Genomic DNA, 56,121 nt, shown 5'->3' with positions numbered 1-56,121 from the left:
AATTATGATGGGCCCCTATTAGGAGAGCGATGCATTTCCGTTATTTGGTAACGTACCAGTCCATTTTTTAAACGATTCCCTAAAACTCTTTATTTCTTGTCTCAAGAGGTTCAAATATTCTTTTTCTTTTACCCCATCACGCTCCAACCCCGTGCAGTATGAATTTATATTCTTAATCATGATATTGATATAAGAGACATTTTTTATTTTCTCATCTTGGGATAAAGAGAATTCGGTCTGAGCAATTTTCTGAGGAATAAGAATGGTATCGGTCAATAAAGAATCTGCTATTATATCTCTAAGACTATTGGATTTATAAAGTTTTAGTAAATCCTTGTTGAACGTGACATATGACGCAATCTCTCTGCTCATAGCACAAAGTTCAAGAGCCTTCCTATAGACAGGAACTGTTCTTAGATTTTTACGGGACATAATATAAATAGCAATTTTATTACCATAAAGTTACGGTGGATATCTAAAATTTATCTTTTGATTTAAAGGTGATTTATTATTTTTGCTTTTGATTATAAAATATTTAAACATGAATTCTTTAAATACTTCTATCGATGATCTGAATTGGCGAATACTTGAATGTCTTCAAGAAAATGCAAGGGAATCATTCGCCAGCATTGGCCGAAAAGTAGGTCTTACACCACCGGCAGTTGCAGAACGAGTAAAGAAACTTGAGGATTTGGGTGTGATACTTGGGTATAAGTCTACAGTTTCACATACGCTAACCGGTCATCAACTAAAGGCAATAATAACTTTAAGGGCGTTTATGGGTAAATTAAAGCCTTTTTTGGCTACGGTGGGTAAATTTAAAGAGGTCATTAATTGTTATAGAGTAACGGGTAATGAGAATATTGTAATGGAGGTTGTATTGAAAGACCAATTTCATTTAGAAAAGTTCATTGATAAATTAATACAATACGGTGAAACCAGAACCCATATTATACTATCTGATGTGATTTCCAGTGCGCCCATTAACAAATAGGAACGCCTTTTTGAACTATTCTATGAATTGATTTGCGACTAATGTAATTAATCACTTATTTTATTCTATGGACATGGATAAAATCAATGAATATATTCAAATAGCAATTGATAAGGCGGTTTTCTTTTTGCCCAAGATTCTTTTGGCTATTCTAATCCTTTGGATTGGATTTAAAGTAGCAAAGAAATTGGTTCATTGGGTGAACTTAGCTCTGGAGAAGGCGGGTTTTTCAGAAACTTTGCGTCCATTTTTGTCATCGACGTTATCAGTAATTCTTAAAGGAGTTGTTCTTTTTACAATTGCGATGGTTATAGGGGCAGACTTGACTGGCCTTGTGGCCATTTTAGCTGCCGCAGGTTTTGCTGTTGGTATGGCACTTCAAGGAAGCCTGGGGAATTTTGCCTCGGGGATTTTAATTTTGACCTTTAAACCATATAAGATCGGTGATTGGATTCAATTGGAAGACAAGTTCGGTAGGGTTGAGGAAATAGGTATTTTCAGTACCGATGTGCTTACACCGGGAAATAAGATTTTAATTATTCCCAATTCGAAAGTGACTGACTCCGTTGTGACCAATTATTCTGAAAAAGGGATGATAAGGTTAGAGTTAGAAGTGACCATGCCTTATGCAGAGAGTTTCCCTAAGGTTAAAATAATAATACTGGATACATTATCAAGGATTCCGAAAGTACTCAATGACCCATTACCAGAGATTGGCATCAATACTTTTGATTCCCATAGTATACAATTATTGGTGAGGCCTTACGTTTTGCCGGATGATTATTGGGAGGTGACTTTTCAGACCAATGAGGCAATAAAAAGCGCCTTTAGCACAAATGAAATAAAGGTTGCCTATTCCGAAGGAATCGAAATTGGTAATATTGGTGAATGAATTACCTTATTTGTATCTTTGACAGGTTCATTTTGGCGAGATTTTTGATGTACCATTCTGTATGAAAAAAATATTACTTGTACTTACCTTAAGCGTTTCCTTTTTATCATCAGCACAGCAGCTAACACTCAAGAAGGGTATGATTATGGATCGCATTGCTGTAAATGATACAATTTCTGAAGATTTTGCGCTCTTTTTACCTACCAAATTTGATACTGCTAAAGTGTGGCCTGTAATTTTCGTTTTTGATATGCAGGGTAGGGGTAAAAAGGTGCTTAGCATGCTTTCTGGGGCCGCTGAAAAAAACAACTACATAATTGCTGCTTCGAACAAAGTGAATGATACCCTATCGATTACCCAAAACGTGCTTATAACCAAGAGAATGTTCGATGCCGTGTTTTCGATGTTCAGAATACATAAAGAGAGAATTTACACAGCTGGTTTTGATGGGGGTGCTAGAATGGCTTCTGCGATGCCTATCTTTTTGAATAATATTAAAGGGGTTATTTCATGTGGCGCCTCGGTAGGGAATAGGGATTTGTTGTCAAGTAAAAAACGTTTCCACTTTATTGGTATTGTTGGTAATGAAGACTTTAATTACCCTGAAATAAGGAAACAGGAAAGCCTTTTCAATTTAATGAAATTCCCTAATGAAACCTTGGTTTTTGATGGAGGTCATAAATGGCCCTCTCAACAATTGCTTTCCCGGGCCATTGAGATTTTTGATTTGGAAGCAATGTCTAAAAATATAATACCTAGAGATTCTGTTTTTATAAAAGACACATATCTGCGGGATTTAAATAATACCAACAATTTAATTTCTGAAAATAGATTTTTAATAGCCCATCAAAAGTTAGAAGATATATTGAAGATTTATAGACCATTGTTAAAGGTTGATTCTTTAAAAAACAGTTTAAAAACTATACGACGAAGTCAAGCTTTTAAAAGTCAAAAACGAAACCAGAACTCAGTTCTATTTAAGGAGTCCTTTGTTAAGTCTGAGTACGACTATGCTCTTGAAGAAGATGTTTTTACCTATAACTATAATAATTTAGGATGGTGGAATTATCAAATGGGTGTACTGAAAAAGTTCAAGGAAAGTGATAATATATCCCAAAGGCAAATGGGAGTAAGGTTGGAGGGTTATTTAAATGCCCTAATTGCCGATAGTATTGACATTATTAATGAAAATTCTCCAATCGATGAGGAAGGACTCAACTATCTTTGGATGTTGAAGACCATCACAACTCCCGATGATTTTTCTTATTATTTAAAGGTTATTTCTTTAAATGCCAAAGTTGAAGACTATGGGACTTCCCTTTATTATTTAGAAGAGCTGCTGAAACTAGGGTATTCGAATTCAGATGAGCTTTATTCATTGGAAAATACTGCTTTATTTAGAATAACACCAGAGTTTAATAAATTAGTAGAAAAATATTTGAAAAAAGCCAGGTATGAAATCATTGAAGAGTAAGATGTGATACTTTGGTAATATCCCAATCAATAACCAATCCCTTTGCTAAGGATTCTGTAATTTCTTTTCCATAGAGTACTTCACATAAATACAGGGCGGCTTCAAAACTTTTAGCTCCTCCAGCAGAGGTTATATATTTACCGTCATGAACAAAGAGAACATTGTCCTCAACACTTAACTGAGGAAATGTTTTGCGATACAATGCTATATCACTTGGGAATGTTGTTGATGTCACATCATCTAAAACTCCCGCCTGTGCAAGTACAAATGCACCGTCGCAATGTGAGGTCATGTACAGCGCATTTTCATCAACTTTTTTGATAAAATTCAACATTTGGTTGTCCTTTAAGTCTGAATCAAGGTGGTGTTCGGCACTTGGAACCACAAGTATATCTATATGAGGAAGAGAATCATTGGTATAGTCAAAATCGGGTAATACCCGCACACCCTCAAAAGTGGTTATTGGGTCTAATGTATTGGCAACCGTAAAAGTGTTCATTGCTTTAATACCCTTTCTGAATTGTGTATGCTGAAATATGTCAAAGGGGGCAGTGAATTCGGTGTTATAAGTGCCATCCATAATAAGAAAAGCTACGTTATATCTATTTTGTTCCAATTTGGGTAAATGCCGCTTGTTCTCTACCACTGTTGTTTGCGAGTCTTTTTTAAAATTACATCCAAGAAAAAAGAGGCATATGAATATGGTCAATAATATAGTTCTCATTATTTATGCTTTAGAATTGAGTTCTTTAAAAGTAAAAGTAGCACAATTCCCAAAAAACAAACCACCATAACACCATACCATGTTATATCATAACCAAAGCGAGCAACACTTTGCATACCAGTATTGTGACCAAAAACATGTGCAATAGAGAATGAAATACTGTAAAGGGCCATGTATTCGCCTTGATTTCCCCTTTTGGCACGATCCATGGCAAAGGCATTTGAAAATGGAAATGCAATCATCTCACCTATGGTCATTAGGAGCATACCAACAGTAAGAACCCCAATCCAAGAAATAAGATTAAGAATCAAAAAACTTAGGCCAGTCAAAATGAGTCCAAGTATTATGTTCGAAATTTTGGACCAAGGTCTACTTTCCATAAACTTGATCAGAGGCATTTCAAAAACAAATATGAAGAACCCATTGAGCGCGAGCAGCATTCCAATTTGAAATTCAGTAAGGGAATGAATTTCACTATAATATACCGGCATTGTTGAAAAATACTGTACAAAAGCAAATCCGAACAAGACCATTGAGGCAATGAACAATAAGTATTTTGAGTCCTGGTATGCAGATTTTGGTGATGCATGATGGATGCTGTCCAATACAGTTGATTTTTTAGGATGAAGTACAACTAACAATAGAATACCGGCTGTTACACAGGTTAGACCATCTATCCAGAACAGCCCTTGATATCCGATTGAACTTATAATGATTCCGCCAAGTGCAGGACCAGCGGAAAACCCTAGATTTATTGCAAGTCTTATTAAGGAGACAGAGCGTGTTTTATTTTCTTTTTTGCTAAAAGCATTCAATGCAACATAAACGGCAGGTCTAAAGGAGTCAGCAAAAATCATAAGAATAAAAATGCCAATACAAATGGCCCAGAAGCCTTCAAGAAACTGAATCGCGATAAAAAGTAAACCGGTAGAAAGAAGACTAATCAACATGACCTTGTAATAGCCAAGCTTATCAGTTAATTTGCCTCCTAACCAGGCACCTACTAATGAGCCAAGCCCAAAACTGGTCATAATACTGCCGACATTTTCAAGTGTAAAACCCAGATTTTGGGTAAGATATAATGATAGAAAAGGTATCACCATAGTACCTGCCCTATTTACCAATGTAATAAGTGCGAGCCACCATACTTCTTTTGATAGCCCTCTGAAAGAGTTTAAATAATTGGTATAGAATTGTTTCATTTTAATTCATTGCATAAAAAAAGCCTAACAATTTGCCAGGCTTTAAATATTTAAAAATTCAATTCGATTTTAAACATAGTTGCACTGGATCCATTTTGGAGGATACACATTCAGTTTTTTATAAATCGATATTTGCTTCATTGGTAATTTTTAACTAAAACCAAATCTAACCAAAATTATCATAAGTTGTATTTTTGATTATAAATTCGATTTAAATGAAGTATTTGGTTTTTGGGTTATTCATGCTATCAGTATTTTTTAGTTGTAAGGATGGTAAAAAGTATCATGATGAAAAACAAAACGAAAAAGAGTTTGTAAAGGTTGATGCTCTGAATGAAATTTTAAATTTTCAATCTAACTTAAATGAAGAGTTTAAGAACCCAGACACTTCGCCTTTGGCTGATAGATTTCGCAAAGATTTTGAAACCCTTGATTTTTATGAACCGGATACAACTTATATAGTACGGGCCAAATTTGTTTTGACTCCTGAGGCTTTACCTTTTTTAATGCCAACGACAACGGATCGCAAGTCTGAAGAAGTGGTTTATGGCATTGCTCATTTTAAGCTAAATGGAATAGAGCATAAATTAGAAGTTTATCAAAACAAGAAATTAATGCTTGAGGACGAGTATAGAGATTATCTTTTTCTGCCTTTTCTTGATGGTACCAATGGCGATGAAACCTATCCTGGTGGAAGATATATAGATCTTTCAATACCCTCGGATGATACAATAGTTATAGACTTTAACAAAGCTTATAACCCCTATTGTGCTTATAACAAAAAATATTCCTGTCCTATTGTGCCTGGTGTAAACTCATTAAATACCGAGGTGAGGGCGGGAGTAAAGGACTTTAAGTATGGTAAAGAATAAAACCCTGATCTATGGGACCAGGGTTTTAAATCAATTTAAACTATTATAAGATCAATTAAATATTAGAAAGAGTAAATGGCCGCAATCAAGAATGTTGAAAGGCTTTTAGAGGTGGCGCCATCAGCATCTAAATAAGGCTCAACATCGTTACCCCAGCTGTCTAACCTGATTTCTGGCTTAATAATCAAATTGTCAACGGTATAACTACCGGTCAGGGTTGCTGCAAATACACTTGGGTCATCGCTAATTAAATCTGAACGTACCGCAAAGTATTCACCCCTAAGCCCCAATGAAAAATCATCAGAGGTTGCGAGTTGCGGATATAATGCAATACCTGAAAAGCCTTCACCTTCGTTATCTGCGTATGCAGCGTTGATTCCTAAAAAGAAATCATCCGATAAATCAAAACCACCAGTATAATCTACTTCAAAGCCCAACACTTCGCCGCCATCATAGTAGAGATTCAAATATTGTCCTGAAAAACCAAATTGAGCTCCCAATGAGTAAACTCCAGTAAGGTTATTATTAGTGTCTGTAACATTCATTACTGCAAGCATTAAACTAGTGCCCTCTCCCAATGTGAAATCAGCCTTTGCCCCAACATGTGAAAAGGGACCATTTGAGAATAAATAGGAAGTACTGTAGTTAAAATTTCCAATAGGAGAAATAACCTCGTAGCCTAAGAAAGTATTAAACCTGCCCATTGTTAAAGTTGTTCCTTCTGATACATTCCAATAGGCATATAGTTGGTTAAGGTTATAGCCTCCTGTGGCAGATTCACCCCTTGGTCCAAAAGTCACATCGGCAACTGCGCCGGTTTTTTCGCCTTCATACGAGGCTATAATATTAGCCATTCCCATGGCGAAACCCAGTTCATTGGCAAAGGAAGTCCCAAAAGACTGAGGTTCACTGTCCGAAGCACTCAAGTTGGTTTGGTAATAAGCATCTACGCTACCACTTATCGAAACTTTTTTAATTTCTTCTTCCTCTTGGGCATTAGATACTATTGATATCAATAAGATTGCTAAAAGAAAAATTTTTTTTACGAAATTTGTATTTGTAATTATTTTCATATTTCAATGATTTAATTGTCTCATTTAATGAGACATTTGACTAATAATGAATTGAGAATTGTGTTGAAATGGTTACTAACGGAGCGTTCTGCAAAACGCTCCGTCTTTTTTTAATGTTGATTCATCCTAAAATCGGGATACGCATCCATACCATGTTCATGAATATCCAATCCTTCGATTTCTTCTTCTCTCGAGACTCGTATTCCCATGGTTTTCTTAAGGGTAAAGATGATGACGAATGCTGTTAGACAACAGAAAACCGCAGCAGCGCCTACACCAACAAGTTGGTAGAACAATTGATCTAATCCTGCTTTGTCTCCAAAAACACCTACTGCCAAAGTTCCCCAAATACCACATATAAGATGCACTGTAACTGCGCCGACAGGATCATCCAATTTCAGTTTATCTATGAATGATACACCTAAAACAATAATAACACCAGCAATCAAACCAATTGCAATTGCTTCAAGCGGGGACATTAAATCGGCACCAGCCGTAATACCAACCAGTCCTCCTAAAATACCATTTAGAAACATTGTTAAATCAAAATTCTTGTGCAAAATTGTTGAGGTTGCAAACGCTGAAACACCTCCAGCAGCTGCCGCTAAACTTGTCGTTACCAGTACCAAAGATGTTAATGCAGGATCTGCTGATAATACAGATCCTCCGTTAAAACCAAACCAACCTAACCAAAGAATCAAAACACCGGCGGCGGCAAGCGGAATGTTGTGACCTGGTATCGCTTTTGCCTTTCCGTCTTCACCGAATTTGCCAACTCTTGCGCCTAATAGCATAATTGCAATCAATGCTCCCCATCCGCCAACAGAATGTACTAAGGTGGATCCTGCGAAATCATAAAAACCGGCATCATCGCCCCCTAGTGTGGAAAGGAATCCTCCTCCCCATTGCCAAGACCCTACGATAGGGTATACGAGGCCTACATAGAAAAGAACAAATATCATAAAGGCTCCTAGTTTTACTCGCTCGGCGACTGCTCCTGAAACAATAGTTGCAGCAGTGGCTGCGAACATTCCTTGAAAAAGAAAATCTGTCCAATATGTATAACCCCCGTCAGCATATTCTGGCGTGAGTCCGTCTTCGCCGATTGGCAATCCAAATCCTCCAAACCCAAGAAATCCATTAAAATCTCCAGGGTACATTAAGTTAAAACCTCCAATATAATAGAGTAATAGTCCCACGCATATAATAAAGACATTTTTAAAAAGTATATTAATTGTGTTCTTTTCTCTGGTAAGTCCAATCTCTAAAAATGCAAATCCTGTGTGCATAAAGAAAACGAGAGCGGTACAAACCATCATCCAAACATTATTTGCTGTAAATAATCCTGCGTCCATTTTGAAAAAGTTTAGTAGTTTAAATTTTAGTTTATTCCGGTTTTGCCGTTTTCTTTTGTTCGTATTCTGTAGGCTTCCAGTATTTCTGAAACAAATACTTTGCCATCACCTACATTGCCAGTGTACGCAGATTCCAGTATTGTTTCTACCGTTCTTTCTAAGAATTCATCAGAAACCACAATCGATAAATATCTTCTTTGTATATCGCTTGTACTATAGGAAATGCCTCTATAGACATGTCCTTGTTTCTCATTGCCAACACCGGTGACGTCCCAGTAGCTAAAAAAATTGACCTCAATCTGATGCAATGCTTTTTTGACATCATCAAATTTTGATTTTCTAATAATTGCTTCGATTTGCTTCATAATTTGTTGTTTAAAAATCCAAATGTATATTTTATTGTGGTACACCCCTAAAAAAATAGGGGTATATATTATATAATTATGATTATAATAATTAACACCCATAAAAAATATGGGTATTGATTAAAAAAACATTAATAATTATAATATAACTGTATTGAAACAGGAGGTGTTAATAGGAAAGGAGTGGGCTCATATAATTCGGGGGAGGAAACTAGGACTGCTCTCTAGTTCTGACAAAAGGACAAAGTCTATAATGTCTAGGTCAAAAAAAACTTGGAAACCCATAAACCGATAAGCACTGCAGCAATTCCAACGGCAATACTTGAAAGGGTATAAACAGAGAAGTGAAGAATTTCGCCTGTTTTTAATAAGGATTGATTTTCAAGTGCGAAAGTTGAAAAAGTTGTGAAACCACCACAAAAACCTGTGGTTAATAATAATGTTTGATTTTGGGAAAGGATATTGTTCTTAAATGATAATCCTAAAACTATACCTATTATTAGACACCCTATAACATTGACCAAAAAAGTGCCCAGATAAAAGTGCTGAAAATAATTATTGAATGTTTTGGAAACAACGTACCTGAGCAAACTGCCCAAACCACCACCTAAAAACACAAGTAATAATTGTTTCATTTATCTTACACAAAATAAGAACATCCCATTAATCAGAGGTTGTGACTCTAATTGGGCTAAATAGTTAATCTGATAATTGTTTAAAGGTAATAACTAAACCGCTTTCTTGTAGCTAGTAGTAAATAAATCTAAAGGATAGATTTTTGAAATGGTAGAATCTGTAATGCTTTTCTGTACTTTATTATCTCTTTTATAGACAACGTATAGGCTTGTAAGCATAATAGCTACGTTGATACAAACCAGAATAAAAACTATTGTAAGAAATGTCACCATTTGTTTAGCACTTTAGATGAATAACGCAAAATTACGTTGTTTGGTATTATATACGGGATAAAATACTCAAATTGTTGTCAAAGTGATGTTTTTTGTGGTATACGTAAATATTACGTTAATTCTTAAGTAAATACTTAATTAAGAATAGGATTAACAAGAAGATTATAAAGATTATTCCCACCCACTTAACTCCTTTGTAGTTTTTGGAATGTAATTTTTTGTCCTTTTTATAGGTAAGGGCAATTACGATGGAAAAAACGATGATGAAAGAAATGGCAAATACCAACTGCCCGGTACTGAACATAAACAATTATAATTAGTTATTCATTAATGAAAAAAATACAATGCACTGAATTTAGTCGCTTCACCTACTTAATCAACGATTAATATCATGTGATCGTGGATAAATTGATTTAATACTTCTTTTCTTGTTTTATATTTTTATGCAAAGCTAATCTAAATGTATAAATATGAAGCATAAAATAAGCGCGGTTGAATTATTTCACAATTCATTCGGATTGGGAGTGTCAGAGACAATGAGGGCCAACTTGGGCAAAGAGAAAAATTTGTTGAGATACAACCTAATGGATGAAGAGAACAAAGAATATTTTGAGGCAGCCAATGAAAATGATTTAGTTGAGGTGGCCGATGCGCTAGGAGATATGCTTTACATATTGTGCGGTACTATTCTAGAACATGGTATGCAGTATAAGATTGAGGAAGTCTTTGAGGAAATTCAGCGTAGTAACATGAGTAAATTGGGTGCTGATGGCAAGCCAATTTATAGAGAAGATGGGAAAGTTCTAAAAGGCCCCAATTATTTTAAACCGAATATTGAGAGTATACTGGATAAATAAAAAAAGGGACCATTGGTCCCTTTTTTGTTACACTTTGTATCGCCAACCAAATTTATCTTCACTTCGGTTGTATTGAATATCCGTTATTCTTTTCTTAAGTCTAGTTGCATATCCTTCCGGCATTTCTGGTAAGTCATAATCCGTATCCCTATAACCAAATGTACTTATTGGTGAGATCACAGCAGCGGTTCCTGCACCGAACATTTCTTTCAATGATCCGTCTTTTGCAGCTTCTACAACCTCTATTACTGTTATTTTACGAACTTGAAAAGGAATACCTTCGTCCTTGGCTATTTTCAAAATACTCTTTCGGGTGATGCCATCAAGTATTCTATCACTTGTCGGCCCGGTGATCAATGTGTCATTTATTCTTACGAATATATTCATCGCACCTGCTTCCTCTATATATTCATGGGTGTTGTCATCAGTCCAAATGACTTGGTTGTATCCTTTTTCAACTGCCAGTTGTGTTGGGTAAAACTGTCCTGCATAATTACCACCGGCTTTGGCATACCCTACGCCGCCATTGGCGGATCTTGAATATTTTTCTTCAATCAATACTTTGACCTTTCCAGAAAAATAGGCTCCCGATGGTGCACAAGCAATTATAAAAGTGTATTCATCTGCTGGGGATGCATGAAACCCATTTCCTGAAGCAAAAATAAATGGTCTAATATATAATGAACTTCCAGCACTCTGCGGAATCCAATCTTTTTCCAAGTTCAAAAGTTCAACCAGACCGTCCATGAAATAGTCTTCAGGTAATTCAGGAATAGCCATTCGTTTCGCAGAAACGTTCAATCTCTTGCAATTATCCAAAGGGCGAAAAAGCCAAACAATGTCCTTTTCGTCCTTATAAGCCTTCATTCCTTCAAAAATAGATTGTCCGTAATGAAATATTTTTGCCGAAGGATCCAAGGTAATGGGTTGATAAGGTTTAATCTCGGGTAGTTCCCAAGCGCCATTTTTGTATTTGCAGACCAACATGTGATCTGTAAAAACACTTCCAAAAGCCAAGTTATCAAAATCTACTTCATTTATTTTGGAGGTTTTGGCCTTTTGAACTTTTAAATTTTTTGTACTCGTCTCCATCGGATTGAAATTTATCGAATAAAATTAGAAAAATATCGCAATCCGATCTTCTTTTTTCATTCAAAAATGTCCATTTTTACAATAGATTTAGAAAATTTAGGAATTATGAAAGGTTTTAACATTTTAGTTGTGCTATTGTTATTGATTTTTTCATGCAAAGGTCAGGAAACCAAGCAGGAAGTTGCTGAAAACCCAGAGAATATGGGTCAGTTGGTATCGTTTGGGGAGAAAATTTTGGATGATGGTAGTATTTCCAACCTCGAAATGATGAAAAAGTATGGAGAAATGGTAGTTGCCGATACTGTACAAGTTAAATTTAGTGGTGTTGTTAAAGATGTATGCCAGGCGAAGGGTTGTTGGATGAAAGTTGAGTTGGAAGGTGGTGAGGAGGCTATGGTTAAGTTTAAAGATTATGGTTTTTTTATGCCCAAAGACATTGCTGGGAAAGAAGTAATTGTAAACGGTTATGCATTTGTTGAGGAAATGAGTGTTGAGGACCAAAAGCACTACGCCGAAGATGGCGGTAAATCTGCAGAGGAAATTGCCAAAATAACAGAGCCGAAAAAAACTTTTGGTTTTGAAGCAGACGGAGTGCTTTTAAAAGAGTAATGCAACGGGAAATAATAACTACGGCAGATGGCTCAAAAACCATCCAAATAAAGGATTGGAATGAGCAATACCACTCAAAACATGGTGCTATTCAAGAGGCTTACCATGTTTTTATTAAACACGGATTAAACTTATTCAAAAACCAGGACCTCCATATTTTAGAAATAGGTTTTGGAACCGGGCTGAACGCTTTCATCACTTTTCTGGAAGCTTCCAAATTGGGCCTGAAAATTAATTATAGAGGTATTGAGGCGTACCCTGTATCGCAAGAAGAACTTTCTCTATTGAATTATGTTTCCGAATTAAAAGCACAAGATTATAATGATGCTTTTAAACAGATGCACGAAACGGATTGGGAAAAAAATGTTTCAATTTCAAAAACCTTTGAGCTTCATAAAGAGCAATGTGATTTTAAGCAAGTAAAATATCAACACAGCTACGATTTAGTTTATTTTGATGCATTTGGTGCCCGGGTGCAACCAGAATTGTGGACCGAAGAAGTTTTTGAAATCATGTTCATAGCACTAAAAAAAGGCGGTATTTTGGTTACATATGCAGCCAAGGGAAGTGTTAGAAGGGCCATGCAAGCGGTTGGTTTTGAGGTTGAGAGGTTACCTGGACCTCCCGGAAAACGTGAAATGCTGAGAGCGACGAAACCATAAAGTCAAAATCTTGACTGTAAAATCACATTTTCTCTTATCCAGCTTAACATTAATGGTTTATCTGTGTTAAATCGAAATTAAAATCGATTATTACGGAATGTAAATCCTCTACCTTTGCAATATGAAGCTATTGATTACAGGGGCAACAGGTCTAATAGGACGCGCGATTGTTGAATTAAGCAACAAGCAAGGCATTCCTGTGAATTATTTGACCACCGATAGGACTAAAATAGTTTCTAACGACAATTTCAATGGCTATTATTGGAACCCTGATCAGAATGAAATAGACCTTAGTTGTTTTGAAGGGGTAACTGCCATAATTAACCTAGCCGGATCAAGTATTGCAAAAAAGTGGACGGCCGATAATAAAAACGAAATTCTTAGTAGCCGAATAAATGCTATAAAAACTTTGAACTATGCTTTGGGTAAAACCGATTCGAAAAAGATCACATCATTTGTTTCAGCATCGGCCATTGGTATTTACCCAAGTTCATTAAGTCATTTTTATACAGAAGAGGAACTTAGGATTGACGATAGTTTTTTGGGTGAGGTAGTTCATGAATGGGAAAAGGAAATTGATACATTGGAACACTTCGGGATTCCTTTTTCAAAAGTAAGAATAGGGATGGTGCTGTCTAAAGATGGAGGTGTATTACCAGAATTGGCAAAACCAATAAAATCCTTTGTTGGGTCAACTTTTGGTAATGGTAAACAATGGCAGTCATGGATTCATATAGTCGATTTGGCCAGACTATTTTTATTTATCGTTGAAAACCAGTTATGTGGTACATACAATGGGGTAAGTCCAAACCCGATAACGCACAAGAAAATGGTCCATGAAGTTGCTAAGGTATTCAATAAGCCGCTTCTTTTGCCTAATATTCCTTGGCTTTTCATGAAATTGGTACTTGGGGAAATGTCCTATTTGCTTTTTGCCAGTCAAAGAGTGAGTAGTAAAAAAATAGCTGAGGAAGGTTTTGCGTTCGAGTACCCCAATTTTGCAAATGCACTTCAACAATTTTATAATGGTGGGTATGAAAATAATTCAGTCAATGACTTTGAGACTGAAGATTTTTTATCATGAATGCTGTTTTATGACCACCACAATTCTTCGTTTATAGTTGGTTGAATGATAATTTCATAAAGATTGATGACATTTTGACATTTTTAAAGAAATGGCAGTACTTTTGCCATCTTACAAATCAAGATTAAAACTTTTATACTAAATGGGTAAGAAAGATAAAGCCAAAGAGGTAAATGAGCCTATCTCTGAAGAGCAAATGAATATAGATATCGAAAACGGACAAGAAGGAGCTTCTAAGGAGGAACAAAATTTGTCTGTAGAGGAAAAGCTTCAAGAAGAACTGGCTAAGGAGAAGGACAAATTTCTTCGCTTGTTCGCTGAGTTTGAAAATTATAAAAGGCGCACATCCAAAGAAAGAATGGATTTGTTCAAGACTGCTGGGCAAGAGGTCATAGTCTCATTACTGCCTGTTCTAGATGATTTTGAACGAGCTTTAAAAGAATTGTCCAAATCGGAGGATAAAGAAATGTTTAAGGGTGTTGAGTTAATCAATGGAAAGCTACGAGAGACTTTAAAATCTAAAGGCATGGAAGATGTAGGAACTAAGGAGGGAGATACTTTCGATGCCGAAATACATGATGCAATTACTCAAATACCAGCACCAAATAAAAAATTGAAAGGCAAGATCATTGATGTAGTTGAAAGAGGGTATAAATTGGGAGATAGGATAATTCGTCATCCAAAAGTGGTTGTTGGAAACTAAAAATCGAACATGAAGGAAGATTATTATGAAATATTGGGCATTGATAAGAATGCCACGGCCGCGGAAATAAAGAAGGCATACCGTAAAAAGGCTTTGAAGCATCATCCTGATAAAAATCCTGGTGACGCCAAGGCAGAGGAGCTTTTCAAGAAATCTGCGGAGGCCTATGAGGTACTTAGTAATCCTGATAAAAAAGCTAGGTATGATCAATATGGTCATGCTGCATTTGAGGGTGGCGGCGGCTTCGGCGGTGGCGGAATGAACATGGATGATATCTTTAGTCAATTTGGGGATATTTTCGGTGGAGCCTTTGGCGGCGGCGGCGGATTTAGTGGTTTCGGTGGCTTTGGTGGCGGTGGCCAGCGAAGGGTAAAAGGAAGTAACTTGAGAATCAGGGTGAAGTTGACTTTGGAAGAAGTGGCCAACGGTGTTGAAAAAAAAGTTAAAGTTCGCCGAAAGATGCAAGCGGCAGGGGTAACATACAAAACATGTAGTACTTGCGGAGGAAGAGGTCAAGTTACAAAGGTGACCAATACCATTTTAGGTAGAATGCAAACAGCGGCCGCGTGTAGTTCTTGTGCAGGTAGTGGACAAGTAATAGATAATAGGCCGAGTGATGCTGATGCTCAAGGTTTAAAAGTAAACGAAGAAACGGTATCTATTAAAATACCTGCCGGCGTAGAAGACGGCATGCAGTTAAAAGTTCCTGGTAAGGGGAATGAAGCTCCCGGAAACGGAATCCCTGGAGATTTGTTAGTTGCGATTGAAACACAAGATCATGCTACTCTAAAAAGAGAGGGTGATAATTTACACTACGACCTTTATATAAGTATTTCAGAAGCCGTTTTAGGTACCTCTAAAGAGATTGATGCCGTAGGCGGTAAGGTTCGAATTAAACTAGAACCGGGAATTCAATCTGGTAAAATATTGAGACTAAGGGGCAAGGGTATTTCCAGTATTAATGGTTATGGTAGTGGAGACCTTTTGGTGCATGTAAATGTTTGGACTCCTAAAGAACTTAATAAGGAGCAAAAAGAGTTTTTTGAACGAATGAGTGGTAATGATAATTTTGAGCCTAAACCAGAGAAATCTGACAAGTCATTCTTCGAGAAAGTGAAAGATATGTTCTCTTAAAGGAGAACAAATTAAGTATTAAATAAAAAACGTATATTTGATTTAATATTGGGAAACCAATATTAATTTTCTTTTTCATAGCAATTTTTTTCCCATCCTTAATTTGATTAAGGGTGGGTTTTGTTTTTTAGGAGGTTCTTAGTTTAAAGCAATTCTATATCTTTGGCAAAATTGCTTACATGAACAACATTTTGGTTACTAAAGAGGTTACCAAACAATTCGGGAAACATATTGCTCTTAACAAAGTTTCCTTGGAAATTCCTGAGAACAGTATTTATGGCCTGCTTGGTCCTAATGGTGCTGGTAAAACAACATTAATACGGATTATCAACCAGATTACCCATCCAGATTCGGGAGAGGTGTATTTTGATGGTGAATTGTTGAAGCCTAAGCATATTTCTGTAATAGGCTATTTACCGGAAGAAAGAGGATTGTACAAGAGTATGAAAGTAGGCGAACAAGCCTTGTATTTGGCCCAGTTAAAAGGGTTGAGTAAATCTGAGGCTAAAAAACGGTTGAAATATTGGTTCGAAAAACTGGATATAGGGGATTGGTGGAACAAGAAAGTTCAAGAACTATCCAAAGGTATGGCCCAAAAGATTCAATTTATTGTTACCGTTCTCCATGAACCTAAATTGCTCATTTTCGATGAGCCTTTTAGTGGCTTTGATCCCATAAATGCAAACATTATTAAGGACGAAATCCTGAATTTAAAAGAAAACGGTACGTCCATCATCTTTTCGACTCATCGAATGGAATCGGTTGAAGAGCTCTGTGAATATATAGCACTGATTCATCAGTCTGAGAAAATTCTTGACGGAAAACTATCCAATATTAAAAAGGAATATAAAAACAACATCTACAATGTTGGGCTTGAGGTAAAAAACCCAGACGCCTTATTAAGGGAGCTGTCAGGTAAATTTGATTTGACTGCTTCTGAAATTAATCCACTGGAAAACCAATTGGATTTCACTGTGCAGTTACCAACCAATGATTCAGGTGAAATGTTGACATTTTTGGCCAACAAGGCCAATGTGAACCAATTTGTTGAGACCATTCCTTCTGCCAACGAGATATTTATTCAAACTGTTCAAAGTAAAGATGCAAATGAATAAGTTACCATTGATCATAAAACGGGAGTATTTGGCTAAGGTTCGGAATAAGTCATTTGTTATCATGACTTTTTTAAGTCCAATTTTAATGGTTGGTATGATTGTACTTATAGCATATCTAACAAAAATAAACGATAATGAAAAACGGATAATAGGGGTGTTTAATGAGAGTGGTTATTTCTCTAATGATTTTCATACTACCGAGGGTACGTCTTATGTTCACTTTAGAGATGTTACATTACAAGAAGCTAAGGACTCAACATCTCAAATAGGGTATTATGGACTTCTGCATATTCCTGACGAAAGTAAACTTGAAAAGGTGACAGAGAATACTTATTTCTATACAAAAGAAGCTCCAAGTAGTTCGGTCCTAAGTAAGTTGGAAAGTATATTTCAAAGTCGCTTAAGGGAAAGAAGATTGCAGGATTTGGGTGTGTCGACCGAGGAGTTTGCATCAATGGATAAAGATTACGAAATAAATACGGCAACCTTTGATGGGCAGCAAAACCTTAAGGGTATTAATGAGATCAAGGCAATTATCGGGGGCGGATTTGGCTATCTAATTATGATGTTCATTATTATTTATGGTGGTTTTGTTATGCGTAGTGTAATCGAAGAGAAAACCAGTCGAATTATCGAGGTGATTATATCCTCAGTTAAGCCATTTCAATTAATGATGGGGAAGATAATCGGGACATCTTTGGCAGGTATAACACAGTTTGCCATTTGGATAGTTTCAGCAACACTACTTTTAATGGTTGCGTTTTCGATTTTCGATATTGATCCTTCGGCCTTGAATAGTGGGACTGATATAACCAACGGCCTTGCTGAAAATATGGCACCGCCTGTACCCTCTGTAAATGAGACTATGCAGGCCTATGCCCAAGAACTTTACAAAATACCTTGGTTTATGCTTATATGCTTTTTCGTGGTTTATTTTATATTGGGTTACTTGATTTATAGCTCTATCTATGCAGCAATAGGTGCCGCCGTGGACAATGAAACGGATACTCAGCAATTTATATTTCCGATTATTTTACCGTTAATGTTGGCCATTTATGTTGGATTCTTCTCTGTTTTTAGTAATCCACATGGTCCAATTGCTGTTGGCTTCTCGCTATTTCCTCTAACTTCACCAATTGTTATGCTCATGAGGTTGCCCGGAGGAATAGGTGACGGTGGTGTCCCCGTTTGGGAACTGATAACTTCAATTCTATTGTTGATTATAACGTTTATTGGTATCGTTTGGTTAGCAGCTAAGATTTATAGGGTAGGAATTCTTATGTACGGCAAGAAACCCAGTTACAAAGAACTGTTCAAATGGATTAAATATTGATGTTAGAGATATGGGACATACCCCAGGATGATTGTGTAATGGCTAATGAAAATTACAATATTGCTTAAAAAAAGTATAAAGTCAATCGGTTATATTTTGGCGGTTTGTTGCTTTCAACTTGGAAACGCACAATCACCGGATATTTTTAGATTGGAATATATGTTGATGCCACAAAATAAGGCCGAAGCAGAACTCTCTCGGTTTAAATTGGTGGCAAATGCCCCAATCAAAGTTCGAGAAACTGATAATATTATTCTTGGAGCCGAGTATAATTATTTGGCCTATAAAATAGGTGACCAAGCCCCTTTTGATGTCCAGGGGATAAAAAATCTTCATGTCGTGGACTTTAATCTTGCCTATGTTTATAAGCACAACGAGGATTGGCGTTTTATAGGTGTAGCTACTCCAAGATTGTCGTCTACCTTGACCAATAGCCTTGAGAATGGTGATGTATCAGTGAACGTTACGGTTGGTGCTTTTAAGGACAAACAGAATATTGAAAAACCAATGCGTTTGGTAATGGGAATTGCTTACAATTCTACTGTGGCTCTTAGAATACCATTACCTATCATATATTTCGAAAAAAAATTCCACCCCAAATGGACATATGTGATCGGTGTACCCAAAACAGGTTTGAAACATCATTTGAAAAAAAATCATATGATTCAGGCCGAATTTATCCTGGACGGATATTTCGTTAATCTTCAAAATAACATCATTCTCCCAAATACAGGCTTTGCATCTTCTATCTCATCATCAGCGGCATTATTTACAATGGGGTATCAATATAACATATCCAAAAATATGTCGTTCTACGGTTATGTTGGGCACACCTTATTTCAAGATGGCGTGTTACGGGATAACGATAGAAATGATATTTTTACATTGAATGATGAGCCTAGTTTGTATTTTAGGACTGGGTTTAGAATAGGAATATAAATAATTTGAATATGTCAAAAATTTTAGTTGTAGAGGACGAGTCAGCCATTCGTAGAGTATTGGTGAAAATACTTTCGGAAGAAAGCGATTCTTATCAGGTTGAAGAAGCCGAAGATGGTTTGAGAGGAATTGAAGCCATTAAAAACAATGACTATGACTTGGTTTTGTGTGATATTAAAATGCCAAAAATGGACGGTGTTGAGGTGCTCGAAGCGGCAAGTAAGATAAAACCCGAAATACCATTTATTATGATTTCTGGGCATGGAGACCTGGATACTGCCGTTAATACCATGCGTTTGGGGGCGTTCGACTACATATCAAAACCTCCCGATTTAAACCGCCTTTTAACCACAGTTCGTAATGCCTTGGATAGAAAGGAATTGGTGGTTGAAAATAAAATCTTGAAGAAAAAGGTCAGCAAGAATTATGAGATGATTGGCGAGAGTAAAGAAATCAACGCCATTAAGGATATAATTGAAAAAGTAGCCCCAACTGATGCTAGGGTACTTGTAACAGGTTCTAACGGTACAGGAAAAGAACTGGTTGCCCATTGGGTACATGAAAAGAGCCCTAGAAGCTCAGCACCTTTCATTGAAGTAAATTGTGCGGCCATACCTTCAGAGCTTATTGAGAGCGAATTGTTCGGTCATGTGAAAGGTGCCTTTACTTCGGCCGTAAAAGATAGAGCAGGTAAATTTGAAGCCGCAAATAAAGGAACCATATTTTTGGATGAAATTGGTGATATGAGCCTTTCGGCACAGGCCAAGGTACTTCGCGCTTTACAAGAGAATAAAATTTCGAGGGTAGGCTCTGATAAAGATATCAAAGTAAACGTAAGGGTAATTGCAGCAACAAACAAAGACCTTGCAAAAGAGATAAAGGAAAATAAGTTCAGGGAAGATTTATACCATCGCCTTGCAGTAATCTTGATTAAGGTGCCTTCACTTAATGACAGGAGGGAAGACATTCCTCTTTTGATTAATCATTTTGCGAGCAAAATAGCAAGTGAACAAGGCATTTCTCCTAAAGGATTTTCGAAAAATGCAATTAAGCTATTAAAAGGCTACGACTGGACAGGTAACATTAGAGAATTGAGAAATGTTGTTGAGCGCTTGATTATTTTAGGTGGTCAAGAAGTGACGGAAGAAGATGTAAAACTCTTTGCCAGTAAATAGGATTTGATTATTTACATTCATTAAGTTTTTCCAAAGCCTCGGCCGTAATTTCCTTGGTTCGTAAGTTATAATACTTTTTACCTTCAGTCAGGTTTTGAATCAGCAGCTGTTGCTCACAATGTGTATATATGTTTTGAGCAAAGGCTCGTGCTTCACTGCAATCTACTGAATTGACTATTTCGTTTAGGGATGCTCTATATTTTTCAAGTGAAATATCGATTTTTCGCTCAAAATCCTTTTTCCCAGGTTTTTTCATTGCCATCTTTTTCTCTTCTGAGACTACGGTGTTCATAGCCAATAGATCACTCCCATACTGGCTATCATGTAATTCATGTTCTTCAAGAGATTCTATTCCGCCCAAGGTATTTTCAAGTGCCCTGTTCAATAGAATTCTGGTGCCGTTCAATGATGTGGCTTTTGTTGCCAGTTTTAGATTGGCAAGCCCCTCGGCTATGCTTTCAGCAGCATATTCACAACCGCATTCCTTTAATTGCTTTTTGGATTTTTCAATGGCGTTCAAAGCTTTATAAGCAAAGTACCTAGCTTGATTGATGTCGTCGACAGCAATTGCTTTTTCAGTTTGTTTCTTTACGTAATTAATGTTAGAACCAGCATATTCACATGCCTTGTCTACCTTGAAAGAAGAGAAAAAGAAAACCAATACAATTATTGATACTGAGTAGTATTTCTTCATAATATAGGCATTTTATGAGTTGTAAAATTTGGGAATAATACATGGTAAAAGTAGTTATAGCGTTCTGTATAGCCCATTTTTTTCGATGGAATGCAGGAAGTTTCCTATAATTTAGGTTAGGAGTGAAAATCTAGGTTGAACGGTCGTTTTTTTTAACATATTATGCATTTCAACGATAAAATATTTTATATTCAGGGCATGAAGAATGTAGATATTAATGCATACAAAGCCATTAAAGATGTAAATCTTGCTGAAATACCAACCTTTGAAAATTTTGGAGTTACGGATAAGGAATTGAAGAAGGACCTTGAGAAGATTCGAGAAGATCTGGGGGATTTTCAAGATACACTTTATGCACACGGAAAATACAGTGTTTTGGTCTGCTTGCAGGGGATGGATACCTCTGGGAAGGATAGTTTAATTAGGGAAGTATTCAAAGATTTTAATGTACGAGGTGTTGTTGTACATAGCTTTAAAGTGCCCACTGAGTTGGAGTTGAAGCACGATTATATATGGAGACATTATATTGCCTTGCCAGCGAGAGGTAAATTTGGTGTTTTTAACCGAACACACTATGAGAATGTTTTGGTAACCCGTGTTCATCCAGAATATATTTTGGGAGAGAACATACCTAGCGTTAACTCCGTTTCAGATATTGACCAAAAGTTTTGGGATGCTCGTTTTGAACAAATAAATAACTTCGAGAAGCATATAGTTGATAACGGAACCATTGTTTTCAAATTCTTTTTGCATCTGTCTAAAGAAGAACAAAGACAACGTTTGTTGAGAAGGCTGCGCTTGAAGGAAAAAAACTGGAAGTTTTCCCCAGGTGATCTAAAAGAAAGAAAGCTATGGGAAGAATACCAACGATGCTATCAAGAAGCAATAAACAATACCTCAAAAGAACATGCACCTTGGTTTGTTGTGCCAGCGGATAACAAAAAGGCGGCCAGGGTAATTGTAGCACAGGTCTTATTGGAAGAGTTAAAAAAATACAAAGATATCGTCGAACCTGAACTTGATGATAAAATAAAGGCTAATTTAGAAACCTATAATCAACAATTAGAAAACGAATGAGGTTTATAAAGCTTACCCTGATTGTCTTACTTACTGTTTGGAACGGATTTTCTCAATCCGAGGATGAAAAACAAATCAAAGCAATATATGATGCTGCTCTTACGAAAGGCAAAGCATATGATTGGCTTAACCATTTGTCAAATCAAATTGGAGGTAGACTATCTGGTTCTGTTCAAGCACAGCAGGCTGTCGATTATACGAAAACGCAATTAGATTCATTGGGGGTTGATCGTGTTTGGTTACAGTCGGTCATGGTACCTAAATGGGTACGAGGAACTCCGGAATTTGCATATTTTGAGACTGCCCCAGGAATAACAAGTGATGTTCCCATCTGTGCTTTAGGTGGATCAGTAGCAACACCTTTAGGAGGTTTAAAGGCCAATATTATTGAAGTAAACGGTATAGAACAATTAGCAAAACTTGGAAAAGATAAAATTGCTGGTAAAATTGTTTTTTATAATAAGCCGATGGACCCTACTCTTATAAGTACTTTTCAATCGTATTCAGGTTGTGTGGATCAGAGGTATGCTGGTGCTAGTGAGGCTGCTAAGTTTGGTGCGGTTGGTGTGATTGTGCGGTCTATGAACTTAAGATTGGATGATTTGCCCCATACAGGATCTATGAGTTATGGAGATACGGATGCTTCAAAACGTATTCCCGCTGCAGCGATAAGTACCAATGGTGCAGAACTTTTGAGTACAACATTGAAGTTGAGCCCAATTACTAAATTCTATTTTAAGCAGAACTGTAAGCAATTTGAAGATGTTGAATCTTTCAATGTAATAGGGGAAATACAAGGAAGTAAATACCCGAATGAGATTATGATTGTTGGTGGGCACTTAGATTCGTGGGATTTAGGTGACGGTTCACATGACGATGGTGCAGGCTGTGTTCAGAGTATGGATGTGTTGAGGCTTTTGAAGGAAAGTGGATATCGACCTCAAAGAACTATTAGGGTTGTTTTATTTATGAATGAAGAAAATGGACTTCGAGGCGGTAATAAGTATGCTGAGGTCGCAAAGGATAAAAATGAAAATCATGTTTTTGCACTCGAAAGCGACGCTGGTGGATTTACTCCGCGAGGCTTTTCTTTTGATTGCTCCGATTCTAATTTTGAACAAGTACAAAGTTGGAAAAAGTTATTTGAGCCTTATCTTATTCATATGTTCGTTAGAGGAGGAAGTGGAGCCGATATAGGACCTCTCAAAAATGATGAAATGGTTTTAGCAGGGCTAAGGCCTGATTCCCAAAGATATTTTGATCACCACCATGCTGAAAATGATACGTTCGAGCATGTTAACAAAAGAGAGTTGGAACTAGGAGCGGCAACAATGACGAGTCTTATTTATCTGTTTGATAAATATGGTATTGTAAAACCACCCAAAATTAAAGGATAACTGCTGTAGATTTGTTTTGGTTGAGTTCTAATCTCAAGACTAAATTACTTACCTTTGCCGCTCATAAAAAATAGTGCAAAATGCAAGACGGAATCTACGCAAAATTCAATACTTCGAAAGGAGAGATATTAGTAAAACTTACTCACGATAAAACACCAGGAACGGTTGGTAACTTTGTCGCTCTAGCAGAGGGTAAGTTAGAAAATAAGGCCAAATCAACAGGGGAGCCATATTACAATGGTCTAAAATTCCATAGGGTAATACCTGATTTCATGATTCAAGGTGGTTGTCCGTTAGGTACTGGTACCGGAGATCCTGGATACAAGTTCGATGATGAATTTCACCCTGAACTTACCCATGATACACCTGGTGTACTCTCAATGGCAAATGCTGGCCCGGGAACAAACGGCAGTCAGTTTTTCATTACCCATGTTCCGACTCCTTGGTTAGATAACAAACATACAGTTTTTGGTCATGTTGAGGCTGGTCAAGAAGTTGTTGACGTTATAGCCCAAGCCGATTCTATTGAAAGCTTGGAAATTGTTAGAGTGGGAGATGAGGCAGAAAAATGGGATGCTTTAGGATCTTTTAAAAGTTTTGAAAGCTCTAGAGAAAAAAGAATGGCAGAGGAGAAAGAGAGACAAGTAGCCGAATTAGATAAAGTGGCAGCGGGTTTTGATGAAACTGAAAGCGGACTTCGATATAAAATTATTCAAAAAGGTACTGGCGACAAGGCCGAATCTGGGAGAACAGTTTCTGTTCATTATGAAGGTTCATTGCTGAGCGGCCAGGTTTTTGACTCGTCATATAAGCGTAACCAACCAATTGATTTTCAATTAGGCGTTGGTCAAGTAATCGCTGGTTGGGATGAAGGTATTTCTTTATTAGTAGTTGGTGATAAAGCACGTTTTGTAATTCCATCCAATTTAGGTTATGGTAGTGCCGGTGCGGGAGGAGTTATTCCACCTGACGCAACTTTGATTTTTGATGTAGAATTGATGGAGGTTAAGTAATATCCAGTAACCCATTTAAATATAAAGGCCTCAGTAATTCACTGAGGCTTTTTTGATTGAATTATTCTCATCGTTTTTTGGATTGTTGGCCCAAACTTGCAACAAATAAAACAACATTTATTAGTACTAAAGATAAGAGTATAGTTAAAAAAGAAGGCATAACAAAAGAGATTAAGGGGTTTATAATGTATTCATATATATAACAGTTGAATATGTAAAAACCCTACCTTTTGCCTGTGATTTAAGTAATTACCTCGATTTCGCTCCTCCTGTGCTCAAAAGTAAGAGCATAATGTTAATTATTAGAAGCGAAAACACGATTGTTAAAAAAGTTCCCATGAGATTTTTGGTTAATGATAAATGATACGAGAGGGGATTGTTATTTAACAAATAGATTCTTTCGATACCTAAAGGTTGCGTATTTTTTTACTAAAATAGTTTCAAAAAAAACCCCCAATGAAATATCATCGGGGGCCATATAAAAAAGTTAAAATCGTTACCTAGTCAACTACCTTCACATTAACGGCGTTCAATCCTTTTTTACCTTGTTGTAGTTCAAATTCTACAACATCACCTTCACGAACTTCATCGATTAAGCCTGAAATGTGTACAAAATGATCTTCGTTTGAACCATCTTCAGTGATAAAACCATATCCTTTTGAATCATTGAAGAATTTAACTGTTCCTTTACTCATAATAAAAATTATTAAATATTAATTAAAGTGCAAATGTAGGGTTAAAAATTTTAATTGTATGATAATTCGTAAGTTATCTTTATGTTAAGCCCTTTGGATTAAGCATTTGACCCCCAAACACTATACCTTTTTGGGGCTAAAGTTTGTTATAAACTTAGGAAGTTGGGTCTGGTGTCATTCTTAAATATGGTTTTATTTCTTCAACACCTTTATCAAACATTTCACGTGCCTCATTTGTTGGAATCGCCGGACTTACCACCACATCTTGACCATGTTCCCAATTCGCCGGTGTAGCTACCTTATGATATGCAGTTAACTGCAAGGAATCTACCACTCTTAAAAGCTCATAAAAATTACGGCCAGTTGAAGCGGGATAGGTAAGCATTAATTTTACCGTTTTGTCTGGAGCAATAATAAACACTGAGCGAACAGTTAGGTTATTGTCTGCTTTTGGATGAATCATATCATACATATCAGAAACCTTTTTGTCCTCATCAGCAATTATTGGAAAGTTAACTGTTGTATGCTGCACTTCATTTATGTCTTTGATCCACTCATTGTGCGAATCTGCACCATCAACACTCAAAGCGAGCATTTTTACATTACGTTTGTCAAATTCATCCTTGAATTTAGCAGCGGTACCTAATTCTGTTGTACAAACAGGAGTGAAATCTGCTGGATGTGAGAAAAGAATTCCCCAGCTTTCTCCTAAGTAATCGTAGAAATTAATAGTTCCCATTGAGCTGTCCGCAGTAAAATCCGGAGCGTTGTCACCTAATCTTATCGTTGCCATATTAATGTTTTTAAATTTCTAATCAGTTAGAACATAAAATTAATCGATAATGAAATCATGACCCTTTAGATCCAAGTTAAAACTGTATTAAATTTTCTATTTTTGGTTTATGGAAGCCATGGACATTGAAAAATTAAAATATCCTATAGGACAATTTGAATACCCCTCAGAAGTCACAAAAAAAGTCATTCTTAATTGGATTGGGATATTGGAAGAATTGCCTATCAATCTGGAGAATTTGGTAATAGATTTATCAGAAGAGCAATTAGAAACCCCTTATAGACCTGGAGGATGGACAGTTCGACAATTAGTGCATCATATAGCAGATAGCCACCATCATAGTTATACTCGTTTTAAATGGGCATTAACAGAGAACGCACCACTCATAAAAGCCTATGAAGAGAAAGAATGGAGCAGTTTGTTTGATGCGAAAACGGCACCTATTCAACTGTCTTTGGTATATCTAAAAGCGCTACATGCGAAACTTGTTTTTCTGTTAAAAGGGTTGACTGACCAAGATTTGGAAAAGTACTATGTTCACCCAGATGGCAATGCCCAGGTGACTGTAATGGAGAATATTGGTAAATATGCTTGGCATAGTAAGCACCATTGCGCACATATTCAAGGATTACTTGATCGTAATGATTGGTAGAAATCCAAGAGGATTTAGATTGATTACCACTACTTTTTAAACCATTTTATATTGCAGCCAATACTAGGTTTTTGTATGGTATTGGCTTCTTTACCATGAATAAGGGCTTCAATTGCACTTCTTAAATCTTTTCCAGTAACTGGTAAGCCGTTTCCTGGTCGCGAATCATCCAATTGCCCCCTATAAAAAAGGTTCAAATTATCATCGAACAGGTAGATGTCTGGCGTACAGGCTGCTTCATAGGAAATTGCTACTTCTTGGGACTCATCGTAGAGATAAGGGAAAATATACCCTTCCGTAATTGCCGTTTGTTTCATCAAGTGAGGAGCATCCTGGGGGTAATTCACGACATCATTACTTGATATAGCAACGAACGAAATCCCAACTTCCTGATAGGTTTTTGCCATTTTCGATATTTCAGGATTAATATGGATTACAAAGGGACAATGATTGCAAATGAACATGATGACAGTTCCTTTTTCCCCTTTTAATGAACTCAACGAAAGAATTTTTCCAGACACGGTATCCATTAAATCAAACGCAGGTGCTTTTGTGCCTAAAGGCAGCATATTACTGGGGGTATTTGCCATTTAGTTGTCTTTTAGTTGTAGCTAAAGTTAAAAGTAATTCGCCAATTTTTTGTAATCTGATTTGCTATTTTTTAAATTGAACAATTGAAATAAAATCAAAGTTTCGAATGAGTGAAACAATAAACTGGGCGGACTTTTCAAAAATTGATATGAGAGTGGGAACCATTATAGAGGTTCTGGATTTTCCCGAAGCCCGAAATCCAGCCTATCAGGTTAAGATTGATTTTGGTGCTGAAATAGGTATAAAAAAATCTTCCGCACAGATTACATCTTTATATGAGAAGGAAAAACTTTTGGGCAGACAAATTATTGCAGTTATCAATTTTCCGAAAAAACAAATTGCAAGCTTTATGAGTGAATGTCTTATCTTGGGAGCAGTTGAAGGGAAAGATGTTGTTTTGCTTCAACCAGAATCGTCTGTTACTAACGGACTCAAAATATCTTGACTGTTTGACCGAAACCATACTTGACAATGTTCATATTAATTTCAATAGCCAGGCGCTGTGGGTAATGAATATTGCTTTGGCTTTGGTAATGTTTGGTATTGCCTTGGAGATTTCAGTGAATGATTTTAAGCGGTTATTTAAAAACCCTAAACCTATTTTCACTGGAGCTTTCAGTCAGTTTCTTTTGCTCCCAGCGATTACCTTCTTACTTGTTTGGTTAATCGAGCCTATTCCTAGCATTGCTTTGGGGATGTTTATGGTTGCTGCTTGCCCAGGAGGAAATATTTCGAATTTTATAACACATTTGGCCAAAGGGAATTCAGCTTTATCTGTAAGTCTGACCGCAGTGGCGACCTTATTGGCAGTTTTTATGACACCTTTGAATTTACAGTTGTGGGGATCGATGTATGGTCCAACTGCCACAATTTTAAAAGATGTTGCCATATCACCTTTAGAAATGATTAAACTGGTCTCTTTGTTGCTGGCATTTCCACTGGTTTTGGGAATGTGGGTTAATCATGCTAGACCAATTCTAGCAAAAAAAATGGCTAAAATTTTAAAACTTCTTTCGCTGTTGTTCTTCATTTCTTTGATTTTCCTTGCTCTTTATAACAATCGAGAGATTTTTTTGGATTATATATTTTATGTGTTTTGGATTGTCATTATTCATAATCTAGTGGCTTTCGCAACAGGTTTTTCAATTGCGAAAATCGGGGGTCTTTCGAAAAAGGATGTACGTTCAATTACCATTGAGACCGGAATCCAAAATTCAGGCTTAGGTTTATTGTTGATATTTACTTTTTTTGAGGGACTGGGCGGGATGGCTCTCCTTGCGGCTTTCTGGGGAATTTGGCATTTAATCTCTGGGTTGATTCTTTCGGCCGTATGGGGTTATAGGCCCGTTAAGAAAGAAGAATTGGTGTCATGAAAATAGGATATAACATTGTAAAACTCTGGCTTAGAACAGGTCTGTTTTTCTATTATACTAAAATGGAGGTTGTTGGCAGGGAGAATATTCCAAAAGGCAAGCCGATTATGTTATTGGCAAATCATCAAAATGCATTAATGGATCCCTTGATGATTGCAATGAATTGTGGAATGAATCCTTATTTTCTTGCACGATCGGATTTATTCAAGAAACCGTTGGTGAGCAAATTTTTGCATTATTTGCAAATGATGCCTATTTATAGATTCAGGGATGGCGTTGATACTTTGAAGAACAACCCCGCGATTTTTAAGAAATGTGGAGACTTATTGGTAAATGGTGAAACCGTAATGCTTTTCCCTGAGGGCAACCACGGTATTTTAAGAAGGGTAAGGTGGCCTATGCGAAAAGGTTTCGTTAAAATGATTTTCTGTGCTTTGGAAAAGGAACCTAATTTGGATATCCGCATTCTACCTGTTGGATTAAACTATTTGAAAGCTGAAGGGTTTCCTGATAGTGTTTCTATGCATATAGGTAAAGATTTTGCGGTTCAAGATTGTTTTGACCCAGATGATTTAGTTGCTACCGAAGCTAAATTAAAAGACGAAATCTATGATAGACTGCAAAAGGTTACAACTCATATTTCGGATGAGAAAACCTATGAAAATGTTTTAACTCAATTAAAAAATCAAAAAGTCGATTATTTAAATCCTAATAGTGTAAATGGTATTATTTCTGGTATTGACCCAAATATTAAAGTAACGCCAATCAAAAGAAACACGAATTGGATCTCTGGTTTTATGAAAATATTGTTCAGTATTATAAATTTTCCTATTCTGCTTCTTTGGAATAAAAGAATAAAATCAATCCCATTGGATATTGAGTTCAGGACAACTTTGCGTTTTATGATGAGCTTAATACTCTTCCCCGTGTATTATTTGTTACTTTATTTACTGCTCCGATATACATTGGGCCAAGAAATAGCTCTAACCATTATCTCAGCCCAAGTTTTATTTAATCTTTTATACGTTAAGCTAAAGTAGCTTACATCATCTTACCAAAAAATATGGCATTCATTAATAATTTGTTTGTCCCATACCAAAAAGCTCTGAAATTAGTATTGTCAGTAAATACGATGACCCTTCCTTTCCCAACTCTCTTTACTTGAAAGGGCACTGAATTTTTCAAGAGCTCCAAATTTTCCTCTGAAATATATCCGCTCAACAAAGGACTATTGGTATACTGAATAGGATTGTTATAACTGTTCTTATCAGCTTCAATATAAACATTTGAGTTCCTGAACATGGCAAGTCTATCATTCTTGTAGCCATAATTTATGGGATGTGAAAGATCTAGTTTAGCTTCAAAAATGGCGCCACCAGTTACTTGAGCACCATTAAAATCTCCTTTTTCAGCAAAGGATATGTTTTTAGCAACTAAAGTATCTTTTTTGAACTTCAACTTAATAACTTCGTTCTTATTAAGCCACTCAGCAACACTTCTATACCCAATCAATGTGCCACCTTCTTTAACCCATTCTTTTATCTTTTCGGCATACTTTTTTGATAGTCCACCTCCCCATGAGCTAGGAATAATCAAATCTGTATATTTGTTTAAATCCACATTACTTAAATAGGCCACATCAAGTTTGGTTAACTGCATGTTGTAACGTGTATCAAACAAATGCCAAATTTCACCTGCGTCATATGATCTTATTCCGTTACCGACAAGTATGGCAACCTTTTGTTTTTTAATAGGATCAAAATCATTACTACCCAAATCAATACCCTTGGTAAGTCCAGTACCAACAGATATTATCTTAAGCATACTTTCATTGGCTACATCTTTTAGAAAAGTGTACAAATCGTCAGCATTCAACTCTTGATTCTGAACCGGGACCATTATTGTACCGTAATCATATTGTTTGCCCTCCAAACTAAAAGGTGATTTGGCCACTTTGGCCCTTAAACCTTTTTCTACTATTTTGTTCAAAGCTTTAGGGGTATAATATTCATTCCATTCAAACAAATATGCATAACTGCTTTTTCCGCTTACATTACCGGACAATGGCTCAAAATTGGTAATTTCAGCTCCAGCATTTGTCATAGAACTTTGTTCAGAATAATCAACGTTGAATGCTAAAGGAAAAGTCCAAGCTGAAATATCATAAAAAAGACTGTCCGAAAATGTAGTTCTTTTTTCGAACATGGCTTTAATAAGTCGGTGGTTCTTTTGATTCATTGGAACCACGTAACTATTACCTTTCTTATACTTTTTTCCTCCAATTGCGACATCGTTCGCCAATTCGTTGAATTTTATTTTCTGTCTTTTTAGAATTTCGGCTAAATGCCAGGCTTTGGCTCCATCTTTATTATCTCCAAAAACAATCGATTTTGTTCTGCTCTTAGCAGCTTCAGCTCTTACATTTTTGTAAAAATCGCGCTGATAGTTCAAGATTTTTTCACGCATATTCTTGGCAGCTTCAATTGTAGACAAAGCTGTGGTAAACTGATTGCGTATTGTGAAAGGGAATGTCAAAAGCCCATTTTCAGTTTCTTGAATATGCCCTCTGGAGCTTCCTTGCTCAAATAAAATACCGATACTACCATTAACATCTGGAAAGGTAGAACCCTTTCCATAGTAATAGTCATCATAGTTTTCTTCAGAATAGTATAATGACCCAATTTTGTCCAGCGCTTTTGCATGGTACTTTCCAATCTCTGCAGTCAACTCTTGGTTCATTTTTGGGGTCAAGGGGTGTACTCTTGTTGGCTCACCTGGCTGAAAAAAGAAAGTTGAATTAGTTCCCATTTCATGATGGTCGGTTAATATATTAGGCAACCACTTATGAAAACTCTTTATTCTAGCCCTGCTCTCTGGCAATTGTACTGGCAACCAGTCACGATTCATGTCAAACCAATAATGATTGGTACGACCACCTGGCCAGACCTCATGATATTCCCTTTCATTATTGTCGGCCACAAGGTTGATGCTTTTGTTTGTATTTGCCCAATAGGCAAAACGTTGTAAACCATCAGGATTGAAGGAAGGATCCATTAAAATAACCATGTTGTTTAAAAGGTTATCTATTTCTGGACCTTGGGCAGCTGCCAAATAATAGGCGTATGCCAATCCCGCATTGGCACCACTAGGCTCATTACCATGGATAGAAAACCCTTGGTAAACAACAATGGGCATTGAGTTTGTTGGTAAAGAACTGGCCCCATTTTCAGTTAGTGCAATATGGTCCTGCCTTATTTTCTCAATATTCAAATGATTTGATGGTGATGTCACAGTTAGCAACAATATTGGTCTGCCCTCGAAGGTCTTACCTCTTGTCTCAATGGTTATCCGATCACTTTTTTGAGCGAGGGTCTGCATATAAAACATGAGTTTGTCATGTGTAACATGCCACTCACCAACTTCATGTCCTATTACCTCTTTAGGTGTCGGAATGTTTGTGTTATAAGTAACGTTTTGAGGAAGATAATAGTTAAGGTCAAGATTTTCTTGCGCAGCAACGGAGCAGGAAATCAAAAGAGCTAGCGTTAGGAGTATACTTTTCATTTTAGTTTGAATTAGCTTAGGTTAAAAATAAAAAACGACCCTGAGAAAAGAGGGTCGTTTTAAGTATTATTTAATAATAAATTTTAAATATCATCAAAATCTACATCTGTGAAACTTTCGGTAGCTTTCATCTCACCATTCTCCTGATGTTCTTCTTTTTTAAAATCTTTTTGATGTCTTTCTGAGATTACTTCACTTCCTTTTTCATCAATGATGAAATCCATCATTTCCTCCACATTTTCCCTAAAGGCGGTAAAGTCTTCTTTATAGAGATAAATCTTGTGCTTTTTATAATGAAACGACCCGTCATCATGTGTAAATTTCTTACTCTCGGTAATCGTAAGGTAATAATCTCCCGCTTTGGTACTTCTTACATCAAAAAAATATGTTCTTCTCCCGGCTCTTAAAACCTTGGAGTGTATTTCTTCTTGATCTATTAAATCTTTGTCGCGCATTCTGTTAGTGTCTAGTTAATATTAATGGGGAATTTCATTCAAAAGTGTAAAAAAAAAGCCATTTCAGCAACAATATTTCTAGTTTTCTTTTTCCGCTAGTTGATGCATATAGAGTTCCTTGTAATATCCTTCTACATTGTTCAATTTTTCATGGGTTCCTTCCTGCAGTAACCTTCCATCCTCCAGTACCAAGATCTTATCTGCGTTTTTCGCTGATGATACTCGATGACTCACAATGATGGTCGTTTTGGCACTTGACGCCTTTTGAAGGTTGTTTAAAATGGTCTCTTCAGTCTCTGTGTCGACCGCCGAGAGGCAATCATCGAATAAATATATTTGCGGATTTTTCAATAGCGCTCGAGCAATGGATACTCTTTGTTTTTGCCCACCGCTTAATGTTATGCCACGCTCTCCAAGAACTGTGTCATACTGATTTTTGAAATCCATGATATTTTTGTGGACAACGGCATTTTTTGCCACCTGGATTACTTCCTCATCCGATGAGTCGTAATCACCAAATTTGATATTGTTCTTAATCGTGTCCGAGAATAAGAAAGCATCTTGCGGTACTGCGCCTATAGATTTACGCAGGGTATTGAGATTTAATTTTTTTAAAGACTCACCATCCACTAATATTTGGCCAGAACCAACATCATAAAGTCTTGCGATTAAATCCAGAATAGTTGACTTTCCCGAGCCTGTTTTGCCCAAAATCGCAACTGTTTGGCCCTCTTTAATAGTGAATGAAATATTTCTTAACGCGGTTATGTTGGTGTCATCGTAAGTAAAACTTACGTTTTTGAATTCTATTTTTCCTTTTATAGGTGTTTCTTCTGAAACCTCATTCGTAATTTCAGATTCTACTTTTAAAAATTCATTGATTCTTTTTTGTGATGCTTCAGCTCTTTGGATAATTGAGGTAAGCCAACCTACTATTGCCACAGGCCATGTCAACATATTCACATAAATAATGAACTCTATAATAAGGCCTACAGATGCAATTTCTCCATTTATATACTGTTGTCCTCCTATATATATTACAAAAATGTTACTTATACCAATAAGTAAAATCATTAACGGAAAAAACCAGGCATTAACTTTTGCTAGGTCCATACTTTTGTTTTTGCCCTCTAACGCCAAAGCACTTAATTCTGCATTTATTTTGGGCTCAATTGCATATGCTTTAATTACCGAAACCCCTGAAAAAACCTCCTGTGTAAAAGTTGAGAGTGAAGAAAGATACTCTTGAACCACTGTACTTCGCTTATGTATGACTTTACTTATTTGATAAATAAGTACAGATAGGATTGGGAGTGGAATCAAGGTATAAGCTGCTAGCGTTGGTGCCTTGATAAACATAATGGGAATAATACATGCGAACAATGTTATGGTATTCATACCATACATCAAAGCCGGTCCTGAATACATGCGCACTTGGCTAACATCCTCACTAATACGGTTCATCAAATCCCCAGTTCTATTCTTTTTATAAAAATTTAAACTTAGAAATTGATAATGATCAAAAATTTCATTTTTTAAATCATATTCTATATATCGAGAAACATAAATAATAGTCTGGCGCATCAAGAATGTCAAAAAACCAGAAAGCAACGCAGCACCAATAATTATAAGAATAAACTCCAGTAGCATCTCTTTAGCGACCTCTTGTGTCAATTCACCTTTGATAAAATCCTCTACAACAGTAATTGATTTATTGGCATAGGACGGCATTATCAATTGAAAAATTTTGGCCGCTACCGTAATTATCATCCCAACCAGGAGTTTTAGCCAATATTTTTTGAAATATTTATTAAGATGTTTGAGTTCTTTCATAAAAGTGGTCAACCGGGGGGGTGAGATTTGCCCATTTGCCAAAGATATAAGTTTGCTATAAAACCAAATGTTATAAATTTTATAAATAAGATATTAATTGCAGTCTAGGCCATAGTTTAAAATAGATTACTATTTTTGCTCCCTATTTGCATTAATAATTCGTAAAAGTTCTTTAACATGCTTACAAGAAGGCACATTCGGGTAAAAGTTATGCAGTGTATCTATGCATTGACCCAATCAAAAGATGAATCTTTGGAAAAACAGGAAAAGTTCCTGAAAGTAAGTATAGAGAACATGTATACCCTTTATTTATTGATGCTGAGCCTGTTGATTGAAATTCAACAGTTGGCCAGCAATAAGGTAGAATTGTCTTCCAAAAAATACCTCTCCAATAGTTCTGATTCTTTTCCGGACAAAAGAAAGTTTGCTAAAAATAGATTATTGGCAAAATTGTCTGATAATGAAAGTTTGAAATCAGAATTGGAAAAAAGAAAATTAAAAAATTGGTATTTAAATGAGGAATACGTAAAACTCATATATAAAGAGATAGTTGAAAGTGATGTCTATGCTAAGTATATGATTATTCCTTCGAGCACATTTAAAGATGACAAGGAGTTTATTTCGACTATTTTTAAAGAAGTCATTGCCCCGAACGAAAAAATATATGACTATTTCGAAGATGATAAGCTAACTTGGGTAGATGACATACCTATTGTTAACACCTTCATCTTAAAACAGTTAAAAAAGGTCAGTGAAGATAAAAGCGATTCCTATTTCTTGCCAAGACTTTTGAAAGATAATGAGGATATGGATTTTGCCCAGAAATTGTTGACCAAAACACTTTTGAACAACAGCAAATGGGAAAAAGAAATTGAGGGCAAAACACCTAATTGGGATAAGGATCGTATAGCTGATATAGACGCTATATTACTAAAAATGGCAATTTGCGAACTTTTGAATTTTCCGTCTATTCCAGAAAAGGTGACCATCAACGAATTTCTGGAAATTGCTAAAGAGTACTCAACCCCAAAAAGTAGTATTTTCATTAATGGCATCTTGGATAAACTGGTAAAAGAGTATAAAACCGAAGGAAAACTTAAAAAGGTTGGTCGCGGGCTATTATAAATTATTTAATTAATTTTGAAACAAATTAAAAATTACTACAGATGAAAAGAGCAATTTTAGGTTTAAGTTTACTGTCAATGATGGCCTTTGTGTCATGTAAGGAAAACGCCTCAAGTAAAGTTAAAACAGATAATGTGGCAGTAGCTGCAGAGCGCGATGAAGCTTCAAAACAAATTCCTGTGATGGAATTTGAAAAATCGGAGCATGATTTTGGAACAATTGAGCAGGGAACACCTCAGGAGACAGTATTCACTTTTACCAATACAGGTAATGCACCTTTGGTTATTACAAATGCAACAAGTAGTTGTGGCTGTACTGTGCCAAACCCACCTAAAGACCCAATAGCACCAGGTGCAAAAGGAGAGTTACTTGTTAAATTCAATGGTGCGGGCCAAAACCAAGTAACAAAAACAATAACTGTTATTGCGAATACTGCCAAAGGTTCCGAAATGTTAAAAATAAAGGCCTTTGTAAATCCTAAAGGAGCAGCGCCGTTAGGTCCTGTTAAATAGATAATCAATTATATAAATAGATAGTATGGGAAGTGGTAGTATAATGGATTTTATGCCGATGATCCTCATTTTCGTGGTAGCGTACTTTTTTATGATACGCCCTCAAATGAAAAGGCAAAAAGATGAGAAAAAATTCTCAGCAGAATTAAAAAGAGGTGACCGTATTATCACTAAGAGCGGCCTACATGGGAAAGTCGTAGATATAAGCGAAAAAGATACGTCATGTGTTATTGAGACCATGGCTGGGAAACTCAAGTTCGATCGTTCGGCCATATCAATGGAGATGAGCAAAAAACTAAATACTCCAGCAAAAAAGTAATACTTCTAAATTTAATGGAAACAGGAAAGCCGATCATTGTATCGGCTTTTTTTATGCATAAAAATTGGCTAACTTCATAGGGTATTAAAACATAAGTTATGCATCACACTAGAAGAAATTTTATGAAGAAAGGTTCATTGGCTATGGCGGGAGCAGGAGCGGCCTTTTTATTCCCAATTGAACTGTTGGCAACAATAAGAAAAAGAGTAGGCCCAAATGACACCATTAATGTTGGGTTGATTGGTTGCAAGGGCATGGGGTTCTCAGATCTTATCTCCGTTCTTAAAATAAGCGAGACCAATGTAATAGGGTTATGTGATGTAGATGAAAATGTTTTAAGAGAAAAGACTGCTGAATTAGAGAAAGCAGGAATCAAAAAGCCTAAATGGTATACTGATTATAGAAAACTATTGGAAAATAAGGATATAGATGTCGTGGTTATTGGAACACCAGATCATTGGCATTGCCTTCAATTAATAGATGCTTTGCAAGCTGGTAAAGATGTGTACTGTGAAAAACCGATTGCCAATTCTATTCAAGAGGCGAACATTATGAAAGGTTTTGTTGGTGCAAGTGATCGTGTTGTACAGATCGGTCAGTGGCAGCGCAGCCAACCTCATTTTGTGGATGCCATTAAATACGTCCATTCTGGTAAATTAGGAGAAATACGATTGGCGAAAGCTTGGGCCTATCAAGGATGGATGAAGCCTGTTCCCATTATTCCAGATACTCCAGTGCCTGCAGGAGTAGATTACGATATGTGGTTAGGGCCAGCTCCGAAAAGGGATTTTAATAAAAATAGATTTCACTTTAGTTTTAGATGGTTTTGGGATTATGCAGGTGGATTGATGACAGATTGGGGGGTTCATTTGATTGATTACGCTTTATATGGAATGAAAGCTGGTACGCCAAAATCAGTAATGGCCTTAGGTGGGAAATTTGCTTATCCTGATGATGCTTCTGAGACCCCTGATACTTTACAAACCGTATTTGAGTATGATGATTTTTCTATTCTCTGGGAGCATGCTACAGGAATTGATGGCGGTAATTATGGTCGAAATCATGGCATTGCTTTCATTGGCAACAATGGTACCTTGGTCCTTGATAGATCAGGATGGGAGGTAATCCCCGAAAATGAGTTCAAAGGTTGGGGAAAAGAACCTGGAAAACGTATGGAAGCAATGCCAATGCAATATAATAAGGGCAATGGGTTGGATTTACATACTACTAATTTCATAAACGCCGTAAAAAGTAGGGATGTTTCATCTTTAAATGCACCTATTGAAGTTGGTTATGATGCGGCACTTGTGTCACATATGGGCAATGTTGCCTATAAATCGGGTGATAGAGTTTACTGGGATAAGACCCAGGGTAAGTTTAAACAAGAGGCGGCCAATGAATTTATGAATACAACTTATCATAATGGTTGGAAATTGCCGACATTATAAAAAATACATTCTTGCTCAAAGATTTGCTAGGACAATCAGCAGTTACGGTATTTGTCATTTAGACCAAGTCCAGCGTTAATCATTGGGATTATTTTTTCCAAACGCGAAAGTTTGGTTTTTTCTTGTTTGGCCGAAATTATATGTTTGGCATATTCTTTTTGTTTATAGGGTGTAAGTGTGTCAAATGCTTTTTTTGTTTCAATGTTTTTCGAAAATACATCTTGCAAGAGTTTAGGAATTACAAGTTTGGTCTTTTTCTTTTTTTCGGGGATTAATCGCATGCCCTTCAATTGATTATCAATGGCTTCGTTCATATAAGCAATTACCGTTGCATCGTTTATTTCCTCAATCGACTTAAAATGCCAATGACGCATTGCTTGGGTTTTAGCTTCTTGCGCATTGATTAAAACCTTTTTTGGGTCTTTTAAAAAAACACCATTGAAAAAACCCAATCCAAAATGATTTTTGAATCTTGCTATCCAAAACACGTTTTTTCCATCTGCCACATATACGGGGGAGCCCCATTTTAAAGTTTCAACGGCATTGGTTTTTGCGGCCAATTCTCTTAATTTGTTGATTGCACCTTTAAAGGGGCGCTCCTTGGCATAGTAAGCTTCCAATTTTTCCATATTTTCCCTCTTGACTAAATTTTGCTTGCAGTAAGTTCGCAAATTTTAACGATAACTTCAACCGCTTTTTGCATACTCTCTACAGGTACATATTCATATTTGCCATGAAAATTATGACCTCCAGCAAAAATATTTGGACATGGCAGTCCCATATAACTGAGCTGAGAACCATCTGTCCCACCTCTGATAGGTTTAATTATTGGAGAAATGCCGACTTCTTCCATTGCTGATTTTGCAATTTCGACAATGTGGAAAACAGGTTCAATTTTCTCTCTCATGTTAAAGTATTGGTCCTTTATTTCCAACTGTATGCAGTTCCCGTAAGTGGTGTTTAATTTCTCAGCTATCTTTTTGAGTAGATTTTTTCGTTTCTCAAAATGTTCCCTGTCATGATCACGAATTATCAATTCGAACTCTGCATGTTCTATTTCGCCCTGCATATGATGTACATGAAAAAAACCTTCCCGTCCAGAAGTGTTTTGAGGTGTTTCTTCAGGAGGTAGAATACCCATGAATTCAGTGGCAATACTAATGGCGTTTATCATTTTTCCTTTAGCATAACCAGGATGTACGCTCTTTCCTTTAATGACAACTTTGGCGCTGGCTGCATTAAAGTTTTCATATTCCAATTCCCCAATTTGACTACCGTCCATTGTATAGGCCCAATCTGCACCAAATTTTTCTGTATTGAATTTCTGTGCACCGCGACCTATTTCCTCATCTGGCGTGAACCCAATTTTAATATCACCATGTTCAATCTCAGGGTGTTCTACCAAATACTCCATCGCAGTAATGATTTCGGCAATCCCTGCTTTGTCATCTGCTCCAAGCAGTGTTGTGCCATCTGTAGTAATAAGGGTTTGGCCCTCATATTGCTTAAGATCATCAAAATATTCGGGCGAAAGAATAATGTTCTTCTCCTTGTTCAGGATTATATCCTTACCATCATAATCATCGATAATCTGCGGATTTACATTGGTGCCACTAAAATCCGGAGTTGTGTCAAAATGTGCTATAAATCCAATGACAGGAACTTCCTTTTCGATGTTTTTAGGTAAGGTCGCCATGATATATGAATTGTCATCAATTATTACATCTTTTAATCCAATACGTTCCAATTCATAAGCCAACTCTGTGGCCAAATTCCATTGTTTTTCCGTACTCGGTGTTGTTTCTGAATTAGGGTCGCTCTGAGTATCAATTTTAACATAACTCAAAAAACGGTCAATAAGTTGTTGCATCTACTGGTGTTTACTCAAAAATACAGATTATTATTAGTATTTTGGTTTCATATAAAGCTCAGCAATTTACAAGCATGAAAATCCAATTATCTTATATATTAATATTGTTTTTACTTTTTCTTTTTGGAAATGTTGCCGCCCAGGAGGACTGTGTTCTCGGGGTTGGTATTACTAAAGATGAGACTATCGTAGATGTTTTTCAACTGAACACCATACAAGCCGAGCAACTGATAAATTTTAGTGCAGAATTAAAGTATAGAAATGAATTGCTGAACAATCAAGCAGAAAATATTTTAAAGCGTCACCCTCAAAGTTCAGCTGCGGAATTAATGGTTTTGGCAGAAAAATATAATGTTATTCGTGATAGTATGGAGCTTGTTCAACGAATGATTGACATAAAGACACTAAAACTTTTTAATGAAAAGCAATACCAGCGCTATCTGGAATTGTGTAACGAGGCATTTAGGCAACCTTTTAGGGTTGTTCCGACCAGTTATAGAGATAGTATTCCACCTAAATGATATTAACTATGAATGTTGACAAAATTGGCATTTCTTAGACACTGGATTGGATTGAGTTTGTACTTTTGCCTAAATCTTTTATTCGTTCATGTATAAACTCATCGTTCGCCCTATTTTATTCTTATTAGATCCGGAAAAAGTTCATCATCTGACTTTTTCATTAATTCGTTTTTTTGGCAAAATTGGCCTAACTGGCTTAGTCAGGTCATTTTACGTTTTTGAACACGAAAACTTGGAACGGGAAGTTTTCGGATTAAAATTCAAAAACCCAGTGGGACTTGCTGCAGGTTTTGATAAGGATGCCAAATTATACAATGAACTATCAGATTTTGGCTTTGGTTTTGTCGAGATTGGTACACTTACGCCAAAGCCACAAGATGGCAACCCTAAAAAGAGACTTTTTAGACTTAAAGCAGATCAAGCCATCATTAATAGGATGGGGTTTAACAATAGTGGGGTTTTTGATGCGGTTGAACGATTGAAGAAGAAGCATAAAGTTCTCATAGGAGGTAATATTGGAAAAAATAAGATTACTCCCAATGATGAGGCCACTAAGGATTACTTGATTTGTTTCGATGCACTTTTTCCTCATGTAGATTATTTTGTGGTAAATGTAAGCTCTCCCAATACTCCTGGATTAAGGGAATTGCAAGATAAAGAGCCATTGACCGCTTTGTTGAAGGAACTAAAAAAGGAGAATAAGAAGATTGCGATAAAAGGCACTGGTAACAAAGAAAAACCGATTTTACTTAAAATAGCTCCTGACTTGACTAATGATCAGTTGTTGGATATTATTAAAATTGTTGAAGACACTAAAATTGATGGGATTATTGCCACGAACACTACTATTGGTAGAGAAAATTTAAAGTCCTCTCTTTTTATCACCGAAGAAAAAGGCGGATTGAGCGGAAAGCCTTTGAAAACACGGAGTACTGAGGTAATTCGTTTTCTTTCCGAAAAAAGCAATAAGGCATTTCCGATTATTGGTGTTGGCGGAATTCATTCGGCTGAAGACGCCATTGAAAAGTTAGAAGCAGGAGCCGATTTGATACAACTTTATACGGGATTCATCTACGAAGGTCCGGCATTGATTAAAAGAATCAATAAGGCCCTACTTGCTAAGATCTAAGTTAATACTTATTTCGTCCAATAGTCGATTACAAGTACATCTTCTAAAAAAGGTGTTAGTACCTGTCCAAATGCTTTGTGGTCAGGGTGCGGTAAATAAATCGCTCGATCTTCTTCACTTTTGAAAGTCAAGAAAAAACAATGGGTAAATCCCTTTTCCAATCCCTCCGGGCTGTTGTTCAAACCCCATTCGTAACTCAGTATTTGGGGAATTTTTGTAGGTAAGGCAGAAAATGCATCTTCCACTTTTTTAACGTCTATAGCTGAGGTGCCTTCTTTAAACTTGAACAAAACAACATGGCGTAAAACACTATCATTCGCTTTATGAATTTCGTTTTTCATTGTTTTTGGATTTGAGCTCCTAGGATTGCACAAACTTAAGGTAAGCACGGTAAAAAGTACACTTAGAGAAATGTAGATGAATTTCATGATTTAATATTTTTTTGGTAAGATATAAAAATTGTCAAGTACTTAAAGGATTTTGTATTTTTCAATTTTAAAACCAATAGTATTGAATTACGAAATTCTGAGCGCTTTTGTTTTAGCTTCTACTGCCCTTGCTTTTGCTCCTGGGCCGGATAATATTTACGTTTTGACTCAAAGCATTGTCAATGGCAGGAAATATGGTTTGGCTACTACCATGGGCTTGGTTTCGGGTTGTTTGGTGCATACTACTTTATTGGCTTTTGGAATTTCAGCTATTATTAAAGAGAGCGATCAGCTATTTTTTGTTATTAAATTAATGGGTGCGTTGTATCTTTTTTATTTGGCTTATAAAGTATTTAGAAGTGATTCAACATTACAATTATGTAATGATGAAGTTCCCCGAAAAGGAATGTTGCAACTGTTTAAACAAGGGTTTGTAATGAACGTTTTAAATCCAAAGGTTACAATTTTCTTTTTGGCCTTTTTTCCTGGGTTTTTGTTTAGTGATACAATGGGTCATGTTGCTCAGTTCTATATTTTGGGTTTGTTGTTCATGTTTGTGGCATTTGTCGTATTCGGTTTGATAGCCGTGCTTTCAGGATTAATTTCAGATTATTTAACAGAGCATTCCAAAGCTGGATTGGTATTAAAATGGCTTCAGATTTTTGTGTTTATTGGTATAGGTGTGTTTGTATTGTTATCAAATAAATAATGGTAATTTTGAAATGATTTCAAGGTTGAAATATGTCCGATAATGTCAAAATGATTGAATGCCCTAGAGATGCTATGCAAGGCATTAAGGCATTCATTCCGACAAATGAAAAGGTAAAATACATTCAGTCCTTGTTAGGGTGCGGTTTTGATACTATTGATTTTGGAAGTTTTGTATCCCCAAAAGCAATTCCGCAGATGGTAGATACAGCTGAAGTATTATCCCAATTGGATTTGTCAAAGACCGATAGTAAATTATTGGCAATAGTAGCAAATATAAGAGGAGCGCAAAATGCCTGTTTGCATGAGGAGATTCAATATTTAGGTTACCCATTTTCAATTTCTGAGAACTTTCAAATGCGTAATACGCATAAAACAATAGCCCAGTCAGTTGAAATCCTCGGTGAAATCCTTCGTATGGCGAAGGATACGGGTAAAGAAGTTGTTACCTATATCTCCATGGGGTTTGGAAATCCCTACGGTGATCCATGGAATGTGGAAATAGTAGGGGAGTGGACGGAGCAATTGGCAGAAATGGGTGCTAATGTTTTATCATTATCTGATACTGTTGGTACCTCGACCCCAGAAAACATTACGTATCTTTTTTCAAATTTGATTCCTAAATACCCAGATATCGAATTTGGAGCACATTTGCACACTACACCTACCAAATGGCATGAAAAGGTTGATGCTGCGTTTAAATCAGGTTGCCGAAGATTCGATGGTGCCGTTCAAGGTTTTGGAGGTTGTCCCATGGCCAAGGATGAATTGACAGGAAATATGCCAACAGAAAAAATGTTGTCTTATTTTACTACGGAAAAAGTTGATTCAAATGTAAACTGGATGGCTTTCGAGGCAGCTTATAATAAAGCGACCGAACTTTTTTCAAAATTCCATTAGTACTTAACGAGCACACTCTCAGTCAAATAAAAGGGGGCTGATTTCTTTCTTTGAATATTATTTAGATTTAGTTTAAATAAACTTTGTTCAAATCAAAATTGGGTATTAAATTTGCTCCACAAAACATATTTATTTAAAATAAGTCTAAATAAGAATAACTTTAAAAATGAAAAATCCAATTTTATTATTTGCAGTATTGTTTACAGCATTTTTATCTGCTCAAACAGTTACAGATTCAATAATGTTGAATCCTCAGAAACAATTAAATGCCGCACAAAGATTGTTATCAGGAAATTATGCCTCAGCTGTCACCATTGGCGCGTATGGTGAAATGCTATACAATCAGCCAGAAGGGGACAATGGCGAATTGGACGTTCAACGATTAGTGTTGTTAATGGGCTATCGTTTCAATGAAAAAACCCAATTCGTAACGGAAATCGAGTTTGAACATGTTGAGGAAGTCTTCGTTGAGCAAGCTTTCGTTAATTATAATGTTGGTAATAATGTTAACCTTAGAGGTGGTTTAATGTTAGTGCCCATGGGAATCGTAAATGAGTTTCATGAACCCACAACTTTTAATGGTACGGAGCGACCAGCTATGGACAATGTTATTGTACCAACCACCTGGAGAGAACTTGGTGTCGGTGTCAGTGGTCGTTTTGACAACCTTTCATTAGGTTATCAAGCATATCTGTTCAATGGTTTTAAATCAACTTTGGCAGACGGGGAGGGTGGAGTTTCCGGTGTTTTAAAGGGATCTAACGGCCTTCGAAGTGGTCGCCAAAAGGGGATTAAATCAACTGTTGATAGCCCAAATTTATCTACAAAATTGGATTATTATGGCATACCTGGCTTGCGCCTAGGGCTTTCAACTTATTTTGGTAAAACACAAGCGGCAGATGAGGTTGAGGAAATTGATGGTGCCAATATTGGTATATCTATGATTGGTTTAGATGCCCGTTATGCTTATCAGCGATTTACTGCTCGTGGTCAGTTCATACATGCTTCTTTGTCAGATACTGAGGATTACAATGCCTTAACGGGTAGGGATTTAGGTAGTGCGCTACAAGGTTGGTATGTTGAAAGTGCGTTTAATCTTCTGCCAACTAAAAACCAACAAAAACTGTTTGCATTTGCCCGTTATGAAAAATATGATACGCATGCTTCAACCGCTGGATCTTTAACAAAGAATAATGCCTATGATAAAACGGATATTACAACTGGTTTAACTTATCATTTGGCACCTGGTGTTGTTTTGAAAGGTGATTACCAGTTCAGAAGTAATGCGTTGGATAATGGCGATGTCAAAGATCGGTTGAATTTTGGTATCGGAGTTTGGTTTTAGTTGTTTGTTGGGTTCCCTTCTTCATTTGAAAAAGGGAACCCTTTTTAAAAGAACGAAATTTCTTTATTGAGATTCATTCTAAATTAATACATTTACAACATGCAAAGGTCAAAGACATTTTTCGTTTTACTGATGACAATCTCATTTCTGCTGGTAGGTTTTGGATTGCCCAAAACTGTTGAGAAAAAGGTTAGGAAAGAACTTCAAAGAACCTTTCAAATAGAGAATTTTGATTTGAGCCCAATTCAAGTTTCAGATGAATTGAATGAGGAACTTCCTATGAAAATAAAAGGAAACAATTTTTTTAGGATTTCAAGTAGTGACAAACACCTTGGTTTCATGTTCGTGGATAAAGCAAGGAGTAAAACAGCTGAATTTGATTATTTGGTTGTTTTTGACAATGAACTGGCTATTGTGCATTCAAAAGTCCTGATATATCGCGAAGAATATGGAGGGGAAATAGGCAGTAAAAGGTGGCTTAAACAGTTCATGGGTAAAACAGGAAGTGATAGAGTTGATCATGAAAAAAATATTGATGGTATTGCGGGCGCAACCATATCTGTAAGATCAATGACCTCTTCAATTGATGACCTTTTGCAAACTATTGGCTTATTACAAAATAATCAAATCCTGTAATGAAACTCCACGGTCTTCTTGCCACATTTCCAACAGAAATAAAAATATTCATTGCCTCGTTTGTTATTATACTTTCAATAGGGTTTTTTACTGGCCTTTTATTTGTAAACGAAACCAGCTCGGCAAATCCTTCAGGAATACAAGAGAACTATCTGGGGAATGAGGAGAACGAAGATGCTGCGGTCATGAAATTTCATAAAAGTGAGCGTGAAATGTTGACCATTGTTCATACCCATATTCTTTCCATGTCTTTTATCTTTTTTTTATTGGGAATTTTAGTGTGGATGACAAAGCTGTCAAAAAACACTAAACTGTTCCTGACAGTAGAACCTTTTTTATCTGTTTTACTTACTTTCGGTGGAATATATTTGTTGTGGACAGGTGTATTATGGATGAAGTATGTGGTTATATTTTCTGGAGTTTTAATGACACTCACATATAGTATTTCTGTTTTGGCAGTGCTACAGCAATTAATCCGAAAATCGGGCAATCCTGATAAAATATAGTAGTTTCAAAAAGTTACTATTAAATGTAGTATATTTGCCCGCAATTAATCCTTAATTGCATGGAAGCCCACCAAAATAAAATTCTCGGAGAAGGTTTAACTTATGATGACGTACTTCTCGTACCTGCCTTTTCAGAAGTTCTTCCGAGAGAAGTAAGTATCAAAACAAAATTTACAAGGAATATTAGCATAAATGTGCCTATCGTCTCTGCTGCGATGGACACAGTTACAGAATCCCGAATGGCAATTGCAATTGCCCAAGAAGGGGGTATAGGAGTTCTGCATAAAAACATGACGATAGAGCAACAGGCCATGAAAGTGCGCAAAGTAAAACGTGCGGAAAGTGGTATGATCATAGATCCAGTCACTCTTCCATCAACGGCTTTGGTGAAAGATGCAAAAGCGAACATGAAGGAATTTAGTATTGGAGGAATACCGATTGTTGATAAAATGGGAAAGCTCATAGGAATCGTTACCAATAGGGATTTACGGTTCGAAAAAAACAATGAGCGCCCATTGTCAGAGGTTATGACTTCTGAAAACCTCGTAACGGTTGGTGAAGGTACTTCTTTGGCTGAAGCGGAAGATATTCTTCAAGAGAATAAAATTGAGAAATTACCAGTAGTTGATGCCAATAATAAGTTGGTGGGTTTAATCACTTTTAGAGACATTACGAAACTTACACAGAAACCAAGTGCTAACAAGGATCATTTTGGTAGACTTAGGGTGGCTGCTGCCATTGGAGTCACGGGTGATGCCGTTGAAAGAGCAGCTGCGTTGGTTAATGCAGGTGTAGATGCTGTGGTCATTGATACTGCCCATGGACATACAAAGGGAGTGGTTAATGTGTTGAAAGAGGTAAAAAATAAATTCCACAAACTTGAAGTTATTGTGGGCAATATTGCCACGGGAGCGGCTGCAAAATATTTGGTTGAAGCTGGCGCCGATGCCGTAAAAGTGGGAATAGGTCCGGGTTCGATATGTACAACCAGAGTGGTTGCAGGGGTTGGCTTTCCACAGTTTTCAGCTGTATTGGAGGTTGCTTCGGCAATAAAAGGCAGTGGTGTTCCTGTAATTGCTGATGGCGGGATACGGTATACTGGAGATATTCCTAAAGCGATAGCCGCCGGAGCGGATACGGTAATGCTTGGGTCATTACTTGCTGGTACAAAAGAATCACCGGGAGAAACTATTATATACGAAGGAAGAAAATTCAAATCATATCGTGGAATGGGTTCGGTTGAGGCCATGAAGCATGGTTCTAAAGATCGTTATTTCCAGGATGTTGAAGATGATATTAAAAAATTAGTGCCTGAGGGTATAGTTGGTCGTGTTCCATATAAAGGTGAGTTATACGAAAGTATTCATCAGTTTGTGGGAGGTCTTCGTGCAGGGATGGGCTATTGTGGAGCTAAGGATATTGAAACCTTAAAAGAATCGGGCAGATTTGTAAAGATTACAGCAAGTGGCATTAACGAGAGTCATCCCCATGATGTGACGATTACTAAAGAATCACCAAACTATAGTAGGTAATTTGTTTTTATAAAATAAAAAAGAGCCGTATAACGGCTCTTTTCTTTTAAGTGTTATTTTGAATTATTTCCCTTGACCACTATAGGTTTTCCAATCTTTTTCCAAATAAATATCATCACCAAAATATCTGGCGATGTTTAAAAATGGGTCAGGTTTTTGATAGCCCGGGACAGGGGAAAGCATGTTCATTTTTTCATCTAAGAAAATTGTTGTTGGGTAGCTCAATTTACCTTGCATCAAGGCCGCGGCCAATTCATGGTAGCCTTTTCTTCCTGAAGGGATAAATTTAAATGTCTTACCATTATAGTCAATGGGTTCTTTTCCCTCACCATCCATTTTTACCATATAAAAATTAGCTGCCATATAAGTCGCTACTTCTGGATTCTGGAAAGTGTCTTTATCCATTTTTTTACACCAGCCGCACCAATCCGTGTAAACATCAATGAAAACCTTCTTTGGGTTTTTTTCGGTTTTGGTAAGTTCAACTGCTTCATTCCAGCTAAGCCATTTGACATCTTGCCCATAGACAGTAGCGGAAATCAATCCGACAAATAAAAAAATAGAAAATTTCTTTATGAAAGACACGTTTTGCTTCATTACAAATTGTTTTTGCTGGTTAGTCCAACAACTGTACCAAAACTAACGATTATTTTTGACCTTTATTTTACGGCTACTTTGACCTTTTCAGGTACAAATAAATCTTTGACATCTACCTGATTTTTAATTAAGTCATCAAAAGTTTCTCTTTCCCTGATTAAATGAGCTTTGTCATCGTGCCATAAAACTTCTGCTGGCCTGTATCTTGAATTGTAATTGCTGGCCATAGTGAAACAATAAGCACCGGCGTTTTTAAAACAAAGAATATCACCCTCTGAAATCTCATTTATTCTGCGATTGTTTCCAAAGGTATCTGTCTCACAGATATAACCTACCACTGAGTAGTACCTTTCACGACCTTGAGGATTGGAAATGTTCTCGATTGTGTGAGATGCTCCATATAGCATGGGTCTTATCAAATGGTTGAAACCTGAGTCTACACTGGCAAAAACTGTTGATGTAGTTTGTTTTACGACATTGACTTTTGCCAAAAAGTGCCCGGCTTCACTTACCAAAAACTTACCGGGTTCAAATGCCAATGTGAGCTCTTTGCCATATTCTTTACAAAATTCATTGAATCTGCCGGTCAATTTCTTACCCAATTCTTCAATATTGGTTTCAATGTCTCCTTCTTTATAAGGTACTTTAAAGCCGCTACCAAAATCAATGAAATCTAGATTTTTGAAATTTTTGGCCGTTTCAAAAAGAATTTCCGAGGCGTAAAGAAATACATCAATGTCCAGAATATCGCTACCTGTATGCATATGAATACCATTGATATTCATTTTTGTTAATTCCACAATTCTAAGTAGATGTGGTATTTGATGAATACTTATTCCAAATTTAGAATCTATATGGCCAACTGAAATGTTGGAATTACCACCCGCCATAACATGCGGATTAATTCTAATGCAAACAGGAATATCAGGATGTTTTCCCCCGAACTGTTCAAGCACAGATAAATTGTCAATATTTATTTGCACGCCCAATTTTGCGGCTTCTTCAATCTCTTCAAGAGAAACACCATTTGGGGTAAAAATAATTGACTCAGGTTTAAACCCTGCCAATAGGCCTAATTGCACTTCTTGGATAGAAACGGTATCCAAACCACTGCCCAAACTGTTCATAAGGCGCAAAATGGCAATGTTTGAAAGTGCCTTGGCAGCATAGTTAAGCTTTAATTGATTAACACCTTTAAAAGCATTGGTCAACCTATTGAATTGTGAAATTATTTTTTCAGAATCATAAACGTATACCGGGTTGCCGTATGTTTTGGCGATTTTCAATAAATCAGCATTCCTCATTATAATAGTTGTTTTGAACAAATCTAGGATACTATTTTGGGATGTACAATATTTTTCAAGTATTCTTTATAAATACAACAATATGTTATGATTACAACAATATTGAGAATTAACTTCATTTGTTGTAATCATAATCGAATTGTATTTTTAGCAAAAATTGGAATATGCAAATACCTTTATTTCCTTTAAAATCGATTTTTTTCCCCGGTGAAACTGTACCCTTACACATTTTTGAAGATCGTTACAAGCAGCTTATCCAAGATTGTAGAAATGAGGCTATTACTTTCGGTATCCCTGTATTTATATATGACCAGATTGCCTATGGCACTGAAGTTCAACTTGTCGAAATTGTAAATACATATGATAGTGGTGAAATGGATGTGGTATGTGTGGGAAGGCAGGTTTTTAAAATACTATCATTTGAGAATGAAATGAATGGCAAGTTGTATCCGGGAGGAAACGTAGAGTTTTTGGAAGGATTGAACGATGCTACTGATGATTTGAAAATACAGGTCCTTGATGGCATTAAGGAATTATATACCTTGATGGATGTGTCTTTTACTCCAATGGCTTTAGGTAAATTCAATATGTATAGTCTAATCCATAAAATAGGACTGTCCTATGAACAGGAATATCAATTATTGCAAATGCCCAAGGAAAGTGAGCGATTAGAGTTTGTTTCTTCCCATTTATCTACGACTATTACGGTTTTGAATGAGTTGGACAGGACCAAGGGTACAATCAAAATGAATGGCGATTTCAAAAATTTTGACCCTCTTGATTTTGAAGACTTTAAAATTTGAGGAATCCTATTTAAATTCATTAGGGTAAATCCACTTGGTTTCCTATTTTTGCTCTCAAACTTTTAAGAAATCCCATATGAACCTTCACGAGTATCAAGGAAAAGAAATTTTAGCAAGTTTTGGTGTGCGTATTCAGCGTGGTATTGTAGCCCATAGCCCAAAAGAAGCGGTAGATGCAGCCAAGCAGCTAACTGCTGAAACAGGTACAGGCTGGCACGTGATAAAGGCCCAAGTGCATGCAGGTGGTCGTGGTAAAGGCGGCGGAGTAAAACTGGCCAAAAACCTTCAGGAAGTAGAGGAGGTTGCTGGTAACATCATCGGTATGAACTTGATTACGCCCCAGACCTCAGCTGAAGGAAAAAAAGTTCACCAAGTATTGATTGCAGAAGATGTTTATTATCCCGGAGATAGTGAGACAAGTGAATTTTACATGTCCGTTCTACTGGATCGTGGTAAGGGAAGAAATATGATTATGTATTCTACCGAAGGAGGTATGGATATTGAGGAAGTAGCCGAAAAAACTCCACATTTGATATTTACCGAGGAAGTGGATCCGTCTACGGGCCTTTTGCCTTTCCAAGCTCGTAAGATTGCTTTTAATCTTGGTTTGTCAGGTATGGCCTTTAAAGAAATGACCAAATTTGTGGCTTCGCTTTATAAGGCTTATGTTGAAAGTGATTCTAACATGTTCGAAATAAATCCGGTATTAAAGACATCGGATGACAAGATAATGGCGGTAGATGCAAAGGTGTCTATAGATGATAACGCGTTATATAGAAGAAAGCAATACGCAGAGATGCGTGATTTAAGAGAAGAAAATCCAATTGAGGTTGAAGCTAGGGCTGTAGGTTTAAGTTATGTTGATCTTGATGGAAACGTTGGCTGTATGGTGAATGGCGCTGGCTTGGCCATGGCAACGATGGATTTGATTAAAATGGCTGGCGGTGAACCTGCCAATTTCTTGGATGTTGGTGGTACAGCAGATGCCAAAAGGGTAGAGGAAGCGTTTCGCATTATTTTAAAAGATGCCAATGTAAAAGCCATATTAATAAACATTTTTGGTGGCATTGTAAGATGTGATCGAGTCGCTCAAGGTGTTGTTGATGCTTATAAGAACATGGGGGATGCCATTACGGTACCGATTATTGTTCGATTGCAAGGTACAAATGCCGAGTTGGCAAAGGAGATTATAGATAATTCAGGTTTGGCTGTACATTCTGCGGTTCAATTTCAAGAAGCTGCTGATAAAGTAAAGGAAGTTTTGAATTGATACAAGACTCAATAGCAATAGAACAGAGGCAATGCATTTTCGCATTGCCTTTTTTATTTGCTTAAAAGTTTCTTAATATCTTATTACCATGAGATACAATGAAATCATTGGAAATGCACACTAACATTATGTTTTAATGTTTTTTGAAGAGTCATGTTGATTAAAAAAGTAATAACTAAAGTTATGTTAAATGAGAAAAACCTTGTAACGATCTTGTTCCTGGTACGTCTTTTAAGTAATTCATCAATTAATCATCAATCATTAAACAAACAAATCATGAGAAAATTAAGTTTAGTATTTGTAGCTGCAATGCTACTTGCAACAGGAAACATTTTAGCTAACGATTCAGTTAAAGACGATCCAACCAAAAAACTATCCACTCAAATTGGAGAGCTTTTGGGGGATAATTACGAGACTGGTGATGACGTGAGCTTAACGGCACAGGTTAGATTTACCTTGAACAACGAGGGTGAAATTGTAGTTTTGTCAGTTGATACTGAAAATAAAAGACTCGAGTCTTTTGTAAAAGGTAGATTAAACTACAAAAAGGTAAGTGTTCAAAACGCTAGTGAAGGTACAATGTTTACTATTCCTATTAGAATTGCAAGCTAGAGATACTTGTTGAACAATTTAAAAATCCTGATTTTATCAGGATTTTTTTTTGTTTTTATATTTCACAGGTGAAATGTCAGTATTGAACTTCTTTTTTCTTCTGGGTTTGTTGTCAAAATTCTTTGCGACTGAATTGCTGTTTGTTGATTTTGCCTTTAGTAAAACTTCGCCAGGTTTTTTTGGGTTGTCTTTTGTTCCTCTAAGATGAATTACCAATCCGTTTAAAAAATTACGAAGAATCTGATCGCCACACTCCATATAATTTGGGTGATCTTCCTTTCTGAACAAGGCACCTAATTCACTTTTGGTAATATTGAAATCCGCTAACTTTAATATCTCAACTATTTCATCATCCCTTAACATTAGAGCAACTCTAAGCTTTTTAAAAATATCATTGTTCGTCATGAATCCTTTAGTTTCTGTCTTTTGTGCAAAGTTATGATTGCAACTGGTAATACAACGGAAATCGAGGTTTTTTTATACGAAAGAATTAAAATTTAAGTTATACCAATAAATATAGAATCAAAATTGTTCACTTATGATTGTATGGTCTGGTAGAGGATTTCTTTCTGTTATTGTTCTTATTGCTGCCTTGTTTGCATCAATTTCATTACTACCAAAGCATTTGGCTGATTACGGTTTTGTCATCGCTACTTTTACAGCAGGTATCTTTAGCTGGTATTTTGGACACAAATGGAATACAGCGAACGCTATGACCGTTATTGATGAAAAAACAGGTGAAAAATTTCTATTGAAGAACAATAATAGCTTGTTTTGGATAAAAATGGAATACTGGGGCCCAATATTCCTTGTTCTTGGGATTGTAATTTTATTTCAAAATTCTTTAAACGCGGCTATAGTAGCAAGTATCTTGTTGATTTCATTTACTGCATATAGATTTTCGAGCAAGAAAAAGGACTTGAATAACGTTAAAAACGCAAATTTAGTGGTCGAAAGACGACAGAATGACGAAAGCGCAATTGCCTCGAATAGGGAGGTTATCGAATTAAATCCTGATAGGGAAAAAATGAGAGTAACAAAAGAGGATCCCAATAGGTTTATGCCCAAATAACAGTATAGGGGATAAGATGATTAATACTTTTTGTAAAATATGAGCACAAGAAAAGAAAAGCTTAGTATCCTTTCAGAAATGATTGCTTTCGCACGGGTAGATAATACTATTAAAGACGAAGAGTATGTTTTTCTGCAAAGTGTTGCCCAACAATTAGATGTAGATGAAGAAACCTTTGATTCCCTTTTTAATGAGAAGGTGGAACACATAATTCCTAAATCGCAGGCAGACCGTATTCTTCAATTTCACAGACTCGTGTTATTAATGAACGTTGATAACAAGCAAGATTTGTTGGAAATAAGTAGAATACATAATATAGGATTGAGTATGGGACTGCCTCCTTCTGCTATTGAGCAGGTTCTTTCAATAATGCACAAGTATCCCAATAAAATAGTACCACCTAATGTACTTATTGAGATTTTTAAGGCCCACTACAATTGATTTTGTTAAAAAAGCGCCAAAATGACACTGTGTTAACACGATAATGCGCCAAAATGACGTGATTTTAGCATTGGTACATCTTTTGTCTTTATTCGCTTGAACTTGAATTTTAAACGAATAAAGATTTGATCATGAGTATTATAAAAAGAAACGATGTTTTATTTCCATCACTAATGAATGAAATATTAAAACCTGATTGGTTTGGTGGCATGGAAAACCATAAAAGCAATATCCCAGCTGTTAATATCAAGGAAAACGAAGAAAATTTTGAACTGGAGCTTATGGTTCCTGGAAGAAAAAAGGAAGATTTTCTTATTGAAATCAATGAAAATGTGTTAACAATCTCATCGGAAACCAAGAGCGAGGAGAATATTGAAAAAGGCAACTTCACTAGGAGGGAATTTATCTTCACTTCCTTTAAACGCGCATTTACTCTGCCAGAAACAGTTGATGAAGAAAATATAAAGGCAAATTATGAAAATGGAATTTTGAAATTTTCTTTGCCTAAGAAGGAGGAAGCTCTGCCCAAACCTAAAAGAATGATAGAGTTATCTTAAAATATTAAAGAAATTATGATGATCCGTTCTGGGTCATTTCATAATGGTTGGTTTAGTTGGTTAGTTGGAAAAGCGTTTTGAGAGATCAAAGCGCTTTTCTCGTTTACTTATCTTGGTTCTGAAGCATTTTTATCTCATCACGTAATTTTGCCGCTTGCATAAAGTCCAGTTCCTTTGCCGCTTTCTCCATAGCTTTTCGCTTATCACGAATCATTTTTTCTATCTGCTCTTTTGTAAGATAATCCATATCCGGTTCGGCCGCTCTTAATTCTTCCTTCTCAAAATGGTACGTTGAAACCGAATTTTTAGCCAAAACACTGTCCAAACTTTTGTTCAAGGCTTTTGGTGTAACATTATTGGCAGTATTATAAGCTATTTGTTTTTCTCTGCGATAATTGGTCTCATCAATTGTTTTTTGCATGCTAGCGGTAATCTTATCCGCATACATGATTGCCTTACCGTTTAAATGCCGAGCTGCTCTACCCACAGTCTGTGTCAACGATCGGTTGCTTCGTAAAAAACCTTCTTTATCAGCATCTAAAATAGCGACCAAGGAAACCTCTGGTAAATCCAACCCCTCTCTAAGGAGGTTAACACCAATGAGAACATCAAAAATACCTTTGCGTAAATCTTGCATTATCTCAACACGTTCCAAGGTATCCACATCGCTATGAATATATCTGCAGCGTACATTTATCCGAGATAAATATTTGGTTAATTCTTCCGCCATTCGCTTGGTCAGCGTAGTTACCAAGGTTCTTTCATCTTTTTCAACTCTTTGCTGAATTTCTTCAACCAAATCATCAATCTGATTTAAACTTGGTCTAACCTCAATAATTGGGTCAAGAAGGCCTGTTGGCCTAATTACCTGCTCAACATAAACACCTTGACAAAGTTGGAGTTCATAATCGGCAGGTGTTGCACTTACATAAATGACTTGATTTTGTAGCGCTTCAAACTCTTCAAATTTCAATGGTCTATTGTCCATTGCAGCTGGGAGCCTAAATCCGTATTCCACAAGATTTTCTTTTCTTGATCTGTCGCCACCATACATCGCATGCACTTGTGGAATAGTTACATGACTTTCATCAATCACCATTAGATAATCGTCAGGAAAGTAGTCCAATAAACAGAATGGCCTTGTTCCGGGCTCTCTACCATCCAAATATCTTGAGTAGTTCTCAATTCCAGAACAATACCCCAATTCGCGAATCATTTCCAAATCAAAGTTGGTCCGCTCTTCTAGGCGTTTTGCTTCAAGAGGTTTTCCGATTTCTTTGAAATAATCAATCTGATGTACAAGGTCATCTTGAATATAGTGGATTGCATTTTGAAGAATATCTGGAGAAGTAACGAACATATTGGCTGGGTAGATATTCAAATTCTCATAAACTTCAATGACATTATTATTGAAGGGGTCAAAAGCCTCAATTTCTTCTATTTCATCTCCAAAAAAATGAATTCGAAAAGCATGGTCCGCGTAACTGGGAAATACATCGACGACATCACCTTTTACCCTGAAGTTCCCGTTTCTAAAATCAGCTGTAGTCCTTGAGTAAAGGCTTTGAACCAGCATATGTAAAAGCTTGGTTCTGGCTATGACCTGATTTTTAAAAATACTTATCACGTTTTTTTGAAATTCAACGGGATTCCCAATACCATATAGACAAGATACAGATGCAACTACAAGTACATCCCTGCGACCAGACAAAAGTGATGATGTGGCGCTTAACCTTAGTTTTTCAATATCTTCATTGATTGAGAGGTCTTTCTCAATATAAAGACCT

The 56,121-nt window shown here is 36.5% G+C and carries 61 protein-coding genes (1 of these 61 only partly in view); 39 read left to right on the top strand and 22 right to left on the bottom strand.

Annotated features, from left to right (window positions below; translation table 11 throughout):
• Positions 1-18: 18 nt before the first annotated feature.
• Complete coding sequence (locus tag FB2170_RS02565) at positions 19-372, bottom strand: hypothetical protein (protein ID WP_237701154.1); 354 nt, start codon at positions 370-372, stop codon at positions 19-21.
• 169 nt (positions 373-541) lie between these two features.
• Between FB2170_RS02565 and FB2170_RS02560 the strand changes: the two genes are divergently transcribed.
• The 3 genes from FB2170_RS02560 (at position 542) to FB2170_RS02550 (ending at position 3,360) form a co-directional block, all read left to right on the top strand.
• The gene (locus FB2170_RS02560; RefSeq protein WP_013304939.1) at positions 542-994 is read left to right on the top strand and encodes an Lrp/AsnC family transcriptional regulator; all 453 of its coding nucleotides are present in this window, start codon (positions 542-544) and stop codon (positions 992-994) included.
• Between the two features lie 73 nt (positions 995-1,067).
• Positions 1,068-1,886 carry a mechanosensitive ion channel family protein gene (locus FB2170_RS02555; protein ID WP_041632998.1) on the top strand — a complete coding sequence of 273 codons (819 nt, stop codon included), beginning with the start codon at positions 1,068-1,070 and terminating at the stop codon, positions 1,884-1,886.
• A 61-nt stretch (positions 1,887-1,947) separates the two neighbouring features.
• The gene (locus FB2170_RS02550; RefSeq protein WP_013304937.1) at positions 1,948-3,360 is read left to right on the top strand and encodes a hypothetical protein; all 1,413 of its coding nucleotides are present in this window, start codon (positions 1,948-1,950) and stop codon (positions 3,358-3,360) included.
• Here the strand turns inward: FB2170_RS02550 and FB2170_RS02545 are convergent.
• Together FB2170_RS02545 and FB2170_RS02540 are read right to left on the bottom strand one after the other, a co-directional pair.
• The gene (locus tag FB2170_RS02545; protein ID WP_013304936.1) at positions 3,347-4,084 is read right to left on the bottom strand and encodes a DJ-1/PfpI family protein; all 738 of its coding nucleotides are present in this window, start codon (positions 4,082-4,084) and stop codon (positions 3,347-3,349) included. The genes FB2170_RS02550 and FB2170_RS02545 overlap by 14 nt on opposite strands.
• Positions 4,084-5,286 (bottom strand): MDR family MFS transporter, encoded by a 1,203-nt coding sequence (locus FB2170_RS02540; protein ID WP_013304935.1) that lies wholly within the window; start codon positions 5,284-5,286, stop codon positions 4,084-4,086. Before FB2170_RS02540 ends, FB2170_RS02545 begins: the two co-directional genes overlap by 1 nt.
• A 215-nt stretch (positions 5,287-5,501) precedes the next feature.
• Between FB2170_RS02540 and FB2170_RS02535 the strand changes: the two genes are divergently transcribed.
• Complete coding sequence (locus FB2170_RS02535; protein WP_013304934.1) at positions 5,502-6,158, top strand: DUF1684 domain-containing protein; 657 nt, start codon at positions 5,502-5,504, stop codon at positions 6,156-6,158.
• Positions 6,159-6,220: 62 nt separating this feature from the next.
• Here the strand turns inward: FB2170_RS02535 and FB2170_RS02530 are convergent, their stop codons facing one another.
• The 4 genes from FB2170_RS02530 to crcB form a co-directional block, all read right to left on the bottom strand.
• On the bottom strand, positions 6,221-7,231 hold the full coding sequence (locus FB2170_RS02530; RefSeq protein WP_013304933.1) for an outer membrane beta-barrel protein: 1,011 nt from the start codon (positions 7,229-7,231) through the stop codon (positions 6,221-6,223).
• Between the two features lie 110 nt (positions 7,232-7,341).
• A complete protein-coding gene (locus tag FB2170_RS02525) occupies positions 7,342-8,586 on the bottom strand; it encodes an ammonium transporter (RefSeq protein ID WP_013304932.1) in 1,245 nt (414 codons plus the stop codon).
• Positions 8,587-8,612: 26 nt separating this feature from the next.
• Positions 8,613-8,951, bottom strand: coding sequence for a P-II family nitrogen regulator (locus FB2170_RS02520; RefSeq protein ID WP_041632997.1), 339 nt, complete (start codon positions 8,949-8,951; stop codon positions 8,613-8,615).
• A gap of 257 nt (positions 8,952-9,208) precedes the next feature.
• Positions 9,209-9,586, bottom strand: coding sequence for a fluoride efflux transporter CrcB (gene crcB, locus FB2170_RS02515; protein WP_013304930.1), 378 nt, complete (start codon positions 9,584-9,586; stop codon positions 9,209-9,211).
• A 743-nt stretch (positions 9,587-10,329) separates the two neighbouring features.
• On the opposite strand from crcB, the gene FB2170_RS02505 reads away from it, so the two are divergent.
• Entirely contained in the window at positions 10,330-10,716 is a 387-nt protein-coding gene (locus FB2170_RS02505) for a nucleoside triphosphate pyrophosphohydrolase family protein (RefSeq protein WP_013304928.1), read from the top strand.
• 27 nt (positions 10,717-10,743) lie between these two features.
• Here the strand turns inward: FB2170_RS02505 and FB2170_RS02500 are convergent, their stop codons facing one another.
• Positions 10,744-11,808: a branched-chain amino acid aminotransferase gene (locus tag FB2170_RS02500; protein WP_041632645.1), complete on the bottom strand. Its 1,065-nt coding sequence runs from the start codon at positions 11,806-11,808 to the stop codon at positions 10,744-10,746.
• 105 nt (positions 11,809-11,913) lie between these two features.
• Here FB2170_RS02500 and FB2170_RS02495 point away from each other — a divergent pair, with 105 nt between their 5' ends.
• The 9 genes from FB2170_RS02495 (at position 11,914) to FB2170_RS02455 (ending at position 20,562) form a co-directional block, all read left to right on the top strand.
• On the top strand, positions 11,914-12,417 hold the full coding sequence (locus FB2170_RS02495) for a DUF4920 domain-containing protein (protein WP_041632996.1): 504 nt from the start codon (positions 11,914-11,916) through the stop codon (positions 12,415-12,417).
• Entirely contained in the window at positions 12,417-13,079 is a 663-nt protein-coding gene (gene mnmD, locus FB2170_RS02490) for a tRNA (5-methylaminomethyl-2-thiouridine)(34)-methyltransferase MnmD (protein WP_013304925.1), read from the top strand. Before FB2170_RS02495 ends, mnmD begins: the two co-directional genes overlap by 1 nt.
• A gap of 121 nt (positions 13,080-13,200) precedes the next feature.
• Positions 13,201-14,163 (top strand): TIGR01777 family oxidoreductase, encoded by a 963-nt coding sequence (locus FB2170_RS02485; protein ID WP_013304924.1) that lies wholly within the window; start codon positions 13,201-13,203, stop codon positions 14,161-14,163.
• A gap of 142 nt (positions 14,164-14,305) precedes the next feature.
• Positions 14,306-14,866, top strand: coding sequence for a nucleotide exchange factor GrpE (locus tag FB2170_RS02480; protein WP_013304923.1), 561 nt, complete (start codon positions 14,306-14,308; stop codon positions 14,864-14,866).
• A gap of 9 nt (positions 14,867-14,875) precedes the next feature.
• Positions 14,876-16,000 carry a molecular chaperone DnaJ gene (gene dnaJ / locus FB2170_RS02475; protein WP_013304922.1) on the top strand — a complete coding sequence of 375 codons (1,125 nt, stop codon included), beginning with the start codon at positions 14,876-14,878 and terminating at the stop codon, positions 15,998-16,000.
• Positions 16,001-16,179: 179 nt separating this feature from the next.
• Complete coding sequence (locus tag FB2170_RS02470; protein WP_013304921.1) at positions 16,180-17,115, top strand: ABC transporter ATP-binding protein; 936 nt, start codon at positions 16,180-16,182, stop codon at positions 17,113-17,115.
• Positions 17,108-18,448 (top strand): ABC transporter permease, encoded by a 1,341-nt coding sequence (locus FB2170_RS02465; protein ID WP_041632995.1) that lies wholly within the window; start codon positions 17,108-17,110, stop codon positions 18,446-18,448. Before FB2170_RS02470 ends, FB2170_RS02465 begins: the two co-directional genes overlap by 8 nt.
• Before the next feature lie 45 nt (positions 18,449-18,493).
• Entirely contained in the window at positions 18,494-19,387 is an 894-nt protein-coding gene (locus FB2170_RS02460) for a DUF6268 family outer membrane beta-barrel protein (protein ID WP_013304919.1), read from the top strand.
• Between the two features lie 11 nt (positions 19,388-19,398).
• On the top strand, positions 19,399-20,562 hold the full coding sequence (locus FB2170_RS02455; protein ID WP_013304918.1) for a sigma-54-dependent transcriptional regulator: 1,164 nt from the start codon (positions 19,399-19,401) through the stop codon (positions 20,560-20,562).
• Between the two features lie 7 nt (positions 20,563-20,569).
• On the opposite strand, the gene FB2170_RS02450 is transcribed toward FB2170_RS02455, so the two are convergent.
• Positions 20,570-21,256, bottom strand: coding sequence for a hypothetical protein (locus FB2170_RS02450; protein ID WP_013304917.1), 687 nt, complete (start codon positions 21,254-21,256; stop codon positions 20,570-20,572).
• Between the two features lie 198 nt (positions 21,257-21,454).
• Here FB2170_RS02450 and FB2170_RS02445 point away from each other — a divergent pair, with 198 nt between their 5' ends.
• The 3 genes from FB2170_RS02445 to FB2170_RS02435 all read left to right on the top strand — a co-directional run bounded on the left by FB2170_RS02445 (position 21,455) and on the right by FB2170_RS02435 (position 24,743).
• On the top strand, positions 21,455-22,333 hold the full coding sequence (locus FB2170_RS02445; protein ID WP_041632993.1) for a PPK2 family polyphosphate kinase: 879 nt from the start codon (positions 21,455-21,457) through the stop codon (positions 22,331-22,333).
• A complete protein-coding gene (locus FB2170_RS02440; protein WP_013304915.1) occupies positions 22,330-23,730 on the top strand; it encodes a M20/M25/M40 family metallo-hydrolase in 1,401 nt (466 codons plus the stop codon). Before FB2170_RS02445 ends, FB2170_RS02440 begins: the two co-directional genes overlap by 4 nt.
• A gap of 80 nt (positions 23,731-23,810) precedes the next feature.
• A complete protein-coding gene (locus FB2170_RS02435) occupies positions 23,811-24,743 on the top strand; it encodes a peptidylprolyl isomerase (RefSeq protein ID WP_013304914.1) in 933 nt (310 codons plus the stop codon).
• A gap of 500 nt (positions 24,744-25,243) precedes the next feature.
• Here the strand turns inward: FB2170_RS02435 and FB2170_RS02430 are convergent, their stop codons facing one another.
• On the bottom strand, positions 25,244-25,438 hold the full coding sequence (locus FB2170_RS02430; RefSeq protein ID WP_013304911.1) for a cold-shock protein: 195 nt from the start codon (positions 25,436-25,438) through the stop codon (positions 25,244-25,246).
• A gap of 154 nt (positions 25,439-25,592) precedes the next feature.
• Entirely contained in the window at positions 25,593-26,231 is a 639-nt protein-coding gene (locus FB2170_RS02425; RefSeq protein ID WP_013304910.1) for a peroxiredoxin, read from the bottom strand.
• Between the two features lie 109 nt (positions 26,232-26,340).
• Between FB2170_RS02425 and FB2170_RS02420 the strand changes: the two genes are divergently transcribed.
• A complete protein-coding gene (locus FB2170_RS02420) occupies positions 26,341-26,883 on the top strand; it encodes a YfiT family bacillithiol transferase (protein WP_013304909.1) in 543 nt (180 codons plus the stop codon).
• A 29-nt stretch (positions 26,884-26,912) separates the two neighbouring features.
• On the opposite strand, the gene FB2170_RS02415 is transcribed toward FB2170_RS02420, so the two are convergent.
• Positions 26,913-27,473 (bottom strand): thioredoxin family protein, encoded by a 561-nt coding sequence (locus tag FB2170_RS02415; RefSeq protein ID WP_013304908.1) that lies wholly within the window; start codon positions 27,471-27,473, stop codon positions 26,913-26,915.
• A gap of 107 nt (positions 27,474-27,580) precedes the next feature.
• Here FB2170_RS02415 and FB2170_RS02410 point away from each other — a divergent pair, with 107 nt between their 5' ends.
• The 3 genes from FB2170_RS02410 to FB2170_RS02400 are packed head-to-tail and all read left to right on the top strand — an operon-like array spanning position 27,581 to position 29,887.
• Positions 27,581-27,919 carry a tRNA-binding protein gene (locus FB2170_RS02410; protein ID WP_013304907.1) on the top strand — a complete coding sequence of 113 codons (339 nt, stop codon included), beginning with the start codon at positions 27,581-27,583 and terminating at the stop codon, positions 27,917-27,919.
• A gap of 4 nt (positions 27,920-27,923) precedes the next feature.
• The gene (locus FB2170_RS02405) at positions 27,924-28,847 is read left to right on the top strand and encodes a bile acid:sodium symporter family protein (RefSeq protein WP_013304906.1); all 924 of its coding nucleotides are present in this window, start codon (positions 27,924-27,926) and stop codon (positions 28,845-28,847) included.
• Entirely contained in the window at positions 28,844-29,887 is a 1,044-nt protein-coding gene (locus FB2170_RS02400) for a lysophospholipid acyltransferase family protein (protein ID WP_013304905.1), read from the top strand. Before FB2170_RS02405 ends, FB2170_RS02400 begins: the two co-directional genes overlap by 4 nt.
• Position 29,888: 1 nt before the next feature.
• Here the strand turns inward: FB2170_RS02400 and FB2170_RS02395 are convergent, their stop codons facing one another.
• From FB2170_RS02395 to FB2170_RS02385, 3 genes are all read right to left on the bottom strand, one after another.
• Complete coding sequence (locus tag FB2170_RS02395) at positions 29,889-32,411, bottom strand: M14 family metallopeptidase (RefSeq protein ID WP_013304904.1); 2,523 nt, start codon at positions 32,409-32,411, stop codon at positions 29,889-29,891.
• A gap of 83 nt (positions 32,412-32,494) precedes the next feature.
• Entirely contained in the window at positions 32,495-32,866 is a 372-nt protein-coding gene (locus tag FB2170_RS02390; protein ID WP_013304903.1) for a PUR family DNA/RNA-binding protein, read from the bottom strand.
• 78 nt (positions 32,867-32,944) lie between these two features.
• Entirely contained in the window at positions 32,945-34,699 is a 1,755-nt protein-coding gene (locus tag FB2170_RS02385; RefSeq protein ID WP_013304902.1) for an ABC transporter ATP-binding protein, read from the bottom strand.
• A 210-nt stretch (positions 34,700-34,909) separates the two neighbouring features.
• On the opposite strand from FB2170_RS02385, the gene nusB reads away from it, so the two are divergent.
• From nusB to FB2170_RS02365, 4 genes are all read left to right on the top strand, one after another.
• A complete protein-coding gene (gene nusB, locus FB2170_RS02380) occupies positions 34,910-35,824 on the top strand; it encodes a transcription antitermination factor NusB (protein ID WP_013304901.1) in 915 nt (304 codons plus the stop codon).
• Between the two features lie 41 nt (positions 35,825-35,865).
• Positions 35,866-36,336 carry a DUF1573 domain-containing protein gene (locus tag FB2170_RS02375; RefSeq protein ID WP_013304900.1) on the top strand — a complete coding sequence of 157 codons (471 nt, stop codon included), beginning with the start codon at positions 35,866-35,868 and terminating at the stop codon, positions 36,334-36,336.
• Positions 36,337-36,361: 25 nt separating this feature from the next.
• Complete coding sequence (gene yajC / locus FB2170_RS02370; protein WP_013304899.1) at positions 36,362-36,655, top strand: preprotein translocase subunit YajC; 294 nt, start codon at positions 36,362-36,364, stop codon at positions 36,653-36,655.
• Positions 36,656-36,777: 122 nt separating this feature from the next.
• Positions 36,778-38,103 (top strand): Gfo/Idh/MocA family protein, encoded by a 1,326-nt coding sequence (locus FB2170_RS02365; protein WP_013304898.1) that lies wholly within the window; start codon positions 36,778-36,780, stop codon positions 38,101-38,103.
• Between the two features lie 35 nt (positions 38,104-38,138).
• Here the strand turns inward: FB2170_RS02365 and FB2170_RS02360 are convergent, their stop codons facing one another.
• On the bottom strand, positions 38,139-38,732 hold the full coding sequence (locus tag FB2170_RS02360; protein ID WP_013304897.1) for a YdeI/OmpD-associated family protein: 594 nt from the start codon (positions 38,730-38,732) through the stop codon (positions 38,139-38,141).
• Between the two features lie 14 nt (positions 38,733-38,746).
• Complete coding sequence (pepT, locus tag FB2170_RS02355) at positions 38,747-39,973, bottom strand: peptidase T (RefSeq protein WP_013304896.1); 1,227 nt, start codon at positions 39,971-39,973, stop codon at positions 38,747-38,749.
• A 74-nt stretch (positions 39,974-40,047) separates the two neighbouring features.
• Between pepT and FB2170_RS02350 the strand changes: the two genes are divergently transcribed.
• Positions 40,048-40,494: a hypothetical protein gene (locus tag FB2170_RS02350; protein ID WP_013304895.1), complete on the top strand. Its 447-nt coding sequence runs from the start codon at positions 40,048-40,050 to the stop codon at positions 40,492-40,494.
• Positions 40,495-40,582: 88 nt separating this feature from the next.
• Positions 40,583-41,623 (top strand): quinone-dependent dihydroorotate dehydrogenase, encoded by a 1,041-nt coding sequence (locus FB2170_RS02345; protein ID WP_013304894.1) that lies wholly within the window; start codon positions 40,583-40,585, stop codon positions 41,621-41,623.
• Between the two features lie 8 nt (positions 41,624-41,631).
• On the opposite strand, the gene FB2170_RS02340 is transcribed toward FB2170_RS02345, so the two are convergent.
• Complete coding sequence (locus FB2170_RS02340) at positions 41,632-41,964, bottom strand: Dabb family protein (RefSeq protein ID WP_013304893.1); 333 nt, start codon at positions 41,962-41,964, stop codon at positions 41,632-41,634.
• A gap of 169 nt (positions 41,965-42,133) precedes the next feature.
• On the opposite strand from FB2170_RS02340, the gene FB2170_RS02335 reads away from it, so the two are divergent.
• From FB2170_RS02335 to guaB, 6 genes are all read left to right on the top strand, one after another.
• Complete coding sequence (locus FB2170_RS02335; protein WP_041632991.1) at positions 42,134-42,760, top strand: LysE family translocator; 627 nt, start codon at positions 42,134-42,136, stop codon at positions 42,758-42,760.
• A gap of 32 nt (positions 42,761-42,792) precedes the next feature.
• Positions 42,793-43,659 (top strand): hydroxymethylglutaryl-CoA lyase, encoded by an 867-nt coding sequence (locus FB2170_RS02330; RefSeq protein WP_013304891.1) that lies wholly within the window; start codon positions 42,793-42,795, stop codon positions 43,657-43,659.
• Between the two features lie 166 nt (positions 43,660-43,825).
• Positions 43,826-45,004, top strand: coding sequence for a porin (locus FB2170_RS02325; protein WP_013304890.1), 1,179 nt, complete (start codon positions 43,826-43,828; stop codon positions 45,002-45,004).
• A gap of 99 nt (positions 45,005-45,103) precedes the next feature.
• Positions 45,104-45,640 (top strand): FMN-binding protein, encoded by a 537-nt coding sequence (locus FB2170_RS02320; RefSeq protein ID WP_148232043.1) that lies wholly within the window; start codon positions 45,104-45,106, stop codon positions 45,638-45,640.
• On the top strand, positions 45,640-46,146 hold the full coding sequence (locus FB2170_RS02315) for a hypothetical protein (RefSeq protein WP_013304888.1): 507 nt from the start codon (positions 45,640-45,642) through the stop codon (positions 46,144-46,146). Before FB2170_RS02320 ends, FB2170_RS02315 begins: the two co-directional genes overlap by 1 nt.
• Before the next feature lie 59 nt (positions 46,147-46,205).
• Positions 46,206-47,678, top strand: coding sequence for an IMP dehydrogenase (guaB, locus tag FB2170_RS02310; RefSeq protein ID WP_013304887.1), 1,473 nt, complete (start codon positions 46,206-46,208; stop codon positions 47,676-47,678).
• Between the two features lie 63 nt (positions 47,679-47,741).
• On the opposite strand, the gene FB2170_RS02305 is transcribed toward guaB, so the two are convergent.
• Both FB2170_RS02305 and lysA read right to left on the bottom strand, forming a co-directional pair.
• Positions 47,742-48,275, bottom strand: a complete 534-nt coding sequence (locus FB2170_RS02305; RefSeq protein ID WP_013304886.1) for a thioredoxin family protein — start codon at positions 48,273-48,275, stop codon at positions 47,742-47,744.
• Between the two features lie 62 nt (positions 48,276-48,337).
• On the bottom strand, positions 48,338-49,582 hold the full coding sequence (gene lysA, locus FB2170_RS02300; RefSeq protein WP_262492784.1) for a diaminopimelate decarboxylase: 1,245 nt from the start codon (positions 49,580-49,582) through the stop codon (positions 48,338-48,340).
• 161 nt (positions 49,583-49,743) lie between these two features.
• On the opposite strand from lysA, the gene FB2170_RS02295 reads away from it, so the two are divergent.
• The 3 genes from FB2170_RS02295 (at position 49,744) to FB2170_RS02285 (ending at position 52,264) form a co-directional block, all read left to right on the top strand.
• Complete coding sequence (locus FB2170_RS02295; RefSeq protein ID WP_013304884.1) at positions 49,744-50,382, top strand: LON peptidase substrate-binding domain-containing protein; 639 nt, start codon at positions 49,744-49,746, stop codon at positions 50,380-50,382.
• 76 nt (positions 50,383-50,458) lie between these two features.
• Positions 50,459-51,652, top strand: a complete 1,194-nt coding sequence (gene sucC / locus FB2170_RS02290; protein WP_013304883.1) for an ADP-forming succinate--CoA ligase subunit beta — start codon at positions 50,459-50,461, stop codon at positions 51,650-51,652.
• A 276-nt stretch (positions 51,653-51,928) separates the two neighbouring features.
• A complete protein-coding gene (locus tag FB2170_RS02285; RefSeq protein ID WP_041632990.1) occupies positions 51,929-52,264 on the top strand; it encodes a hypothetical protein in 336 nt (111 codons plus the stop codon).
• A gap of 36 nt (positions 52,265-52,300) precedes the next feature.
• On the opposite strand, the gene FB2170_RS02280 is transcribed toward FB2170_RS02285, so the two are convergent.
• On the bottom strand, positions 52,301-52,669 hold the full coding sequence (locus tag FB2170_RS02280) for a DUF1456 family protein (protein WP_013304881.1): 369 nt from the start codon (positions 52,667-52,669) through the stop codon (positions 52,301-52,303).
• A 133-nt stretch (positions 52,670-52,802) separates the two neighbouring features.
• On the opposite strand from FB2170_RS02280, the gene FB2170_RS16980 reads away from it, so the two are divergent.
• From FB2170_RS16980 to FB2170_RS02265, 3 genes are all read left to right on the top strand, one after another.
• Positions 52,803-53,336: a hypothetical protein gene (locus FB2170_RS16980; protein ID WP_013304880.1), complete on the top strand. Its 534-nt coding sequence runs from the start codon at positions 52,803-52,805 to the stop codon at positions 53,334-53,336.
• Positions 53,337-53,375: 39 nt separating this feature from the next.
• Positions 53,376-53,777 carry a hypothetical protein gene (locus FB2170_RS02270; protein WP_013304879.1) on the top strand — a complete coding sequence of 134 codons (402 nt, stop codon included), beginning with the start codon at positions 53,376-53,378 and terminating at the stop codon, positions 53,775-53,777.
• Between the two features lie 131 nt (positions 53,778-53,908).
• Positions 53,909-54,334, top strand: a complete 426-nt coding sequence (locus FB2170_RS02265; RefSeq protein ID WP_013304878.1) for an Hsp20/alpha crystallin family protein — start codon at positions 53,909-53,911, stop codon at positions 54,332-54,334.
• A 103-nt stretch (positions 54,335-54,437) separates the two neighbouring features.
• Here the strand turns inward: FB2170_RS02265 and uvrB are convergent, their stop codons facing one another.
• A protein-coding gene (gene uvrB / locus FB2170_RS02260; RefSeq protein ID WP_013304877.1) for an excinuclease ABC subunit UvrB crosses the window boundary here: on the bottom strand, positions 54,438-56,121 show its 3' portion. The gene runs 308 nt beyond the window's last position; the window shows 1,684 of its 1,992 coding nt (coding positions 309-1,992); the start codon falls outside the window, past its right edge — the gene reads right to left on this strand; it ends in the stop codon at positions 54,438-54,440.

Origin of the sequence: Maribacter sp. HTCC2170 (genome assembly GCF_000153165.2) — a bacterium.
Taxonomy (GTDB): domain Bacteria; phylum Bacteroidota; class Bacteroidia; order Flavobacteriales; family Flavobacteriaceae; genus Maribacter_A.
The sequence above is the reverse complement of the archived record's forward strand: the minus strand, read 5'-3'. Positions and strand labels throughout refer to the sequence as shown.

What these genes read in the sequence shown, in the direction of transcription:
- guaB (WP_013304887.1), top strand. Translation starts at nt 46,206, where the DNA reads ATGGAAGCCCACCAAAATAAAATTCTCGGAGAAGGTTTAACTTATGAT.
- FB2170_RS02465 (WP_041632995.1), top strand. Translation starts at nt 17,108, where the DNA reads ATGAATAAGTTACCATTGATCATAAAACGGGAGTATTTGGCTAAGGTT.
- FB2170_RS02470 (WP_013304921.1), top strand. Translation starts at nt 16,180, where the DNA reads ATGAACAACATTTTGGTTACTAAAGAGGTTACCAAACAATTCGGGAAA.
- FB2170_RS02345 (WP_013304894.1), top strand. Translation starts at nt 40,583, where the DNA reads ATGTATAAACTCATCGTTCGCCCTATTTTATTCTTATTAGATCCGGAA.
- FB2170_RS02340 (WP_013304893.1), bottom strand. Translation starts at nt 41,964, where the DNA reads ATGAAAAACGAAATTCATAAAGCGAATGATAGTGTTTTACGCCATGTT.
- FB2170_RS02395 (WP_013304904.1), bottom strand. Translation starts at nt 32,411, where the DNA reads ATGAAAAGTATACTCCTAACGCTAGCTCTTTTGATTTCCTGCTCCGTT.
- FB2170_RS02330 (WP_013304891.1), top strand. Translation starts at nt 42,793, where the DNA reads ATGTCCGATAATGTCAAAATGATTGAATGCCCTAGAGATGCTATGCAA.
- FB2170_RS02565 (WP_237701154.1), bottom strand. Translation starts at nt 372, where the DNA reads ATGAGCAGAGAGATTGCGTCATATGTCACGTTCAACAAGGATTTACTA.
- FB2170_RS02550 (WP_013304937.1), top strand. Translation starts at nt 1,948, where the DNA reads ATGAAAAAAATATTACTTGTACTTACCTTAAGCGTTTCCTTTTTATCA.
- FB2170_RS02500 (WP_041632645.1), bottom strand. Translation starts at nt 11,808, where the DNA reads ATGGAGACGAGTACAAAAAATTTAAAAGTTCAAAAGGCCAAAACCTCC.
- FB2170_RS02535 (WP_013304934.1), top strand. Translation starts at nt 5,502, where the DNA reads ATGAAGTATTTGGTTTTTGGGTTATTCATGCTATCAGTATTTTTTAGT.
- FB2170_RS02555 (WP_041632998.1), top strand. Translation starts at nt 1,068, where the DNA reads ATGGATAAAATCAATGAATATATTCAAATAGCAATTGATAAGGCGGTT.
- FB2170_RS02415 (WP_013304908.1), bottom strand. Translation starts at nt 27,473, where the DNA reads ATGGCAAATACCCCCAGTAATATGCTGCCTTTAGGCACAAAAGCACCT.
- FB2170_RS02365 (WP_013304898.1), top strand. Translation starts at nt 36,778, where the DNA reads ATGAAGAAAGGTTCATTGGCTATGGCGGGAGCAGGAGCGGCCTTTTTA.
- FB2170_RS02435 (WP_013304914.1), top strand. Translation starts at nt 23,811, where the DNA reads ATGCAAGACGGAATCTACGCAAAATTCAATACTTCGAAAGGAGAGATA.
- FB2170_RS02390 (WP_013304903.1), bottom strand. Translation starts at nt 32,866, where the DNA reads ATGCGCGACAAAGATTTAATAGATCAAGAAGAAATACACTCCAAGGTT.
- FB2170_RS02440 (WP_013304915.1), top strand. Translation starts at nt 22,330, where the DNA reads ATGAGGTTTATAAAGCTTACCCTGATTGTCTTACTTACTGTTTGGAAC.
- yajC (WP_013304899.1), top strand. Translation starts at nt 36,362, where the DNA reads ATGGGAAGTGGTAGTATAATGGATTTTATGCCGATGATCCTCATTTTC.
- FB2170_RS02385 (WP_013304902.1), bottom strand. Translation starts at nt 34,699, where the DNA reads ATGAAAGAACTCAAACATCTTAATAAATATTTCAAAAAATATTGGCTA.
- FB2170_RS02460 (WP_013304919.1), top strand. Translation starts at nt 18,494, where the DNA reads ATGAAAATTACAATATTGCTTAAAAAAAGTATAAAGTCAATCGGTTAT.
- crcB (WP_013304930.1), bottom strand. Translation starts at nt 9,586, where the DNA reads ATGAAACAATTATTACTTGTGTTTTTAGGTGGTGGTTTGGGCAGTTTG.
- FB2170_RS02265 (WP_013304878.1), top strand. Translation starts at nt 53,909, where the DNA reads ATGAGTATTATAAAAAGAAACGATGTTTTATTTCCATCACTAATGAAT.
- FB2170_RS02420 (WP_013304909.1), top strand. Translation starts at nt 26,341, where the DNA reads ATGGAAGCCATGGACATTGAAAAATTAAAATATCCTATAGGACAATTT.
- FB2170_RS02525 (WP_013304932.1), bottom strand. Translation starts at nt 8,586, where the DNA reads ATGGACGCAGGATTATTTACAGCAAATAATGTTTGGATGATGGTTTGT.
- FB2170_RS02560 (WP_013304939.1), top strand. Translation starts at nt 542, where the DNA reads ATGAATTCTTTAAATACTTCTATCGATGATCTGAATTGGCGAATACTT.
- FB2170_RS02430 (WP_013304911.1), bottom strand. Translation starts at nt 25,438, where the DNA reads ATGAGTAAAGGAACAGTTAAATTCTTCAATGATTCAAAAGGATATGGT.
- FB2170_RS02375 (WP_013304900.1), top strand. Translation starts at nt 35,866, where the DNA reads ATGAAAAGAGCAATTTTAGGTTTAAGTTTACTGTCAATGATGGCCTTT.
- FB2170_RS02530 (WP_013304933.1), bottom strand. Translation starts at nt 7,231, where the DNA reads ATGAAAATAATTACAAATACAAATTTCGTAAAAAAAATTTTTCTTTTA.
- FB2170_RS02305 (WP_013304886.1), bottom strand. Translation starts at nt 48,275, where the DNA reads ATGAAGCAAAACGTGTCTTTCATAAAGAAATTTTCTATTTTTTTATTT.
- FB2170_RS02445 (WP_041632993.1), top strand. Translation starts at nt 21,455, where the DNA reads ATGAAGAATGTAGATATTAATGCATACAAAGCCATTAAAGATGTAAAT.
- FB2170_RS02505 (WP_013304928.1), top strand. Translation starts at nt 10,330, where the DNA reads ATGAAGCATAAAATAAGCGCGGTTGAATTATTTCACAATTCATTCGGA.
- FB2170_RS02480 (WP_013304923.1), top strand. Translation starts at nt 14,306, where the DNA reads ATGGGTAAGAAAGATAAAGCCAAAGAGGTAAATGAGCCTATCTCTGAA.
- FB2170_RS16980 (WP_013304880.1), top strand. Translation starts at nt 52,803, where the DNA reads ATGATTGTATGGTCTGGTAGAGGATTTCTTTCTGTTATTGTTCTTATT.
- FB2170_RS02285 (WP_041632990.1), top strand. Translation starts at nt 51,929, where the DNA reads ATGAGAAAATTAAGTTTAGTATTTGTAGCTGCAATGCTACTTGCAACA.
- FB2170_RS02320 (WP_148232043.1), top strand. Translation starts at nt 45,104, where the DNA reads ATGCAAAGGTCAAAGACATTTTTCGTTTTACTGATGACAATCTCATTT.
- FB2170_RS02455 (WP_013304918.1), top strand. Translation starts at nt 19,399, where the DNA reads ATGTCAAAAATTTTAGTTGTAGAGGACGAGTCAGCCATTCGTAGAGTA.
- FB2170_RS02410 (WP_013304907.1), top strand. Translation starts at nt 27,581, where the DNA reads ATGAGTGAAACAATAAACTGGGCGGACTTTTCAAAAATTGATATGAGA.
- FB2170_RS02485 (WP_013304924.1), top strand. Translation starts at nt 13,201, where the DNA reads ATGAAGCTATTGATTACAGGGGCAACAGGTCTAATAGGACGCGCGATT.
- mnmD (WP_013304925.1), top strand. Translation starts at nt 12,417, where the DNA reads ATGCAACGGGAAATAATAACTACGGCAGATGGCTCAAAAACCATCCAA.
- dnaJ (WP_013304922.1), top strand. Translation starts at nt 14,876, where the DNA reads ATGAAGGAAGATTATTATGAAATATTGGGCATTGATAAGAATGCCACG.
- FB2170_RS02400 (WP_013304905.1), top strand. Translation starts at nt 28,844, where the DNA reads ATGAAAATAGGATATAACATTGTAAAACTCTGGCTTAGAACAGGTCTG.
- nusB (WP_013304901.1), top strand. Translation starts at nt 34,910, where the DNA reads ATGCAGTGTATCTATGCATTGACCCAATCAAAAGATGAATCTTTGGAA.
- FB2170_RS02315 (WP_013304888.1), top strand. Translation starts at nt 45,640, where the DNA reads ATGAAACTCCACGGTCTTCTTGCCACATTTCCAACAGAAATAAAAATA.
- FB2170_RS02520 (WP_041632997.1), bottom strand. Translation starts at nt 8,951, where the DNA reads ATGAAGCAAATCGAAGCAATTATTAGAAAATCAAAATTTGATGATGTC.
- FB2170_RS02425 (WP_013304910.1), bottom strand. Translation starts at nt 26,231, where the DNA reads ATGGCAACGATAAGATTAGGTGACAACGCTCCGGATTTTACTGCGGAC.
- sucC (WP_013304883.1), top strand. Translation starts at nt 50,459, where the DNA reads ATGAACCTTCACGAGTATCAAGGAAAAGAAATTTTAGCAAGTTTTGGT.
- FB2170_RS02280 (WP_013304881.1), bottom strand. Translation starts at nt 52,669, where the DNA reads ATGACGAACAATGATATTTTTAAAAAGCTTAGAGTTGCTCTAATGTTA.
- pepT (WP_013304896.1), bottom strand. Translation starts at nt 39,973, where the DNA reads ATGCAACAACTTATTGACCGTTTTTTGAGTTATGTTAAAATTGATACT.
- FB2170_RS02545 (WP_013304936.1), bottom strand. Translation starts at nt 4,084, where the DNA reads ATGAGAACTATATTATTGACCATATTCATATGCCTCTTTTTTCTTGGA.
- FB2170_RS02270 (WP_013304879.1), top strand. Translation starts at nt 53,376, where the DNA reads ATGAGCACAAGAAAAGAAAAGCTTAGTATCCTTTCAGAAATGATTGCT.
- FB2170_RS02350 (WP_013304895.1), top strand. Translation starts at nt 40,048, where the DNA reads ATGAAAATCCAATTATCTTATATATTAATATTGTTTTTACTTTTTCTT.
- FB2170_RS02325 (WP_013304890.1), top strand. Translation starts at nt 43,826, where the DNA reads ATGAAAAATCCAATTTTATTATTTGCAGTATTGTTTACAGCATTTTTA.
- FB2170_RS02540 (WP_013304935.1), bottom strand. Translation starts at nt 5,286, where the DNA reads ATGAAACAATTCTATACCAATTATTTAAACTCTTTCAGAGGGCTATCA.
- FB2170_RS02360 (WP_013304897.1), bottom strand. Translation starts at nt 38,732, where the DNA reads ATGGAAAAATTGGAAGCTTACTATGCCAAGGAGCGCCCCTTTAAAGGT.
- FB2170_RS02450 (WP_013304917.1), bottom strand. Translation starts at nt 21,256, where the DNA reads ATGAAGAAATACTACTCAGTATCAATAATTGTATTGGTTTTCTTTTTC.
- FB2170_RS02495 (WP_041632996.1), top strand. Translation starts at nt 11,914, where the DNA reads ATGAAAGGTTTTAACATTTTAGTTGTGCTATTGTTATTGATTTTTTCA.
- FB2170_RS02295 (WP_013304884.1), top strand. Translation starts at nt 49,744, where the DNA reads ATGCAAATACCTTTATTTCCTTTAAAATCGATTTTTTTCCCCGGTGAA.